The organism is Burkholderia sp. NRF60-BP8 (genome assembly GCF_001522585.2).
In the GTDB taxonomy this organism is placed as follows: domain Bacteria; phylum Pseudomonadota; class Gammaproteobacteria; order Burkholderiales; family Burkholderiaceae; genus Burkholderia.
Window position 1 is genome coordinate 746,748 of the sequence record NZ_CP013374.1, and the last position, 55,877, is coordinate 802,624.

52 protein-coding genes and 1 pseudogene (2 of these 53 cut by a window edge) are annotated in these 55,877 nt (G+C 67.5%); 29 read left to right on the plus strand and 24 right to left on the minus strand.

Annotation, left to right across the window (positions count from 1 at the left end; genetic code table 11):
- The 3 genes from WS54_RS32980 to WS54_RS32990 all read left to right on the plus strand — a co-directional run.
- Window positions 1-696, plus strand: partial view of a NupC/NupG family nucleoside CNT transporter gene (locus tag WS54_RS32980; protein ID WP_059782476.1) — the 3' portion only. It extends 579 nt beyond the left edge of the window; only the last 696 of its 1,275 coding nucleotides appear in the window; the start codon falls outside the window, past its left edge; its stop codon occupies window positions 694-696.
- 68 nt (window positions 697-764) lie between these two features.
- Window positions 765-2,081, plus strand: a complete 1,317-nt coding sequence (deoA, locus tag WS54_RS32985) for a thymidine phosphorylase (protein ID WP_059782478.1) — start codon at window positions 765-767, stop codon at window positions 2,079-2,081.
- A gap of 19 nt (window positions 2,082-2,100) precedes the next feature.
- Window positions 2,101-2,490 carry a cytidine deaminase gene (locus WS54_RS32990; protein WP_059782480.1) on the plus strand — a complete coding sequence of 130 codons (390 nt, stop codon included), beginning with the start codon at window positions 2,101-2,103 and terminating at the stop codon, window positions 2,488-2,490.
- Window positions 2,491-2,511: 21 nt separating this feature from the next.
- Here the strand turns inward: WS54_RS32990 and WS54_RS32995 are convergent, their stop codons facing one another.
- The 4 genes from WS54_RS32995 to msrB form a co-directional block, all read right to left on the minus strand.
- Complete coding sequence (locus WS54_RS32995) at window positions 2,512-3,627, minus strand: aromatic ring-hydroxylating oxygenase subunit alpha (RefSeq protein WP_059782483.1); 1,116 nt, start codon at window positions 3,625-3,627, stop codon at window positions 2,512-2,514.
- A gap of 251 nt (window positions 3,628-3,878) precedes the next feature.
- Window positions 3,879-4,622 carry a peptide-methionine (S)-S-oxide reductase MsrA gene (msrA, locus tag WS54_RS33000; protein ID WP_059782505.1) on the minus strand — a complete coding sequence of 248 codons (744 nt, stop codon included), beginning with the start codon at window positions 4,620-4,622 and terminating at the stop codon, window positions 3,879-3,881.
- A gap of 55 nt (window positions 4,623-4,677) precedes the next feature.
- Window positions 4,678-6,540: a cytochrome c biogenesis protein DipZ gene (locus WS54_RS33005; RefSeq protein ID WP_059782486.1), complete on the minus strand. Its 1,863-nt coding sequence runs from the start codon at window positions 6,538-6,540 to the stop codon at window positions 4,678-4,680.
- Between the two features lie 35 nt (window positions 6,541-6,575).
- On the minus strand, window positions 6,576-7,106 hold the full coding sequence (msrB, locus tag WS54_RS33010; protein ID WP_034209418.1) for a peptide-methionine (R)-S-oxide reductase MsrB: 531 nt from the start codon (window positions 7,104-7,106) through the stop codon (window positions 6,576-6,578).
- 297 nt (window positions 7,107-7,403) lie between these two features.
- On the opposite strand from msrB, the pseudogene WS54_RS33015 reads away from it, so the two are divergent.
- Window positions 7,404-7,733: pseudogene (locus tag WS54_RS33015) on the plus strand (LysR family substrate-binding domain-containing protein); the annotation flags it as partial.
- 38 nt (window positions 7,734-7,771) lie between these two features.
- Here the strand turns inward: WS54_RS33015 and WS54_RS33020 are convergent.
- The 3 genes from WS54_RS33020 to WS54_RS33030 form a co-directional block, all read right to left on the minus strand.
- Entirely contained in the window at window positions 7,772-8,977 is a 1,206-nt protein-coding gene (locus WS54_RS33020) for an MFS transporter (protein ID WP_059782488.1), read from the minus strand.
- Window positions 8,978-9,329: 352 nt separating this feature from the next.
- Window positions 9,330-9,608: a hypothetical protein gene (locus WS54_RS33025; RefSeq protein WP_059782490.1), complete on the minus strand. Its 279-nt coding sequence runs from the start codon at window positions 9,606-9,608 to the stop codon at window positions 9,330-9,332.
- The gene (locus WS54_RS33030; protein ID WP_059782492.1) at window positions 9,602-9,925 is read right to left on the minus strand and encodes a hypothetical protein; all 324 of its coding nucleotides are present in this window, start codon (window positions 9,923-9,925) and stop codon (window positions 9,602-9,604) included. The genes WS54_RS33025 and WS54_RS33030 overlap by 7 nt, the downstream gene beginning before the upstream one ends.
- A gap of 442 nt (window positions 9,926-10,367) precedes the next feature.
- Between WS54_RS33030 and WS54_RS33035 the strand changes: the two genes are divergently transcribed.
- The 3 genes from WS54_RS33035 to WS54_RS33045 all read left to right on the plus strand — a co-directional run bounded on the left by WS54_RS33035 (window position 10,368) and on the right by WS54_RS33045 (window position 12,792).
- Complete coding sequence (locus tag WS54_RS33035) at window positions 10,368-10,685, plus strand: co-chaperone GroES (protein ID WP_059782507.1); 318 nt, start codon at window positions 10,368-10,370, stop codon at window positions 10,683-10,685.
- 80 nt (window positions 10,686-10,765) lie between these two features.
- The gene (groL, locus tag WS54_RS33040) at window positions 10,766-12,388 is read left to right on the plus strand and encodes a chaperonin GroEL (protein WP_059782509.1); all 1,623 of its coding nucleotides are present in this window, start codon (window positions 10,766-10,768) and stop codon (window positions 12,386-12,388) included.
- Window positions 12,389-12,504: 116 nt separating this feature from the next.
- Window positions 12,505-12,792, plus strand: coding sequence for a hypothetical protein (locus WS54_RS33045; RefSeq protein WP_034209414.1), 288 nt, complete (start codon window positions 12,505-12,507; stop codon window positions 12,790-12,792).
- A 103-nt stretch (window positions 12,793-12,895) separates the two neighbouring features.
- Here WS54_RS33045 and WS54_RS33050 read toward each other — a convergent pair whose 3' ends face one another.
- The 3 genes from WS54_RS33050 to WS54_RS33065 all read right to left on the minus strand — a co-directional run bounded on the left by WS54_RS33050 (window position 12,896) and on the right by WS54_RS33065 (window position 14,695).
- On the minus strand, window positions 12,896-13,801 hold the full coding sequence (locus WS54_RS33050) for a manganese catalase family protein (RefSeq protein ID WP_034209413.1): 906 nt from the start codon (window positions 13,799-13,801) through the stop codon (window positions 12,896-12,898).
- 367 nt (window positions 13,802-14,168) lie between these two features.
- On the minus strand, window positions 14,169-14,417 hold the full coding sequence (locus WS54_RS33060; RefSeq protein WP_059782496.1) for a hypothetical protein: 249 nt from the start codon (window positions 14,415-14,417) through the stop codon (window positions 14,169-14,171).
- Complete coding sequence (locus tag WS54_RS33065; RefSeq protein WP_034209411.1) at window positions 14,414-14,695, minus strand: hypothetical protein; 282 nt, start codon at window positions 14,693-14,695, stop codon at window positions 14,414-14,416. Before WS54_RS33065 ends, WS54_RS33060 begins: the two co-directional genes overlap by 4 nt.
- 481 nt (window positions 14,696-15,176) lie before the next feature.
- Here WS54_RS33065 and WS54_RS33070 point away from each other — a divergent pair, with 481 nt between their 5' ends.
- Window positions 15,177-19,331, plus strand: coding sequence for a CheR family methyltransferase (locus tag WS54_RS33070; protein WP_059782498.1), 4,155 nt, complete (start codon window positions 15,177-15,179; stop codon window positions 19,329-19,331).
- 163 nt (window positions 19,332-19,494) lie between these two features.
- A complete protein-coding gene (locus WS54_RS33075) occupies window positions 19,495-20,508 on the plus strand; it encodes a chemotaxis protein CheB (RefSeq protein WP_059782499.1) in 1,014 nt (337 codons plus the stop codon).
- A gap of 31 nt (window positions 20,509-20,539) precedes the next feature.
- Here the strand turns inward: WS54_RS33075 and WS54_RS33080 are convergent, their stop codons facing one another.
- The 3 genes from WS54_RS33080 to WS54_RS33090 all read right to left on the minus strand — a co-directional run bounded on the left by WS54_RS33080 (window position 20,540) and on the right by WS54_RS33090 (window position 23,103).
- Window positions 20,540-21,832 carry an NRAMP family divalent metal transporter gene (locus tag WS54_RS33080; protein WP_059782500.1) on the minus strand — a complete coding sequence of 431 codons (1,293 nt, stop codon included), beginning with the start codon at window positions 21,830-21,832 and terminating at the stop codon, window positions 20,540-20,542.
- An 84-nt stretch (window positions 21,833-21,916) separates the two neighbouring features.
- The gene (locus tag WS54_RS33085) at window positions 21,917-22,432 is read right to left on the minus strand and encodes a hypothetical protein (RefSeq protein WP_059782511.1); all 516 of its coding nucleotides are present in this window, start codon (window positions 22,430-22,432) and stop codon (window positions 21,917-21,919) included.
- 68 nt (window positions 22,433-22,500) lie between these two features.
- Window positions 22,501-23,103: a TetR/AcrR family transcriptional regulator gene (locus WS54_RS33090; RefSeq protein WP_059782503.1), complete on the minus strand. Its 603-nt coding sequence runs from the start codon at window positions 23,101-23,103 to the stop codon at window positions 22,501-22,503.
- A gap of 415 nt (window positions 23,104-23,518) precedes the next feature.
- On the opposite strand from WS54_RS33090, the gene WS54_RS33095 reads away from it, so the two are divergent.
- The 3 genes from WS54_RS33095 (at window position 23,519) to WS54_RS33105 (ending at window position 25,998) form a co-directional block, all read left to right on the plus strand.
- Window positions 23,519-24,106 (plus strand): tetratricopeptide repeat protein, encoded by a 588-nt coding sequence (locus tag WS54_RS33095; RefSeq protein ID WP_034205622.1) that lies wholly within the window; start codon window positions 23,519-23,521, stop codon window positions 24,104-24,106.
- A gap of 121 nt (window positions 24,107-24,227) precedes the next feature.
- Window positions 24,228-25,055 (plus strand): hypothetical protein, encoded by an 828-nt coding sequence (locus WS54_RS33100; RefSeq protein ID WP_034205621.1) that lies wholly within the window; start codon window positions 24,228-24,230, stop codon window positions 25,053-25,055.
- 142 nt (window positions 25,056-25,197) lie between these two features.
- The gene (locus WS54_RS33105; RefSeq protein WP_059780342.1) at window positions 25,198-25,998 is read left to right on the plus strand and encodes a hypothetical protein; all 801 of its coding nucleotides are present in this window, start codon (window positions 25,198-25,200) and stop codon (window positions 25,996-25,998) included.
- A gap of 230 nt (window positions 25,999-26,228) precedes the next feature.
- Here the strand turns inward: WS54_RS33105 and WS54_RS33110 are convergent, their stop codons facing one another.
- Window positions 26,229-26,999, minus strand: coding sequence for an NAD(P)H-dependent oxidoreductase (locus tag WS54_RS33110; RefSeq protein ID WP_059780341.1), 771 nt, complete (start codon window positions 26,997-26,999; stop codon window positions 26,229-26,231).
- Between the two features lie 113 nt (window positions 27,000-27,112).
- Between WS54_RS33110 and WS54_RS33115 the strand changes: the two genes are divergently transcribed.
- Window positions 27,113-28,000, plus strand: a complete 888-nt coding sequence (locus WS54_RS33115; protein ID WP_059780340.1) for a LysR family transcriptional regulator — start codon at window positions 27,113-27,115, stop codon at window positions 27,998-28,000.
- A 52-nt stretch (window positions 28,001-28,052) separates the two neighbouring features.
- Here the strand turns inward: WS54_RS33115 and WS54_RS33120 are convergent, their stop codons facing one another.
- The 5 genes from WS54_RS33120 to WS54_RS33140 all read right to left on the minus strand — a co-directional run bounded on the left by WS54_RS33120 (window position 28,053) and on the right by WS54_RS33140 (window position 34,071).
- Window positions 28,053-29,498, minus strand: a complete 1,446-nt coding sequence (locus WS54_RS33120; protein WP_059780339.1) for an MmgE/PrpD family protein — start codon at window positions 29,496-29,498, stop codon at window positions 28,053-28,055.
- A 16-nt stretch (window positions 29,499-29,514) separates the two neighbouring features.
- Entirely contained in the window at window positions 29,515-30,891 is a 1,377-nt protein-coding gene (locus WS54_RS33125) for a TIGR00366 family protein (protein ID WP_059780338.1), read from the minus strand.
- Between the two features lie 71 nt (window positions 30,892-30,962).
- Window positions 30,963-31,886, minus strand: coding sequence for an amidohydrolase family protein (locus tag WS54_RS33130; RefSeq protein ID WP_082725028.1), 924 nt, complete (start codon window positions 31,884-31,886; stop codon window positions 30,963-30,965).
- A gap of 56 nt (window positions 31,887-31,942) precedes the next feature.
- The gene (locus tag WS54_RS33135) at window positions 31,943-33,175 is read right to left on the minus strand and encodes a CaiB/BaiF CoA transferase family protein (RefSeq protein ID WP_082725027.1); all 1,233 of its coding nucleotides are present in this window, start codon (window positions 33,173-33,175) and stop codon (window positions 31,943-31,945) included.
- Entirely contained in the window at window positions 33,172-34,071 is a 900-nt protein-coding gene (locus WS54_RS33140) for an HpcH/HpaI aldolase/citrate lyase family protein (protein WP_059780337.1), read from the minus strand. The genes WS54_RS33135 and WS54_RS33140 overlap by 4 nt, the downstream gene beginning before the upstream one ends.
- A 75-nt stretch (window positions 34,072-34,146) precedes the next feature.
- Here WS54_RS33140 and WS54_RS33145 point away from each other — a divergent pair, with 75 nt between their 5' ends.
- The gene (locus tag WS54_RS33145) at window positions 34,147-35,025 is read left to right on the plus strand and encodes a LysR substrate-binding domain-containing protein (RefSeq protein ID WP_082725026.1); all 879 of its coding nucleotides are present in this window, start codon (window positions 34,147-34,149) and stop codon (window positions 35,023-35,025) included.
- 195 nt (window positions 35,026-35,220) lie between these two features.
- On the opposite strand, the gene WS54_RS33150 is transcribed toward WS54_RS33145, so the two are convergent.
- A complete protein-coding gene (locus WS54_RS33150; RefSeq protein WP_059780335.1) occupies window positions 35,221-36,177 on the minus strand; it encodes a DUF4189 domain-containing protein in 957 nt (318 codons plus the stop codon).
- A 186-nt stretch (window positions 36,178-36,363) separates the two neighbouring features.
- Between WS54_RS33150 and WS54_RS33155 the strand changes: the two genes are divergently transcribed.
- From WS54_RS33155 to WS54_RS33175, 5 genes are all read left to right on the plus strand, one after another.
- Window positions 36,364-37,116 carry a hypothetical protein gene (locus tag WS54_RS33155; protein WP_059780334.1) on the plus strand — a complete coding sequence of 251 codons (753 nt, stop codon included), beginning with the start codon at window positions 36,364-36,366 and terminating at the stop codon, window positions 37,114-37,116.
- Window positions 37,117-37,203: 87 nt separating this feature from the next.
- Window positions 37,204-37,494 carry a hypothetical protein gene (locus tag WS54_RS33160; protein WP_059780333.1) on the plus strand — a complete coding sequence of 97 codons (291 nt, stop codon included), beginning with the start codon at window positions 37,204-37,206 and terminating at the stop codon, window positions 37,492-37,494.
- Window positions 37,491-38,150 carry a hypothetical protein gene (locus WS54_RS33165; protein ID WP_059780332.1) on the plus strand — a complete coding sequence of 220 codons (660 nt, stop codon included), beginning with the start codon at window positions 37,491-37,493 and terminating at the stop codon, window positions 38,148-38,150. The genes WS54_RS33160 and WS54_RS33165 overlap by 4 nt, the downstream gene beginning before the upstream one ends.
- 534 nt (window positions 38,151-38,684) lie before the next feature.
- Window positions 38,685-39,395 carry a response regulator transcription factor gene (locus tag WS54_RS33170; protein ID WP_059780331.1) on the plus strand — a complete coding sequence of 237 codons (711 nt, stop codon included), beginning with the start codon at window positions 38,685-38,687 and terminating at the stop codon, window positions 39,393-39,395.
- A complete protein-coding gene (locus WS54_RS33175; protein ID WP_059780343.1) occupies window positions 39,395-40,897 on the plus strand; it encodes a sensor histidine kinase in 1,503 nt (500 codons plus the stop codon). Before WS54_RS33170 ends, WS54_RS33175 begins: the two co-directional genes overlap by 1 nt.
- A gap of 15 nt (window positions 40,898-40,912) precedes the next feature.
- Here the strand turns inward: WS54_RS33175 and WS54_RS33180 are convergent, their stop codons facing one another.
- Complete coding sequence (locus WS54_RS33180) at window positions 40,913-42,013, minus strand: AraC family transcriptional regulator (RefSeq protein WP_059780330.1); 1,101 nt, start codon at window positions 42,011-42,013, stop codon at window positions 40,913-40,915.
- Between the two features lie 310 nt (window positions 42,014-42,323).
- Between WS54_RS33180 and WS54_RS33185 the strand changes: the two genes are divergently transcribed.
- From WS54_RS33185 to WS54_RS33210, 6 genes are all read left to right on the plus strand, one after another.
- Window positions 42,324-43,958: an AMP-binding protein gene (locus WS54_RS33185; protein ID WP_059780329.1), complete on the plus strand. Its 1,635-nt coding sequence runs from the start codon at window positions 42,324-42,326 to the stop codon at window positions 43,956-43,958.
- The gene (locus tag WS54_RS33190) at window positions 43,958-45,118 is read left to right on the plus strand and encodes an AraC family transcriptional regulator (protein WP_059780328.1); all 1,161 of its coding nucleotides are present in this window, start codon (window positions 43,958-43,960) and stop codon (window positions 45,116-45,118) included. Before WS54_RS33185 ends, WS54_RS33190 begins: the two co-directional genes overlap by 1 nt.
- Window positions 45,119-45,535: 417 nt before the next feature.
- Window positions 45,536-47,326, plus strand: a complete 1,791-nt coding sequence (locus WS54_RS33195; protein ID WP_059780327.1) for an acyl-CoA dehydrogenase — start codon at window positions 45,536-45,538, stop codon at window positions 47,324-47,326.
- A gap of 84 nt (window positions 47,327-47,410) precedes the next feature.
- Window positions 47,411-49,039, plus strand: coding sequence for an electron transfer flavoprotein-ubiquinone oxidoreductase (locus WS54_RS33200; RefSeq protein WP_442861328.1), 1,629 nt, complete (start codon window positions 47,411-47,413; stop codon window positions 49,037-49,039).
- A 49-nt stretch (window positions 49,040-49,088) separates the two neighbouring features.
- Entirely contained in the window at window positions 49,089-50,282 is a 1,194-nt protein-coding gene (bktB, locus tag WS54_RS33205; protein ID WP_059785299.1) for a beta-ketothiolase BktB, read from the plus strand.
- A 38-nt stretch (window positions 50,283-50,320) separates the two neighbouring features.
- Window positions 50,321-51,175: a 3-hydroxybutyryl-CoA dehydrogenase gene (locus WS54_RS33210; protein WP_034209387.1), complete on the plus strand. Its 855-nt coding sequence runs from the start codon at window positions 50,321-50,323 to the stop codon at window positions 51,173-51,175.
- 72 nt (window positions 51,176-51,247) lie between these two features.
- Here WS54_RS33210 and WS54_RS33215 read toward each other — a convergent pair whose 3' ends face one another.
- Entirely contained in the window at window positions 51,248-51,910 is a 663-nt protein-coding gene (locus WS54_RS33215; RefSeq protein WP_059785297.1) for a TetR/AcrR family transcriptional regulator, read from the minus strand.
- 96 nt (window positions 51,911-52,006) lie between these two features.
- Between WS54_RS33215 and WS54_RS33220 the strand changes: the two genes are divergently transcribed.
- From WS54_RS33220 to WS54_RS33235, 4 genes are all read left to right on the plus strand, one after another.
- Window positions 52,007-52,831: an NmrA family transcriptional regulator gene (locus WS54_RS33220; protein WP_059785295.1), complete on the plus strand. Its 825-nt coding sequence runs from the start codon at window positions 52,007-52,009 to the stop codon at window positions 52,829-52,831.
- A 158-nt stretch (window positions 52,832-52,989) separates the two neighbouring features.
- Window positions 52,990-53,244, plus strand: coding sequence for a type II toxin-antitoxin system Phd/YefM family antitoxin (locus WS54_RS33225; protein WP_034209384.1), 255 nt, complete (start codon window positions 52,990-52,992; stop codon window positions 53,242-53,244).
- Window positions 53,235-53,657: a type II toxin-antitoxin system VapC family toxin gene (locus tag WS54_RS33230; protein WP_034209383.1), complete on the plus strand. Its 423-nt coding sequence runs from the start codon at window positions 53,235-53,237 to the stop codon at window positions 53,655-53,657. The genes WS54_RS33225 and WS54_RS33230 overlap by 10 nt, the downstream gene beginning before the upstream one ends.
- Before the next feature lie 106 nt (window positions 53,658-53,763).
- Window positions 53,764-53,970 carry an anthrone oxygenase family protein gene (locus WS54_RS33235; RefSeq protein WP_236872851.1) on the plus strand — a complete coding sequence of 69 codons (207 nt, stop codon included), beginning with the start codon at window positions 53,764-53,766 and terminating at the stop codon, window positions 53,968-53,970.
- Between the two features lie 19 nt (window positions 53,971-53,989).
- On the opposite strand, the gene WS54_RS33240 is transcribed toward WS54_RS33235, so the two are convergent.
- On the minus strand, window positions 53,990-54,856 hold the full coding sequence (locus WS54_RS33240) for a DUF2071 domain-containing protein (RefSeq protein WP_059785304.1): 867 nt from the start codon (window positions 54,854-54,856) through the stop codon (window positions 53,990-53,992).
- 263 nt (window positions 54,857-55,119) lie between these two features.
- A protein-coding gene (locus WS54_RS33245; protein WP_059785292.1) for a phytanoyl-CoA dioxygenase family protein crosses the window boundary here: on the minus strand, window positions 55,120-55,877 show its 3' portion. 154 nt of this gene lie beyond the right edge of the window; the window shows 758 of its 912 coding nt (coding positions 155-912); its start codon lies beyond the right edge, outside the window — the gene reads right to left on this strand; its stop codon occupies window positions 55,120-55,122.

Below are 55,877 nucleotides of genomic sequence, written 5' to 3' on the forward strand. Positions count from 1 at the left end.
GGCCTCGGCGTGAAGATGGAGTATCTGCTCGCCGCATCGTTCATGGCGGTGCCGGGCGGGCTGCTGTTCGGCAAGCTGCTGTTCCCGACCGTCGAGCCGAGCCGCGTGGTGGTCGACGGCCTCGATTTCGACGACAAGCGGGCCGCCAACGTGATCGAGGCGGCCGCATCCGGCGCATCGGTCGGCCTGCGGATCGCGATCAACGTCGGCGCGATGCTGATCGCGTTCGTCGGGCTCATCGCACTGATGAACCTGATCGTCGGCGGCGCGGCCGCGTTCGCGGGCTTTCCGCAGGTCACGCTGGTCGGCATCATCGGCCACCTGTTCGCGCCGCTTGCGTGGATCATCGGCGTGCCGTGGCACGATGCGGCGCTGGCCGGCAACTTCATCGGCGAGAAGCTGATCTTCAACGAATTCGTCGCGTACGGCGACCTGTCGCCGTACCTGAAGGGCGGTGCTCACGCGGCGGCGGCCGGCCTCCAGGTGCTCGACGCGAAGACGCTCGCGATCGTGTCGTTCGCGCTGTGCGGCTTCGCGAACTTCTCGTCGATCGCGATTCTCGCGGGCGGCTTCAGCGCGGTCGCGCCCGAGCGCCGCTCGGACGTCGCGCGGCTCGGCTTGCGCGCGCTGACGGCGGCGACGCTGTCGAACCTGATGAGCGCGGCGATTGCCGGCCTGTTTTTCTCGCTGCATTAGCGCCTGTTCACGCCGATAACAGGCTCCAAGCCATGCAGTAGACTCCGATCGATCGAAGCGAGGCAACGATGTTTCTACCGCAGGAATTCATTCGCAGGAAGCGCGACGGGCAGCCGCTCGATCGCGACGGCATAGCCGCGTTCGTGCGCGGCGTGACCGACGGCAGCGTGACCGAGGGCCAGGTGGCCGCGTTCGCGATGGCCGTGTATTTCAACGACCTCAGCACGGACGAACGCGTCGCGCTGACGCTCGCGCAGCGCGATTCGGGCGACGTGCTCGACTGGCGTGCGCTCGATCTCGGCGGGCCGGTGATCGACAAGCATTCGACGGGTGGCGTCGGCGACGTCGTGTCGCTGATGCTCGGGCCGATGGTAGCCGCGTGCGGCGGCTACGTGCCGATGATCTCGGGGCGCGGGCTCGGCCATACCGGCGGTACGCTCGACAAGCTCAGCGCGATTCCCGGTTACGACGTGATGCCCGATACGGACGCGTTTCGCCGCACGGTGCGCGAGGTCGGCGTCGCGATCATCGGGCAGACCGCGCGGCTCGCGCCGGCCGACAAGCGCATCTATGCGATCCGCGACGTGACGGCGACCGTCGAATCGGTCGCGATGATCACCGCGTCGATCCTGTCGAAGAAACTCGCGGCGGGGCTCGACGGGCTCGTGATGGACGTCAAGGTCGGCTCCGGCGCGTTCATGCCGACCGCGGAGAAATCGGCGGAACTGGCGCGCAGCATCGTCGACGTCGGCAACGGCGCCGGCATGAAGACGACCGCGATCCTCACCGACATGAACCAGTCGCTCGCGCCGTGCGCAGGCAACGCGCTCGAGGTGGCGTGCGCGATCGACTACCTGACGGGCAAGTCGCGCCCCGCGCGCTTGCACGACGTGACGATGGCGCTGTCGGCCGAACTGCTCGTCACCGGTGGGCTGGCGCGCGACGCCGCTCACGCGCGCGAGCAGCTCCAGCGCGCGCTCGATTCGGGCGCGGCGGTCGAGCGTTTCGCGCGCATGGTCGTCGCGCTCGGCGGCCCCGCCGACCTGATCGACGCACCGGCGCGGCATCTGGCGCGGGCCGCGGTGATCGTGCCGGTTCCGGCGCCCGCGGGCGGCGTGGTGCAGCGCGTCGATTGCCGTGCGCTCGGGCTGGCGGTGGTCGCGCTCGGCGGCGGCCGCACGCGCGCGGAGGACGCGATCGACGTCAGCGTCGGCCTGTCGGCGCTCGCGGAGATCGGGCAGCGTATCGGGGCCGGCGAGCCGCTCGGCTTCGTGCATGCCCGCGACGAAGCGGCCGCGGCCCATGCGGCGGATGCGATTCGCCGCAGCTACGTACTCGGCGAGACCGGCGAAGCGCCGCCGACCCTTTACCGGCAGATCGGCTGACCCTGCCGCGGAGACCTCGATGGAACGAGACGAACTGATCGAACAGGCGAAGGCGGCGCGCGACCGCGCGTATGCGCCGTATTCGCGCTTCAAGGTCGGCGCGGCGCTGCAGGCGCGCGACGGGACGATTTTCCACGGCTGCAACGTCGAGAACGCGTCGTACGGACTGTGCAATTGCGCGGAACGCACGGCGCTGTTCGCGGCGATCGCCGCCGGTTATCGGCCGGGCGATTTCGCGCGGCTCGCGGTCGTCGGCGACACGGACGGACCGATCGCGCCGTGCGGCGCATGTCGTCAGGTGATCATCGAGATCGGCAAGCCCGACATCGAAGTGATTCTCGCCAACCTGAAAGGGGCCGTCGAGATCACGACGGCCCGCGCGTTGCTGCCGGGCGCGTTTACGCTGTAACGGCGCGCCGCAGGCGTCGCTTCACGCGCCGTCGCGCGCGTCGCGGATCGGGATCACGGTGCGTGCGCCGCACTGGCGCAGCAGGTCGCGCAACTCGTTGATGACCGGAAACACTTCGTGGTTCCAGTCGGCGCCCTGGCGATCGTGCGCTTCCTGTTCGCGTTCGACGATCCAGCGATCCTCGCGGAAGATACGCTCGGTGAACCACACGAGCAGCGGCCATGCGAGATCGAGTGCGAACGGGATGCCGGGCTTGTGGATCGACAGCAGCCCGAACGTGCGGTTGGTGCGCTGCTCGGCGTCGAGCGGCACGTAGACGATCCACAGATCCATCACGAGCGTGCCTTCGCTCGAGCGAATCTGCAGCGTCTGGTACGGATAGCCGGTGCGCACCGTCATCACGCTCTTGTTGGCCTGGTCGCCGGGCTTCTTGCTCGAACCGAACACGAGCGCCTCGCCGACCGGCTGCTTGCCTTCCATCCGCGCGAACGTGTAGTCGACCTCGACCCAGTCGTCGCCGCGGCGGCGGCCCACCGAGCGCGCGCGCATCTGCCCCATCTGCTTGCGATGCAGGAACTGATGGTTCATGTCCATCAGGTTTTCGTGCATGAACGAGTAGTGGCACTTGACCTCGCGGCCGAAGCGGCGCGTCTTGTACGCGCGGTTGTCCGCGGATTCGAGCGTGGGGAACGGTCGTGCTTCGGCGAGCGTGGCATCGCCCGGGAACACGAAGATCAGCCCGTGCGCTTCGCGGCATGGATACGCGCGCACGCCGTTGGGCAAGCGCTCGCGGCCGAGGTAGGGCACGTCGACGCAGCGGCCGCTGTCGCACGCGTAGGTCCAGCCGTGGTAGCAGCAGCGCAGCGTCTCGCCGCTCACCACGCCCGCGTGCAGCGGCACCTGGCGGTGCGCGCAACGATCTTCGAGCGCATACACGGCGCCCGATTCGGTGCGCACGAGCACGATCGGGTCGCCGGCGAAGCGCACGCCGAGCGTCTTGCCGCGCTTGAGCTCGCGCGACCATGCGAGCGGGTACCAGTGATCCGGATGAATGGGCACGCGGCGCAGGTCGCGCACGACCGCGCCGGTGGACGGCTCTTCGAGGGTATTGCTGTCAGGCAAGGGCACTGCGCGCATGCGTGACGCCTCCTGGCTTGGCGGGTGGTCCGGACGCCGCGTCATGCGGCGAGGATCAGGAGAAGTCTACGCGAAGTTGCCGGCCGCGGCGGACGCGATGCGGGTTTGCCCCGCCATCGCGCGCACCGATTCGTTGATGCGGCGCAAAGAGGGCAGCCGCCGGTGCGTGGCGGGGCGGGCCGCCGCGGTTGTGTGGCGGGCGGCATCCCGTCACGCAGCCGGGCGGTGGTCGCGAGCGGCTCGCAAGCGGCTCACGAGCGCGCTTCGCGCCACAGTATCGCGTCGGCACGGTACAGCGCCGGGAAGCGCTGCTTCAGCCCGGCGACCTTCGGCAGGTCGTTGAACGCGATATACGGCGCATCCGGATGCAGTTCGAGGTAGTTCTGGTGATAGGCCTCGGCCGGATAGAACCCCTTGTACGCCTCGACGCGCGTGACCACGGGCGCCGGAAACACGTGCGCGGCGCCGAGCTGCGCGATGTACGCGGTCGCGACCGCGCGTTGCTGCGCGGTGGTCGGGAAGATCGCGGACCGGTACTGCGAGCCTTCGTCGGGGCCTTGCCGGTTCAGTTCGGTCGGATCGTGCGCGACCGAGAAGAATACCTGCAGCAGCCGGCCGTACGTGATCTGGGTCGGGTCGTAGACGATGCGCACCGATTCCGCGTGCCCCGTCAGCCCCGAGCCGACCAGCGCGTAGTGCGCGGTTTCGGACGCGCCGCCCGCATAGCCTGCAGTGACCTGCTTCACGCCCTTCACGTGCTCGAACACGCCCTGGACACCCCAGAAGCAGCCGCCGGCGAGCACGGCCGTCTCGTCGTGCGACGCGCCGGGCGTTTCGTCGAGCGCCGGCGCGGGCACGGTGCGCATCGGCTCGGCGGAATTGACGATGCGCTGGTAGCCGAACACGGCGGCTGCCGCGACGGCGATGGCGCCGATGCGGCGCAGCATGGCCGCACGCCGTCGTGCGGCGGCATCGCGAATAGGGATCGGGTTCATCTTTTGCTCCTTCGACATGCGTCGAGAAATGTGTCCAGAAATGCGGCGCCCGCGATCAACCGAAAGTGAATGCATACGCATCGACCCCCGGATCGAGGAACTCGATCGAGAACGTGCGATCGGCGATCGCGCCGGGCTGCCGGACGAGCTGGTACAGGCGCTGGCCGGTGACGGTGCCGTAGCCCTGTGCGTCGACGTCGGCGCCATGCGCGGCGCCGGGCGCCGCGCCGTCGAGCGTCACGCGAAAGCGCACGGGCCGGCCGTTCGTGCCGGGGCCGAGCACGAGATGCAGATCGCGCGCATGGAAGCGGTAGACGATCCGGCCATCCGGCGCGGCGAGCGACGCGCGTTCGGCGCCGACGTTCCACGTGCCCGCGAGGCCCCAGCCGTTGAGATCCGGCCGGGCCGGCACGTCGTAGCGGTGCGCCGCGTCGCGTACGACGCCGCCCGGCGACGCGAAGCTTTCTGCGCGCGCATAGCCGACATAGGTTTCGGGCGAACGGACGTCCGCGCTGTCGGCGGCCGCGAGCGCACCCTTCGCGGGCGCGCCGGCGAGCCCGAGCGGCACGTTCAGCGCGTCCGGATGACCGGCTTCGGCGAGCAGCGACTGGATCGCGCGTTCCGATTGCGCGTATTCGCCTTCGCCGAAGTGGTGATGACGGATCCGTCCTTGCGCGTCGATGAAGTAGTGCGCGGGCCAGTATTCGTTGTTGAACGCGCGCCAGATCGAATAGCCGTTGTCGATCGCGACCGGGTAGTCGATCCCGAGGTCGTGCACGGCCTTCTTCACGTTGCCGATGTCGCGCTCGAACGCGAACTCCGGCGCGTGCACGCCGATCACGACGAGCCCGTACGGCGCATACTTGCGCGCCCACGCGGTCGTGTACGGCAGCGTGCGCAGGCAGTTGATGCACGAATACGTCCAGAAGTCGACCAGCACGACCTTGCCGCGTAGCCCGGCCGCCGTCAGCGGCGGCGAGTTCAGCCATTGCACGGCGCCGTCGAGCGACGGCAGCGTGCCTTCGACCGGCAGCGCGGCCGCGGGGGCGCCGGCCGCACGCATCATCGCGCCGCCGGCCATCGCACCGCCGCCGGCCTGCGCGCCGTCGGTTGTTGCGGCGGCCATCATTGCACTGCCCGTCGCGTTGTCGGTGGCGCCGGTCGCGACCGTTGCCGCCGGCGCGCCGTTCGAGCGTCCGCCGAGGCGGTCGACGAGTTTCGTTTCGAGCCCGCCGGTGGTGACGGTCGACAGTTGCGCGAGGGCGCCCGTGTCGAGACCGAGCGCGATCGCGCCGACACCGGCCAGGAGCGCCGCGCCGATCCCGCGCCGGATCCATTCGCCGGCGCCGAGCGAGCGCTTCATCGCGGCGAACACCTTGCCGCCGATCACGAGCGCAACGCCGAGCGACGTCGCCGCGCCGGCCGCATACGCGACGAGCAACAGCGTCGTGCCGACGCTCGCGCCGCGCAGCGCGGCGCCGGTCAGCACGAGGCCGAGGATCGGGCCCGCGCACGGCGCCCACAGCAGGCCCGTCGCGACGCCGAGCAGCAGCGACGACGCCGGGCCGGCCGGGCGGCCGTCGCGTTGCGCGAACCCGGTGAGCCGGTTGCCGGCGGCGACGAGCGGGCGCGTCAGGTGTTCCGCGAAGCGCGGCATCAGCAACGTCAGGCCGAACACCGCGAGCAGCACGATCGCGATCCAGCGGCCGGCCTGGTTGGCCTGCGCGACCCAGCCGCCGCCGACGGCGGCGAGCGTCGCGACGACGGCGAACGTGAGCGCCATGCCGGCGAGCAGCGGCAGGCCGGTGCGCACGAACGGCTGGTCGGCGCGCGCGAACACGAACGGCAGCACGGGCAGGATGCACGGGCTCAGGATCGTGAGCACGCCGCCGAGATAGGCAAGGACGATGAGCAGCATGGTGCGTTCTCCAGTCGGACGGGAGTGGGGCCTGGTCAGGCGGCGGCCGGGTGGAAGGCGAGCGCGACGCCGTTCATGCAGTAGCGCAGGCCGGTCGGCGCCGGGCCGTCGTCGAACACGTGGCCGAGATGGCCGCCGCAGCGGCGGCAGTGCACCTCGGTGCGGACCATCCCGAACGACGCGTCGGTGTCGGTGCCGACTGCGTGGTCGAGCGGTTTCCAGAAGCTCGGCCAGCCCGTATGACTGTCGAACTTGGTGGCCGACGAGAACAGCGCGAGGTCGCAGCCGGCGCACGCGAACGTGCCGTGCCGGTGCTCGTCGTTCAGCGGGCTGCTGAACGGCCGTTCGGTGCCGGCTTCGCGCAGGACCGTGTATTGGGCGGGCGTGAGCCGGCGATGCCATTCGGCGTCGCTGTGCGTGATCTCGAAAGGAGCGGCTTTGGGCGAGCCGGCCGGCGGCGCGGCGAACGCGCGGCCGACCAGCGCGCGGCGGCCGGCGGACGACAGCGCCGCGAGCGCGGCGAGGCCGGTGGCGCCGGCGAACAGCAGGTGTCTGCGGGTGGGCATGATGGGCTCCTGGAAGCGGGTCCTGAAAACATGCGCCCATCGTAGGTGGCGGCCGGTGTCGAAGTCCTCACGGAAAGTTAAATGAATCGTGATGATTGGCCGGCGTTCCGGTCAGGGCGGTTGAAATCCGTTCGAGCCATGTCCGGGAAGGGTTTGCGGGGAATCGACGGTCCGGCAACTTCCACGGAAATCCCGCACGAACCGCAACGTTTTAGTGTCTTTTCAATGTTCGCGGTGTGGGTAGGCCCTGCTTGGGATACGCGGGCCTGGGCGACAAGATCTCGATGTCCGGCAAGCAAACTCGTCACGGAGAATTTCGTCACGTTCCCGGCGGGTTACGGTTCCGCGCTGAATGCGGCGCTCGAGGATCTGTGCGCCCAGGAGGGCGTTGCGCCGCAGATAGGGCCTACCGCATCGCAGATGACGACGCTGGTGTCGCTGGTGGCAGCGGAACGCGGCGTCGCCATCGTGCCCGGCTTCACGTCGACGCTACGACGCTCGGGCGTCGCCTACGTGCCGCTGGCGACGCCGCATGTTCTCGAGTTGGTCGTCACATGGTCCGAGCCGTTCTCGTCGACCTGCGTCGGGCAGTTCATCGAGTTCGTCAGGTCGGCCGCGGCCGGCTAGGCGCGGTCGGCTAGGTGCGGCCGGCTAGGTGCGGCCGGCTAGGCTTCCAGGCCCTTCTGCACGTACCACGACAACGGCAGTGTCAACAGCAGGATCGAGGCCAGCGCGAGCAGCGCGGTCGGGACGCCCGCGATGTCGCCGAGACGGCCGAAAAGCATCGGCGACAGCGCGCCGCCGCCGATCGTACCCGTATAGAACAACGCGAACGCCTGCTCGCGCTTGCCGACACCGGCCAGTTCCGGCACGACGCCATAGAGCACGGACGATGTTCCGTTCAGCGCCAGTCCAAGCAGCGGCAGCATCGCCATCATCGCGAAGAGCGGCGAGAACACGGCGAGCACGATCAGCAGCGACGTGGCGGACTCCGTGAGCCACACCGTCTTCATCATCCCGATGCGTGCGCCCAGATAGCCGCAGAACAGCTTGCCGAACGCACCGCCCACGAACAGCAACGTGAGCGCTAGACCGATACCGGCCGTGCCGGCCCCCTTGCTTTTGAGCAGGAACGGCAGAAACGTCAGAAAGCCCATCCGCACGGCACTGTCGAGGGTGCCGGTCGCGAGCAGCGCACGCAAGCCGCCGGACGAACCGCTACCGGAGGCCGCTTTCGGCGTCTTGTCGCGTGCCGTGCGCGACGAGTCGCGCGACGGAATCAGCCACCACACCAGGCCCGCCGAAACCACGCCCAGCAGGCCGATCAGCGTGGCGCCGGTGCGCCACGTCACGACCGTCAACAGAAGGCCGATCAGGCCTGGTATCAGCGTCTTGCCGATGTCTCCGGAGAAGTTGTATTGGGCCAGCGCCTCCTTCACGCCTCCGCCTGCCTCGTAGGAATCGGTGACCATCGACGATGCCAGGGGATGCTGCGTGCTGGCGCCCAGGCCGCCCAGCGCCAGCGCGATCAGCAGTACCGTCAGCCCACCGGCCTGACCGGCGATCAGGTAGGCAATGCCCGCGAGGGCGGTCCCGGCCACCAGCATGCGCTCGCGCCCCCATCGTCGCGCTGCCTGGCTCGCAAGCAACTGAAAACTCGCCATCACGCCGGAATAGAGCCCGCGTAACAAGCCGATTTGAGCGTAATTGAGCGCGAACTGGGCCTGCCAGATCGGAAGCAGTACGTAAATGACGTCGGTCAGCCCGTCGTGTACGGCGTGCGCGCCGCAGGCGGCGATCAGCGAGCGACGACGGGACGGATCGGGGACATGCAGTGCCTCACGAGAGACTTCGCTTTTCAAATCGCTCATTTTGTTGATTATGTGCCGGATGTTGGTCGCGGTTCGCGATCATTCCCGGAGACCAAGCGGCGACGGAGTAGCGAGTTCGTCGAGATGGAAGTATCGCGAATTTGCCGCGGGCGATCGGCAAGTCAGACACGCCGATCCGTCCTTCCGGCTATCGACGATATCGACGTGCTCGCCGATTGCGGGCAGTGCCTGGCTACGCGTAGGAACGCGTCGATGATAAACCTGAACGTCCTCCGGTCGGCCTCGCGTGATTGGCCGGCGAGGCCGAGCCGTCGATCCGCTTCCACGAAGCGGAGGGAATGGTCCACCGCTGGCCTGGCGACGGCACCGCGCTGCTGCCCCGGCCCTCGCGTCATCCGGCCTCGTCCGAGAGCGACACGGGCGCCGCATGCCGACCGTCGCGCTCTGCCGTCGCGTCCTGGCTGCGGCGGAAACCGGTATCGGCCCCGAGCGCGTGGAGAATCGATCGGCCCTTCTTCGTCAGATATGCGCGCCGGCGGCCGGGAGCGGCATGTTCGAGCATGACGAGTTGGCGTTCGAGCAACGCATCGAGTTCGGCGCGATTCATGTCGAGCTGATCCGGCGCCTCGTACACCAGCATCAGCGTCGCGAATTCGTGCGGGCTCAGCATGGCCGCCTCCCGTCGCGCACGGCACCGCCGCTGGCAGGCGTCGCGAAGAAAAACGAAATATGGTGCAGCGCGCGTCCACGGGTGGCGACTCGACGGCGCGGCAGCTTCGGTCGACCGATCGCGGCGGGTGGGTCGATGCGACGTAACGCGAGCGGCTTGCGCGCGGCGCGTACTCGGGCACCGATCGGCGCGAAGCGACCGTTGCCGTTGCGCGCGACCCGCAGGCCGGCCGACAGACCCGCGACGACGCGGACGACGCGTCGTGGCCGGCGGCCGCCTTCCGTCAGTCGATCGGAGGTGAGGAAAGGATCGTTCATGATTCGCTCCCGGTTGGACCTCGCACGGAGGACGAACCGGACCACGCGCTCCAGTTCGTCGATCCGCGAGAGGCCTCGCTGACAAACAAATCGAAACACGCAGCGCGTAAGCCGCGGCTGCTTGAGCGATACCAAAATAGGATGGCAAGCGCGGATTTCAAGCGCCGTTTTGCGACGATTCGCGCGGCCCGGCGCGGCGACCGTCGAGGCCGCACAGGCGCTCGTCGCGCGGCATCGCGAGACGCGCGGCGGCCGGACGAGCGCGGTTTTCGGCCTGAAACATTTTGTTACATATACGCTTTCGTCGCCCTCTTGAAGCGCGCTTGCCGCGCCACTATTTCGCTTTTCGCCAATCGATGGCACGCCGGCGCGCCGCAGCCTTCGCGCGTGCAGGTGCCGGCGGATTCCCTTTCCAGGTGATCTCATCGCTCAGGAGATGAAAATGCAGATTCGTCCCCTCTACGACCGGGTTATCGTCAAGCGAATCGAACAGCAACGGACGACAACCTCCGGCATCGTGATTCCCGATTCGGCGGCCGAACGGCCCGAGCAGGGTGAAGTGATTGCGGTCGGCAGCGGCCGGCTGCTCCAGGACGGCTCGCAGCGCCCGCTGCAGCTCCAGGTCGGCGACCAGGTTCTCTTCGGCAAATATGCAGGCCAGACCGTGAAGGTGAACGGCGAGGAACTGCTCGTGATGCGCGAAGAGGACGTCATGGGCGTACTCGAATCCGAATCTCAGGCTGCCAGGAAAGCGGCCTGAATACCGATTCGACCGCGTCGCACGGGTAGGTGCCCGATGCGCGCGGCATCTCGTTCAACGACTGTATCCGGAGCAAGAAAATGACCGTAAAAGACGTGAAATTCCGCGATGGCGCCCGCCAGCAGATCGTCAAGGGCGTGAACGTGCTGGCCGACGCGGTGAAGGTGACGCTCGGCCCGAAGGGCCGCAACGTCGTGATCGAACGCAGCTTCGGCGCGCCCGTGATCACGAAGGACGGCGTGTCGGTCGCGAAGGAAATCGAGCTGAAGGACCGCTTCGAGAACATGGGCGCGCAGATCGTCAAGCAGGTCGCGTCCAAGACGGCCGACGTGGCCGGCGACGGGACGACCACCGCCACCGTGCTCGCGCAGGCGATCGTGCAGGAAGGCATGAAGCACGTCGCGGCCGGCATGAACCCGATGGATCTGAAGCGCGGCATCGACAAGGCCGTCGGCGCGGTGCTCGACGAGCTGCGCAAGCTGTCCCGGCCGATTTCGACGCACAAGGAAATCGCGCAGGTCGGCGCGATTTCCGCGAACTCGGACGATGCGATCGGCAAGATCATCGCCGACGCGATGGCGAAAGTGGGCAAAGACGGCGTGATCACCGTCGAGGACGGCAAGTCGCTGGAGAACGAACTCGACGTGGTCGAAGGCATGCAGTTCGATCGCGGTTACGTGAGCCCGTATTTCATCAACGATCCGGCGAAGCAGGCGGCCTATCTCGACGATGCGCTGATTCTGCTGCACGACAAGAAGATTTCCAGTGTCCGCGACCTGCTGCCGATTCTCGAAGCGGCGTCCAAGGCCGGCAAGCCGCTGCTGATCGTCGCCGAGGATGTCGAGGCCGAAGCGCTCGCGACGCTCGTCGTGAATTCGATGCGCGGCATCCTGAAGGTCGCCGCCGTCAAGGCGCCGGGTTTCGGCGACCGGCGCAAGGCCATGCTGGAGGATCTCGCGATCCTGACCGGTGCGACGGTCATCTCGGAGGAAACCGGCAAGCAGCTCGACAAGGCCACGCTCGAGGATCTTGGCAGTGCGAAGCGTGTGGAGGTGCGCAAGGACGATACGATCATCATCGACGGCGCGGGCGACGCGGCGCGCATCGACGCGCGCGTGAAGTCGATTCGCGTGCAGATCGACGAAGCGACGAGCGACTACGATCGCGAGAAGCTGCAGGAGCGTGTCGCGAAACTCGCGGGCGGCGTGGCGGTGATCAAGGTCGGCGCGGTCACCGAGGTCGAAATGAAGGAGAAGAAGGATCGCGTCGACGATGCGCTGCATGCGACGCGCGCCGCGGTCGAGGAGGGCATCGTGCCGGGCGGCGGCGTCGCGCTGCTGCGTGCGCGCGCGGCGCTGTCGGACATCCGGGGCGCGAATGCGGATCAGGACGCCGGCATCCGGATCGTGCTGCGCGCGCTGGAGGCGCCGCTGCGCATCATCGCGGCCAATGCGGGCGACGAACCGTCGGTCGTGGTCTCGAAGGTGCTCGAAGGCACCGGGAACTTCGGCTACAACGCGGCGACCGGCGAGTACGGCGATCTGGTGGACGCGGGCGTGGTCGACCCGACCAAGGTCACGCGTACCGCGCTGCAGAACGCCGCGTCGATCGCGAGCCTCGTGCTGACGACCGATGCGACCGTCGCGCAAGCGCCGAAAGAAGACGGTGCCGAGCCGGTTCCCGCGCCCGAACTCGGCTACTGACCTGCATCGCAGGCTCGCCTGCGATCGTCGCACAGCCGCTGGCCGGAGCGGCTTTTCCCGGCGCGCGCGACAACGGGGGGGCGCCGCGCCGCCTTTTCATGTTTGCGAAACCGACCATGAAGCTCGAACTTTCGATCGATTCCAGGCCGCTGCACGTCGAACTCGACGACGTCATCGCCGGCCTGCTCGCCGCGCGGCTCGGCCTGCCGCCGGAAGGCGATCATCGCGTCGCGATCGGCCGCTATCTGGGCGACGCGGCCGGGCCGTGGACGCTGGATGACGATCATATGCGCAAGCGCGTGATGCGCCGCCTGATCCTCGACATCGCCGATCCGACGCTGGTCATCCAGTACCTGATGGCCGATCAGACGGACCAGACCGGGCCCGGCGAAGCAGGCGAGTGACGCACGCCGAACGCGCGTTCGCCCGTCCGACGACGCATCCGGCGCGCCTCCTGTCGCTGCGCCGGCGCGTCGGCATCGCCGTCTCGCGCCGGGAAGCCGCGACTCAGGCGCCGTCCGGCTTGCCCGGCTTGCGGCCCTGGGGAGCCGGCGGACCCGCGCCGAGCTCGGCACCCGTCACCGGGTCGCTGTCCGGATCGGATGCGAGTCGCTGCGCCATCGCCTCGATGGCGTCCGCTTGCTGCGCGTCGAGCATGCCTTCCGCAATGCCGCTGCCGCCGTCGACCGCGGGTTCGGCGGGGCGGATTTCAAGTTCGCCGCCGTGGTTCCATGGCCCGACCAGCGGCGCCGCGTCCGGCTGCATCCGGAAGTACACGTGATCGTACGGCGCCTTCGGCGGCAGCTTGCCCGGCGGGAAGTTCGCGGTGATCGCGTACAGCGCTTTCTCGAACGACATCTGGTGCGACACCTCGCGCGTCATCAGGAAGCCGAGCGCGTCGCGGATATCCGGATCGTCGGTCACGTTGATGAGCCGCTCGTAGATGATCTTCGCGCGTGCTTCGGCCGCGATGTTCGAGCGCAGGTCCGCCGTCGGTTCGCCGATCGTGTCGATGTACGCGGCCGACCACGGCACGCCGCCCGAATTGGTCAACGGTGCGCCCGCGCCGTACAGCACCTGCGTCACGTGGCTGTCGTTGCCCGCGCCGTGCAGCTTGCGGTACAGCTCGGCCTGTTCGTCGACCGCTTCCGCCAGCTCGCCCTTGGCGCCGCGATTCAGCATCGCGGCCATCGAGCCGATCACTTCGAGGTGGCTCAGCTCCTCGGTGGCGATGTCGAGCAGCATGTCCTTGCGGCCGGGATCCTCTTCGGTGATCGCCTGCGTGAAATAGCGCATCGCGGCGGCGAGCTCGCCCTGCGGGCCGCCGAACTGCTCGAGCAGCAGGTTGGCGAGTCCGGGATTCGGCGCGCCCACGCGCACCGTGTACTGAAGCCGTGTGTTGTGGATGAACATGGCATCTCCGTTGAAAGGGTTGCGCGACATTCGCCCGGTGGAAACAGCATGAATCGATCCCATGGTCGGCCGACGATACCGGGCATGCGCGATGCCGGCCGATGGGGGCCGCGACAGGCGCGGCTTTTCGTGGGTGCTGGTGCGGTTCGTCGTGCGGCACGCGTGCATCGTGCCGACTGGCGAGAGTCGGCGCGGACATGGACCCGCGCCGGGCGACGAAGCAGCGATCGTGCGATCGGCTCGCGACGGGCAGCGTCTCGCGGGCGACGCTGCCTGCCCCCGATGCAAGGCGCCGCATGCGAACACGGCAGTGACGGCGGCGACCCGGGCGCGCGTCGCGTGACCCGCGGTCGGCGTCGCCGGATTTTCAAGCGGTTGTCATTTCGGCTGCATAGGCCGTGTCACGCCGGCGCGCGACGTGCGTTTCGTGAATGGCGACGCGCGGCGACGGACATGCCGTGTTGCTGGCCGGGCCGATCGGCGCGATGGCGTTGCGGTTGGGCTGCACCTGAATGGCCGGAGCGTCAGCGTCCGGACGATCGTGGCAGGCCATGTTCTCCGCGATGAGGCGCGAACCGGATGACGCCAGGCGCGCGCCGGCCGGCATGCCGGTCATCTTGCTTTCAGCATTTCGTCGGCGAGCCGATAGGCGCTGACCGCGCGCTTCAATTCGTAGTCGGCGATCGTCGACACGTTGCGCCCGGCGTCACGCGACAGCAAGCCCTGCAGCGCGGCGGCGGCGAAGAAATCGCGCAGGTCCGGCGTCGCGGATTTCGGCTCGGGCGGAGCGGCTTCGACGATCGGCCCCGCTTTCCAGAAAACGGGCGACGGCGTGGCTGCCTTGGAGACGGCGGCGGTTTGCTTGATGCTCACATCCTGGGAAAACGGCGTCATTTCTTCCCCTTCGATCAAGTATCTGTTGGCGAAGCAGCGTAACGTCCCCGATTGCGCAGGCGAGCATCGTTTCGTGTAGTTCCTGAGCGGTACTAACCGCTTGATCGACGCGAATATTCGCCGGTAATACGGCATCCGTCAAAGGAAATAAATTGAATTCGACGGGCCGACGCACGAGCATGATTCGTTCCCGCTGGCGATCGATGGGAAGCATCGCGTTTCGCCAACCGATGTGGATGGTATGTCGGCACGAATGACGCCCCGGTGACACACCCGTGTGCGGGCGTGACGCTCCCTGCACGAGGATTGCAAGCCTTCCGTCAGGCGCTCGATCGCGCTTGCCGGTGCCGTACAATTGCGGACGGAGGCGCAGGGGGAAGTATCACGTGCGGGATCGTGCAACGACCGGAGGAGCGCGACGCGACCCGGCATCGATCGGCGCCAGGCACACGATGTTCCGCAACACCATCAGGAGAATTCAATGGCACGGCAAGCGCCTGCGCACAAGGAGCGGCCTCTGTCGCCCGCGACGTTGAAGAGCGATCTGTCGTTTCCGGTCGTGGGCATCGGTGCGTCGGCAGGCGGTACGATGGCCTTGCAGACCTTTTTCGAGAGCGCGCCGACGGGCATGGACATGGCGTTCGTCGTCGTCGTCCATCTCGCGCCGGAACAGGTCAGTCATATGGACACGGTCCTGCAGCGCACGACGGGCATGTCGGTGCATCAGGTGACGTCCACGGTACCGATCGAGAAAAACCACATCTATGTGATCGCACCGGGCATGCAGCTCGAGATGTCGGACGGTTGCCTTCGTTGCCGCAGCCGGGACCCGTCCGACGAGATTCCGTTCACGATCGATCACTTCTTTCGGACGCTGGCGGACGCGCACGACTGGCGCGCGATCGGCATCGTGATGTCCGGCACCGGCTCCGACGGCGCAGCGGGCTTGAGCCGCATCAAGGAGGCGGGCGGCATTACGCTCGCGCAGACGCCGGACGACGCCGAGCACGCGGAGATGCCGCAGCACGCGATTGCGATGGCCCGCGTCGATATCGTGCTGCCGGCGGCCGAGATGCCGCAACGGTTGCTCGAACTCTGGTCGAATGCGCGCCGCATCGAACAGCAGAGCCTCGAATTCGCGCAATCGCTGCACCACGTCGATCGGCCGACGATCAACGATCCCGAACGCGCGCTCTCCGACATTCTGATGCACCTGAGGGTACGCACGGGCCACGATTTCAGGCTGTACAAGCGGGCGACCGTGCTGCGGCGTATCGAGCGGCGTATGCAGGTCAACGGCCAGCGCGATCTCCTCGCGTACCGGGATTTCCTGCGGGCCACGCCGGAAGAAGCGAACGCGCTGCTGGCTGACATGCTGATCGGCGTGACCCAGTTCTTCCGCGATCGAGAAGCCTTCGATTTCCTCGAACGGGAAGTGATCGGCTCGTTGTTCGCGTCGGAGTCCGGCGAGGAGCAGGTACGCGTGTGGGTGGCCGGATGCGCGACGGGCGAGGAGGCGTACTCGATCTCGCTGCTGCTGGCGCGGGCGCGCGAGGCCGCGATGTCGAGCCAGGCCATCCAGGTCTTCGCGACCGATATCGACGAAGCGGCGATCGTCCGCGCGCGGACCGGTTCCTACCCGCTGTCGATCGCGAGCGATGTGCCCGCTCCGCTGCTGCAGCGGTATTTCACGCGGGAAGGCGCGCACTACGTGATCGCGAAGGCGGTGCGCGAACGCATCCTGTTCGCGGCGCACAGCCTGCTGCGCGATCCACCGTTCTCGCATCTCGACCTGATCTCGTGCCGCAACGTGCTGATCTATCTCGAGCGGGCGGTGCAGCGGCAAATCCTGGAGCTGTTCCATTTCGCGTTGCGCCCCAACGGCTACCTGTTTCTCGGCACCGCGGAATCGGCCGATGCGGCGGACGATCTGTTTGCCGTCGTGGACAAGAAACGCCGGATCTACCGCGCACGCGTCGTCACGCATCGCGCGAAGCCGGCCACGGGCTTTCCGCCGCTGTTCCAGGTCGAATCCGGCGCATCCGACGAGCGGGCCGCGCCGCAGCCGCCGTTGCGGGTGCCGGCCAGCCCGGCACAGCGCAACTTCTCCTATTCGGAGCTCCATCAGCGCGCGCTCGAAACGTATTCGCCGCCGAGCGTCATCATCGACAAGGAATCGAACGTCGTTCATCTGTCGGATAACGCCGGCCGGTTCCTGCGGCACGTCGGCGGCGAACTGTCGAGCAACATCATGACGCTGGTGCTGCCGGATCTGCGGCTCGATCTGCGCACCGCGATTTTCCGTGCGCTGCAAACGGGCACGAGCGTGGAGGCGCGCCGGGTGAAGTGGGCGCACGACGCCCGCGTGTCGTGGATCAACATGACGGTCAGGCCGTTTCACGACAAGGTCGCGAATGCGGAATTCCTGCTCATCGTGTTCGACGAGGTGGCCGGCCGCATGACCGAGGAGGATCAGGTCGAGACGAGCGGGCAGGATCCGGTTCTGGCCCAGCTCGAACAGGAGCTGCAGCACAGCCGCGAGCAACTTGCGACGATCATCGAGCAGTACGAAACGTCCGTCGAGGAATTGAAGGCGTCGAACGAGGAGCTGCAGGCGATCAACGAAGAGCTGCGCTCCACGAGCGAGGAACTGGAAAGCAGCAAGGAGGAACTGCAGTCGGTCAACGAGGAGTTGACGACGGCCAACGCCGAAATGCAGGCAAGGATCGAAGACACCGCGAAAGCGAACGACGACCTCCACAACATCATCGCGTCGAGCGAGATCGCGACCGTGTTCGTCGACAAGGAAATCCGGGTCAAGCGGTTTACGCCCAACGCCACCGCGATTTTCAACCTGATCGATACGGACCTGGGCAGATCGCTATTTCACATTACTCACGCACTGCGGTATCCGACGCTGGCCGACGATGTCCGGCAGTCGTTTCAGTCGCTGCGGTTGATCGAGCGCGAGATCGAGAGCGAGGCCGGCCGGTGGTATCTGATGCGGTTGCTGCCCTACCGGACGGCGGACGATCACATCGACGGCGCGGTGATCACGCTGATCGACATCACCGACCGGCATCACGCGGAAGAGGCGGCGCGGGCGGGCGAGCAGCGCCTGCGTCTGGTCGCGCAATCGACCAAGGACTACGCGATCATCATCCAGGACGGCAACGGGTCCATCGTGAGCTGGAACGCCGGTGCGGAACGCATATTCGGCTATACGGAAGAAGAGATGATCGGCCAGGACGTCGAGCTGATCTACGAGCCGAGCGACCGGCAGGCGCTCGTGCCGATGCGCGAGCGCGACATCGCGACCCGCGAAGGGCGCGCGGACGACGAACGCTGGCACCGGACCAAGGACGGGCGACGGATTTTCTGTAGCGGCGTCGTCACGCCGATTTCGGATACGTCGTTCAACGGCTTCGCGAAGATCGTGCGCGACATGACGCTGCGCAAGCAGAGCGACGACGCGAACCGCGAAGCGCTCGCGCGGGAACAGGCGGCCCGCGAGCAGGCGCTCAGTTCGAATCAGCTGAAGGACGAGTTCATTGCGGTGCTGTCCCACGAGCTGAGGCATCCGCTCAACCTGATCGGCGTCAAGTCGGAAATGCTGCCGCGCCTGCCGGAGACGCGCGACATTCCCGCCGTGCGCGAAGCCGCGGATTCGATTCGGCAGGCCGTGCGCGCACAGGCGCAGATCATCGACGACCTGCTCGATCTGTCGCGCATCCAGACCGGCAAGCTCGCGCTCGAGCTGGGCCGGGTCGACCTGACGGCGATGTTGCGCAGCATCACGGATACCTGCGAGGTCGACGTGCACGCACGCGGCCTGGTCTTGCAAACGGAGCTGCCGACGGAGCCGGCCATCGCGCTGGCCGATCCGGTGCGATGCGAGCAGATTTTCTGGAACCTGATGTCCAACGCGCTCAAGTACACGCAACCGCACGGCCAGATCATCGTGCGTCTCGTGCATGAGGGCAAGATGCTGCGCGTCGACGTGATCGACGACGGGCAGGGGATCGACGGAGATACGCTTCCGCATGTCTTCGACATGTTCCGGCAGGCGCCGCGGGACAGGACGCGGGGCGGTCTCGGCATCGGGCTGGCGCTGGTTCGGCAACTCGTCGAAATGCACGGCGGCCGGATCGCCGCGATGTCCGATGGCCCGGGGGCCGGCACCACGATGACGGTATGGCTGCCAGCCGCATCGACCGAGCGCGCGGCGTCTGCGGGCAGCGGCGTGCCGGACGGGAATATCGCCGGCCTGCGCGTGCTGCTGGTCGAGGACGATCAGGAGACGGCGATGTCGCTCACCGCGCTGCTGGAGCTGGCGGGGGCGGAGGTCCAGGCCGCGAAAAGCGGAGCCGCGGCGTTGACGATGCTGCAGGAGGCGCCCGTCGACGCGATCGTGTCCGACATCGGGCTTCCCGACATGGATGGCTACGAGTTGCTTCGGCGGATCAAGGCCGATCCCCGGTGGGCCACGCTTCGGACCGTTGCGCTGACCGGCCGCAATCGCCTGGACGATGTCCGGGCCGCGACGGAGGCCGGTTTCGACAGCCATCTGTCGAAACCGCTCGATTTCGGGATGTTGCTCGCGGTACTCGGCGACACGCGTCGCGATACCCGATGACGGCCGACGGCCCGAGCGTGCGTCGCGGGTCGTTCGGGCGTGGCTCGCCGCCGCGGCATGTGCGGCAATCGCCATTCGACCCGCATTGCGCCGGCTGCGTTCGCCAGTGACGGAATCGCGGTTCAGGCACCCGATTTGCGGCTGTGTCCGCAAAGGGGGGTCTATGGATCGTCGAGATATCGTCGTAGTCGCATCGTCCAGGGGCGGGCTCCCGGTTCTCCGGACCCTCGTGGCGGGCATCGCCGCGGATTTTCCGGTGCCGATTTGCATCGTGCAGCACATTGGTCGACATCGGACGATTCTGCCCGAGCTGTTGTCGCGATGGAGCGCGCTGGATGCACGCGAGGCGCGACACGGACAACCGCCACAGGCCGGCAGAATTTACGTGGCCCCGCCCGACAGACACATGATCGTGCGCGGCGGCAATCTCTGGCTGCTCGATACGGCCGCCGAGAACTTCACCCGGCCGGCTGCCGATCCGCTGTTCCGGTCTGCCGCCCGCGAATACGGGCCCGGTGCGATCGGCGTGGTGCTCAGCGGCGACCTCGATGATGGCGCGGCCGGCCTGGCGGCGATTCGCGCCCGGGGCGGGTACGGTATCGTTCAGGATCCCGACGAATGTGAAGCGCCGTCGATGCCGCGCAGCGCACTGGCCGCGGCGGGCGCCGATATGGTCGCAAGGGCCGGAGAACTGCCGCAGGCCATTCATGCAGCGGTCTACGGCGAACGTGTGAAGGAGCGGCGAAAGATGGCGGACTTGCGCGACCTGGACCACCTGGACCACGAGAGCCGGATTGCTGAGGAGGGCCTCGTCGAGCCCGGGCGGCTTGACGAAATCGGCACGCGTTCGGCGCTCACGTGCCCTACTTGTCACGGCGTGCTCTGGCGCATGCGCGACGATCGTCCGTTGCGATACCGATGCCACACCGGGCATGCGTTCTCCGCGCTTTCTCTCGACGACGCGGAAGCCCAGAAAGCGGAGGATGCGATCTGGGGGGCGATCCGTGCGGTTCACGAGCGCATGATCTTTGCGCGCGAGCGCCAGGAATGGGCGCGCCGAATCGGCAACGCCGAGGACGTCGCGATCGAACAGATCCGCATCGACGAGAACCAGCGGCTCGCTGACGTGCTGCGCGATGCGGTCGGCGCTTCGCTGGGCGGGGGCGAGCCGGACTGAGCAGCGGCTCGCGGCCTCCGCGCCGCGGCGTTTATCCGGGCACGAACACGCCCAGCGCCGCGATCGCCATCGCGAGCGTCGCGATCCATCCTCCCCACGCAAGCGGGCCTCTGACGGCAAACTCGCCCATGACTCGCTTGCTTCCCGCCATCAGCATCATCACGACCATGATCGGAACGGCGCTCACCCCATTAATGACAGCGCTCCAGTAAAGCGCGCGGATCGGGTCGAAATGCATGAACGTGAACGCGATTCCGCCGACGATCGCCAACACGATCACCGCATAGAATTCGGGCGCGACGCCCAACTGCAGCGCGAGACTGTTGCGCCAGCGAAACGTGCCGGCCGCCGCATAGGCGGCCGATCCCGCGAGCACCGGCAGCGCGAGCAAGCCGGTGCCGACGATGCCGAGCGCGAACAGCACGTACGCGAAGTGACCGGCAAGCGGCTCGAGCGCCCGCGCGGCGTCCGCCGACGTCTTGACGTCGATGTGATGCGCGTTGAGCGTGGCCGCTGCCGTCAGCACGATGAAGAATGCAATCACGTTCGAGACGCCCATGCCGAACCACGTATCGAAGCTGATCCGGCGCAACTGCGCGGGCGCCTGGCCCGGCATGCGCCGCAGCGGCCGCTGGTTCGGCACGGCGTGCAATTCCTCGACCTCCTGGGACGCCTGCCAGAAAAACAGATACGGGCTGATGGTCGTGCCGAGCACGGCGACGACCGTGGTCAGATAGGCGGCGCTCAGTTGCGCATGCGGCATCACGATCGCGCGACCGACCTCGGCCCAGTCGACGGGCACGATGAGGGCGACCGCGACATACGCCAGCAGCGTCAGCGCCGTCCATTTGAGCAATCGAGCGTAGCGGTCGTACGGAACGAGAACCTGCAGCACGACCGACACGCCGCCGAGGCACACGATGTAGAACTGTTGCGGGCCGGGCAGCAACAAATTGACTGCCGCGCCCATGGCCGACAAGTCGGCCGCGATGTTGATCACGTTGGCCGTGATCAGCAGCACGACCGTCGCGTACAGCAGCCATTGCGGGTAGTGCGTGCGCATGTTGGATGCGAGACCCTTGCCCGTCACGCGGCCGATGCGTGCGCTGACCAACTGGATGGCCGTCATCAGCGGGTACGTCAACAACAACGCCCACAGCAGTTCGAAGCCGAACTGCGCGCCCGCCTGCGAGTACGTGCCGATGCCGGAAGGATCGTCGTCGGCGGCGCCGGTGATCAGGCCGGGGCCGAGGCGGCGGACCCACGTGACGGCGTTTGGGTTCGGCTCCGTCGGCTCGGGCTGAAGCAAATCGTTGTCGTTCATGATGGCGCGCCTCCCGAGGAGTGCAGCAGGCGCAATCGCCGTGCCCGCTTCACAGGTGTCTCGCGCGGGCGGCGCAGGCGGGCGTTACGGTCCGTTCGGCGTCGCCGTGTTGCCCGCGTCGACCTTGATTGTCTGTTCCTTCGATACCAGCCGGCCGCCGACCATGCTTCCGCCGCCGAGGCGCAACTTCAGGAGCGCCGGTTCGTTTGCATCGAGTCCCGACAGATAATCCAGACCGTACAGTCCCGCGCGATCATGGAACGGGATGAACCAGGAAGAGCAGAACGCCGACGTGGGAATCGGGCACCGGGTGTGGATGTCGAGCCGCCGGGCAGAGAACGGATAGTCTTCGATATCGGTTGCGCTCACATCGAATCGCTTTTGGATGGTGAGCGGCGTGACGGTGTAGCGGAGGTAGACGTGGTGGGCCCACAGCGTATTGTCGAACGACGCCAGATCTTCGGCGGTGTACGCAACGATCGTGAGGCCGTTCCGGTCCCGGTGCTGGATTTCGTATCGGCTGACATCTATCGACTTGCAGCCGGCACACGCGATTGCCGCACCCAGCGCGAAACAGATCAAACGCATCCGGTCATGCATGTCGTCCTCCCGCGCCTCGCGGTTTCGGTTCGCCTGCAATACGCAATACGATGGTGCGCGACGTGGCGTTACGTCCGGCTACCTGCAGCGTCGGCGGCCGAGACCGTTGCGTGCATCGCCTGGTCGAGAAGGGCATGCGCGGCTTGCCACGCGCGCGCGGCCGCCGCGGAGTCGTTGAACGCCCGCGCTTCGACCGTGGCGCCGTCCAGCAGCATCATGAAGACGGTCGCCAGCCGGTTTGCGGTTTCGGCCGGCACGAGCGCTCCGATCAGTTCGGCGATCCATTCGACCATTTTGCGACGATAGCGGATCGCGACATCCGAGATCGGTGCATAAGCGGTGCCGAATTCGGCCAGCGCACGCTCGAACAGGCAGCCGGCAAATTCAGGTGTCCTGAACCAGGCTGCGTACCAGTCGAAGATGGTCTTGACGCGCTCGACCGGATCGACGACGTGCTGCAATTGCGCGGCGATGCTGCCGACGATCAGGTCGTAGCGCTGCACCAGCACTTCGCGGATCAGCTCGTCCTTGCTCGCGAAATGCCGGTACAGCGTCATGCGGGCGACACCGGAATCGTCGATGATCCAGTCGACGCCCACCGGGTGGAATCCGTGCCTGGAGAACAGTTCGGTCGCTTTGTCTACCACCAGTTGGCGTTTGTTGGCTCGCACGAACAGCTTCCTCCTCGATATTTCAACGGCATAGACCGATTATTCTAGCATCATGCCGGTCGATGAAATCGGCTTCCCGGCTCTGTTTGACGGCAGTTCTGCCCCGCCAGTCTTCGCTGACGAGGCGGTTATCGAGTCGTCTTGACTATTGGATAGACCGATATGTATCATTTGAGCCCAGAAAGCAGCGATCGATATTGCGTGGATTAAAGAGACAGAACGGGGGCAGGTTCCCGCGAGCAGTTTTCCGCCGTATCAGCCGCTGCAACGATGTTTCAAGACGAAAAGAGAACCTGAGAGAACCTTGGTACGCGGGCCCGCGGACGATGTTCGCCGCACCCCGCACCGGCCGGGGCATGCTCGCGGGCGAGCGCGCGAAGCAATACGGCGCTAATGAAACGTGAGGAAAATACCCATGTATCGCCGTTTACTCGCACCGGGGCTGCTGTTGCTGTTGGCCGCGTGCGCGCAGGATCCGTCGGTCACCGCCGGCACGGTACGGATCTGCGACGACACAGGTTGTTCCGATCGCCCTAAAGATCAGGTTTCCTATCAAAAAAAGGACGATGCGGAAGACCGCGAGGACCCGCGCATCGCCGCGCTCAAGCAAACCGCGAAGACCCAGCCGAAGGCCGCCTACGACCTCGGCCTGCGCTATTTCCGCGGCGACGGCGTGCGCCAGGACAGCTACCAGGCGCTCAAGTGGATGCGCGAGGCCGCCGAACGCGGCGACCTGAACGCGCAGAAGGCGCTCGGCAGTTTCTACCTGTTCGGCCTCGAGGAAATGGGCTCGGATGCGCGCGAAGCGGAGAAGTGGCTGTCGATCGCGGCCGGCCGCGGCGACAAGGAATCGAAAAAACTGCTCGACCTCGCCCGCAAGGCGAAGAAAGAAGACGAAGAAGACTGGAAATGGCGCACGCAATGGCGTGACGTCTATTACGGCTACTGGTACTCGGGCTATCCGTACTACGGCGTCTGGCAGCAGACGTACTGGTATTACTGACCGGGCATCGAGCAACGGGGGCAGCCGCGGGGAGACCACCATCGCGCGCTACGCCGGGGGGCTTATCGAAGTTCGCACGAACACATAAGCCGAACAACGACTCTAATCAATCGACAACGACATGAAGACCAACCTTTCCCAACGTCTCGTTCAAGGTGCGCTGGTTGCAGCGCTTGGCGCGTCCGTCGCGGGGTGCGGCGGCGTGGTGACGCCCGGCGGGCAGAACGCCGGCGTGACGGGCGCGGCGGCAGGCGGCGCGAGCGCCGGCGCCGATTCGCAACTGCAGCGCTGCACGTCGCCGCTGGGCACGATTGCGGTCGACGACGGCCGCAACGCCGACTGGTGGGGCCCGTTCGGCAGCGCGACCAAGATGACGACGATCGACCCGCTGCTGCGCCTGGCGGTGCAGCAGTCGAACTGCTTCGTGATCACGTCGATCGGCAACCAGAAGAGCGACGCGCGCCTGTCGCGCATCACGCAACTGCAGCGCAACTCGGGCGAGTACCGCGCGGGCTCGAAGCAGCAGAAGGGGCAGCGGGTCGCGGCCGACTACTACATGGAGCCGCAGATCGTGATCAACGACTCGCCGATCGGCGGGATCGGCAGCATGATCGGCGGGCTGATCGGCAACAGCGCGGTGGCGGCGGTGGCGGGCCACCTGCAGACGAAGGCGTCGGTGGTGACGCTGACGCTGTTCGACGTGCGCTCGGCGGTGCAGATCGCGGCGGCGGAAGGCAGCTCGACGGCGACCAACTACGGCGCGGCGCTGGGCGGCTTCGGCGGGGGCGTGGGCGGTGCGCTCGCGGGCTTCTCGGCGACGCCGGAAGGCAAGGCGACGGTCGTCGCGTTCATCGACGCGTACAACAAGATGGTCGTCGCGCTGCGCAGCTACAAGGCGCAGGACGTGAAGGGCGGGCTGGGCCGCGGCGGCCAGCTGCAGGTCAACTGACGTCGGCGGGCCGGCGGGAAGCCGCCGGCCGATTGCCGAGTCTCGCTTCCTGATTCGATTCGCGATTCGTGATGGTCGGCGCGTGCGGCGCGATGCGCGCGCGCCGGCTTCGTTCGTCCAGTTCGTTTGAAAGGGGACCCCGATGAAAGCCGCTGTACTGATTGCATTGACCTGCGTTGCGCTGACCGCTTGCGGCGGCGACGACAATTCCTCGCCCGCGGCGTCCGGCGGGTCGGGAACCAGCAACAACAACGGCGGCGGCTCGAGCGGCGGCACGCCGACCACGGGCGCACCCGACGGTAATACGGGTTCGCCGACCGCCTCGAACGTCGAGTGCGATCCGGTTTACCAGCAGGGCGATACCGTTCAACTGCACATGTATACGCAAGCGACGTCGCAGAGCCCGTCGGTCGACAACGGCGTGTACACGCGGACTTACGCGCCGGCGACGTTCAACGGCGTGGCGCTCACGCAGCAGGCCGAAACCACGACAGGCTCGCCGATTCAGACCAATCACTACTACCTCGTCGGCAACGGCGTGCGCACGAACTACGGCGGTGAGGTCTACAGCGGCGGCACGCTTGCGTTGCGGGACGTGAACTCGCCGCCCTATGTCGAGACGATCGGCCTCGTGGGAAGCGAAACGGCGAATTACGTGGATACGCCGGTCTATCCGGCAGGCGGCGCGCAAACGTCCGTCTCGATCCAGCGGACGTACGTCGCGCGCGAAACGGTCAGTCTCCGCAACGGCAAGGTCTTTGCGAATGCCTGCCACTATCACACGACGGAGACCTTCACCAACCCGGCGTTGACGAGCAAGACGATCGCGGACGACTGGTTCGCGCCGGGTGTCGGCCTGGTCAAGTCGGTCGCCGACGTGGGCGGCACGCAGATCATCACGCGCGAACTGGAAGCGGCGACGGTGGGCGGTAAGTCATACTGAGTATGCATGGGCGGCGCGCCGGTATCGATCGCGTGTCCATGGCGGTTGATGACCTGCTGCATGGCGGCATGCAGCAGGTCGAGTCGTCAGGCAGGTGGCTGCCTGATTCGCCGATTTCCCCGAGCGTGGCGACGCGCTCTGCTGTCCGCCGTTGAGATTACCCGCAGCCTTCCTCCTCGTCCGATCGCAAGTCAGTTCGAGGCAGTGCCACGGAATTTTCGGCGAGGGACTCACGCACAACCGCGCACGTACCGGTCGTACCCGACGATTCCCGGTTTGAGTACTCCGTGCTCGTCCCAGTCGTCCCAACCCGGAAACCGCAGCGGCCTGTCCGTTTGCCAGTTCGCGAGCCGGCGCGCGAGACCGTCGCGATGCGCGGCCAGTTCGGCCGCCAGCACCGCATCGTCCTGATACACGTAACCGCCGCGCGCGTCCTGCACGCCATGCGCGAGCACCGGCGACAGCACGTCGTACCCCATGTAATGCAGCGAGTAATGAATCGGCCACAGCAGCAGGCCGATCTCGCCGCTGCGCCCGCCCGGGCCGAACGTCGCGGCCGGCGCACCGGTCGTGACCGAGCAGAGCGCACGCCGGCCGCGGAAGTGGCCGCGATCGTAGCGGCGGCTGCCCGTGTACAGGCCGCCGTTCACGAACACGCGATCGAACCAGCCCTTCAGCATCGCGGGCGCCGCATGCCACCAGATCGGAAACTGGAACACCACGAGGTCCGCCTGCTCGAGGCGGGCGATTTCGCGGCGCACGTCGGCGGGCAACGTGGCATGTGCGCTGGCGTGGCGCTGTTCGACCAGCGCGGAGAACACGTCGGCATTCGCGCGGCACGGGTAGTGACGCGGCGCCTCGACCGGATCGAATCCGTCCGCGTAGAGATCCGACACGGCGACGTCGTGGCCGAGTGCGCGCATCGTCCGCACGGCGGTGTCGCGCAGGGCGGCGTTGAACGAGCGCGGTTCGGGATGGCAATGAACGATCAGCGTATGCATCGGCGGCACTCCTCGTGACGTGTCGGTGAAGGCGGCTTGCGTCGGTATTTGCCTGATACGGTACGCGTTGCGAAAATGAACGGGAATGGGCCAGTTTCGCAAACGAGGTTTGCATGAATGAACAGCGGCTGTCATGGGACGACCTGCAGCTCGTGCTGGCGGTGGCGCAAGCCGGCTCGCTCGCGGGCGCGGCGCGGCGGCTTGGCATCAGCCACGCGACGGTGTTTCGCCGCCTGGCGGCAATCGAAGCCGAATGGCGCGTCAAGTTGTTCGAGCGGACCCGCGCCGGCTATGCGCCGACGCCCGCCGGCGAGGACGCCGCCGCTGCCGCCGAGCGAATCCAGGACGAGGTGCACGGCGTCGAGCGGCGCGTGGCCGGCCGCGACGTGCGGCCATCGGGCACCGTGCGCGTGACGACGACCGACACGTTGCTGTCGGGCTTGCTGTCGCCGGTGTTCGCCGCGTTCCGGCACACCTGCCCCGAAATCACGGTGGAAGTGTCGGTATCGAATGCGGTCTTCGACCTGTCGAAGCGCGAGGCCGACGTCGCGATCCGTCCGTCGTCGTCGCCGCCTGAAACGCTGATCGGCCGCCGGGTCGGCACGATCGCGCAGGCCGTCTACGCAACGCGCGAGTGGCGCGATCGTGCCGACGATCTCGCGTGGGTCGGCCCGGACCGGCGGATGGGTTACCGGCCGCTCGAGCGATGGATGCATGCGCACGGAGCCGATGCACGCTGCGGATATCGGGTCGATACGCTGCTTGGCCTGTTCGCCGCGGCGCGTGCCGGTATCGGCGCGGCCGTGTTGCCGTGCTACCTGGCCGACGGCGAGCGCGATCTGGTGCGGCTGGGCGGCCGGATCGACGAACTGGCGACCGACCTGTGGCTGCTGACGCATCCGGACCTGCGCGACGCCGCGCGGATTCGCGCGTTCTCGTCGTTCGTCGCGACGTCGGTCGAGGCGTTGCACGCGCGTCTCGCGGGCGACGAGCATCGTTGACGAACCCACGGTCCGGACGCGCGGGCATCCGTCGATCGGCGCTTGGCGCAAGTCACGAGCGGGATTCGACGGCCAGCAGGGCGAGCAGTCCGTCGAGATCGGTGCGGGCATCGAGCGCCCACAGGGCGTCGAGCGCGTGTCGTGCACGCTTGTCCGACAGACGCCCCGCGACGTTGTGCCGGAACTTGCGTTCAGTATCGGGGCGCGACGTCGGCTGACCGGGGAAGCCGGGCAACGTGTCGACTTGCCGTTCGAGCTTTCGACCGTCGTCGAGCGTCACCGTCAGCCGATTCGGAATCGCGTTCGGCTGCATCGCGGTGAGGCGCGCATCCTCGGAGACTGTTGTGACGGCCATCAGCGCGCGACCGGCCGGATCGTGCAACGCGGCCGGCGCGTAGCTGTCGCGCGTGATGTCACGGTCGAGCAGCGCGCGAGCGACGATATAGGGCAGGCTGTGGTCGGCCGTCTCGCGCGTCTCGGGCCGCCACTTTTCGGGATCGCGGCCGGCCGTCACGTAGCCCATGTGCGTCGTGTCGATATGGATCGCGCGGATGCGCGCGGGGTCGCCGATGCGCGTCGCGAGGTCGATCGCGGCAGCGATCGCGGTCAGCGTGTAGCCCTGGGCCGGATAGGGTTTGATTGCGCACGCATCGATCCGGAACGCGCGTTGCGGGCCGCCGAACGATGCGACGTCGAGTGCGAACGGGCCCGACACCTGCTGAAACAGCCCGGCCCGGCCTTCGAAGATCGGCGCCGGCCCGGTTACGCCTTCGCGAGCGAGCTGCGCGGAGAACACGCCGTCGCGCGACGCGGACGCGTCCGCGAGGCCTTTCCAGTCGGACAGTTGCTGCACGCGTGTCTGGTTCATCGCGAGATGGCCGCTGAGCGACAGATTGACCGCGTGTTCCATCCGGCTGCGATCGAGCCGCATCAGCTTGCCTGCCGCCAGCGCGACGGCGGGCAGGCTGTAGACGGGATGATCCCAGCCGCGGCTCGTGATGTTCGCGGCGTCCAGCAGCCGGCAGTCGACTTCGTACGCGAGGACGATCGCGAGCAACAGGTCGCGGCCGCTCGCGCGTTCGGCTTCGGCGACGGCCAGGCACGGCGCGACGTTGTCGCTCGGATGGCCCGGTTCGGCGCCCACGTACAGATCGTTGAGATCCTCGTAGCGGATGGCCGCGCCATTGGCGAACGCGGCCAGCTCGGGCGTGGAGCGACGCCGCGTGCCGACGAGCGTCGCCGGCCCCGCGGCCGTCGTCGCAATGCGCCGGCACATCGCGACGGGCGGCGCATCATGGGCGGCCAGTGCGCAGCCGAGCGCGTCGATGACGTGCGCCTTCGCGGTTTCGATCGTCGTCGCGTCGAGTGCCTCCCAGTTCAGCGCGGCGGCATAGTCGGCCAGTCGGTGCGCCAGGGTGGGCGTGGCCGGCGCAACCTGGGCGACGGCGGGGCGGGCGGCGGCCGCGCCCAGCGCGGCGAGAAACGTTCTGCGATTCATCGTGCCTCCGCGCGCATCAGACGAGCCACAGCAGCGCGCAGCCGTAGACGATCGCGCCGAGCAAGAACGTCAGCGCGGTGTAGCCGAGCACCCGCTGCACGCCGATGCCGGCCATCGCGACTACCGGTGCGACCCAGAACGGCTGCATCATGTTCGACACCTGTTCGCCCATTGCGACAGCCATGGTCGTCGCGGGCAGCGACGCGTGCAGCGCGACGGCGGCCGGCACCACGAAGGGGCCTTGTACGGCCCAGTGTCCGCCGCCGCTCGGGATCAGGAACGTGATCGCGAGCGAGCAGACGTAGCTCCAGAACGGCAGCGTGTCGGCGGTCGCGATCGCGATGAAGCCATGCGCGATGACGCCCGGCAGGCCGGTCGCGTCCATCAGCCCCATGATGCCGCCGTACAACGGATATTGAACAAGCAGCGAACCCGTCTGCGCGGTTGCCTGCTTGATCGCGTGCGCATAGGCGAGCGGGTGGCCGTGGAGCAGCACGCCCGCCGTGAGCATCGCGAGAATCACGACATTGACGCCGGCGAGCGGAATGCGGCCCGCGTAGGTCAGCGCCAGCACCGACAGGCCCAACAGCCCGGCCAGGACGCTGAGCACGCACGAGCGTTCGAGCCACTGCGCCGGCGAGCGGCGGCCGGCGTCGCCGGCCGCGGCGGAAGCGGGCGCAGCCGGGGTGGGCTGCAGGTCGAGCGGCAGTGCTTCGGTGCGGGCAGGACCGGGCATGAGCCAGACGAGCAGCGCCGGCGTCAGCACGAGCATGGCGAGCGTCGGAGCCAGGTTGAAGCGGGTCAGCACGGTTTCGCTGAACGGCAGCACATGGCCGGTCAGCTTCTCGACGACGTTCATCGCGCTGCCGCGCGTCGATTGCGCGAGTGCGATCGAGCTCGACAGTCCGCTCGCCCACACGACCCACCCCGAGAAGCCGCACGCGACGATCCACGCGAAATCGACGCGCAGCCGCTTCGCGACTTCGCGCGCCAGCAGCGCGCTGATCACGAGGCCGAATGCCCAGTTGACGAACGACGTGACGGCCACCGACAGGAAGACCAGCGTCGCTGCCTGGGCCGGCGTGCGCGCAAGCGACACGATCGCGCGGAAGCCGCGCTGCACGAGCGGCGCATGGGCCAGCGCGTGCCCGGTCGCGAACACGAGCGCCATCTGTGCCGTGAACGTGAGGATGTCGAAGAATCCCTTGGTCCAGCCGCCGATCATGGCGGCCGGCGTCGCGCGCGGCGCGATCGCGACGGCCAGCACGGCGACGAACGCCGTGATCAGCAGCGCAAGGACGAACGGATCGGGAATCGTGCGCTCGAACACGCGAATCGTCGCGTCGGTCAGGCGGATGCGGGCCGCACGAGGCGGGGAATCGGCGAGGCGCATGCATGTCTCCTGTTGATGTTTGTCATGTCGGCGATGCGTGTCGACGCTTCGTCGCTGCGGCGGTGTGGCGCTCAGCTGGGGAAGTCGTACAGCTGGGCCGGGTTGCGGACGAGGATCCGCTCGCGCAGATGGTCATCGGGCACCCAGTCCGCGAGTTGATCGAACAGCCGCGCGTCGTCCGGTGGGACGGTTTCCGTCGCATGCGGCCAGTCGCTGCCCCATACCAGTCGCTCGGGCGCCGCGGCGACCCATGCGCGGGCGAGCGCGTCGACGTCGGCGAACCGTCCGGACACGCCGACGCGCGAATCGAGGTACGGCCCGGAAAGCTTGACCCAGGCCCGGCCCTGGTCGACGAGGCGGCGCACGATCGCGAACGCCGGGTGCGACGTGCCGACCGGCTGCGGCAGGCGCGCCATATGGTCGAACACGATGGTCGACGGCAGGCGCATGAGCAGCGTCTCGTGTGCGGCGATCTGGTCGGCCGTCCAATGGAGCTGCACGTGCCAGCCGAGCGCATGCACGCGCGCGGACAACGCCTCGACCATGTCGAAACGCGTGGGTGCATGCTCGGGGCGATAGAGCGTGAACCGGATGCCGCGGATGCCGCCGTCGTGGAGCGCGCGCAATTCGGCGTCCGTCACGTCCGTGCGTACCACGCCGACGCCACGTGTGCGGTCCGCGCCGAGCTGCCGTATCGCATCGAGCGTCACGCTGTTGTCGGCTGCGTACGCACGCGGCGTGACGACGACGGCGCGCGTGGTACCGAGCCTGGCCTGGATCGCGCGCTGGTAGTCGGTCGCCGTCGCATGCGTGTAGACCTCGGCACCGGGTTCGGACGGAAAGCGGCGGTCGAAGACGTGGAGGTGCGCGTCGCACGCGAGCGGCGGCGCAGCGTGCGCCGGCCTTGTCGTCGTTTCGGCCGCCGCGGGGCCGGGTGCACGCGCGTGCGATGGGCTCGCGGCGGCGAGCAGGGCGAGGAACGTACGTCTTCTCATGGCGTCTCCGGGTGAGTCTTGTCGTTCTGCCGGCGTTCTGCCGGCAGGATGCCGCTTCAGCGAATGGCGCCGCGACGCCGCAGCTCGGCGCGCCGTTCGTCATCGTAGCCGTGCTCGGCGAGCACGTCGTCCGAGTGCTCGCCGAGCGCCGGGGCGCCGAACGGATCGGGGCCCGGCGTGCGCTCGAACGCGATCGGTCGGCAGAAGCCGCGATAGCGGCCGGCTGCAGGATGGTCGAAATCGGCGACGAGCCGTTCCGCGTCGACTTGCGGATCGTCGAACATGTCTTCGATCTCGCGTACCGCGGCGCATGGCACGTCGTCGCCGAACACGATTTCCCATTCGCTGGCGGTGCGGGCCAGCAGTGCGGTGCGCAGCAGCGGGACGAGCGCGTCGTGCGCGTCGGCGCGCTTGCGCACCGTGTCGTAGCGCGGATCGTCGGCGAGCGCGGGCAGGCCGACCTTCACGCACAACGCGCGCCAGAAATGCGGCGTGTTCGCGGACAGGTAGAGATAACCGTCGCGGGTCGGATGCAGGCCCGTGACGCCACCCGACCGCATGTCGCGTCCGACGTCGCGCGTCTCGCCCTCGGCCCAGACCATTCGCGCCGACTGCATCGCGAGTGCGGCGCGCAGCAGCGAGATGCCCACATACTGCCCGGCGCCGCTGCGGGTCCGTTCGTACAGCGCGGACGCGACGCCTGCGGCGACGAGCGATGCCGCGTAATAGTCGACGACCGAGCCGTACACGATCGACGGCGGCGCGCCGGGTTCGCCTTGCAGCGCGCACATGCCGGTCATCGCCTGCAGCACCTGGTCGTAGCCGGCCTTGTCCCGCAGCGGGCCCGATTCGCCGTAGCCGCTGACGGCGCAGTAGACGAGGCGCGGATTGCGTTCGCGAAGCTGCGCGTAGTCGATGCCGAGCCGCGCGGGGACGGCCGGCCGGAAATTGTGGACCAGCACGTCGGCGTCGCGGACGAGTTCGAGCAGCACCTCGCGACCGGCCGGCTGCTTGAGATCGAGCACGATCCCGCGCTTGCCGCGATTGACGCCGAGGAATGCGCGGCTCTGCGCGTCCAGCGTCGACGGATAGTTGCGCAGGTTGTCGCCGGCGGGCGGCTCGATCTTGATCACGTCGGCGCCCTGATCGGCCAGCAACGTGCATCCGTACGGGCCGGCGATGTACGCGCTCAGGTCGAGTACGCGGATGCCGGCGAGCGGGCCGGCGCCGGCGTGGCCGCAACGGGGCGTTTCCGGTGGGGCGGGCGCGTCGATGAAAGGTCGGGTCATGGTGCGATGCGAGCAGGTTGCGGCGCGGTGTCGGGCGGGGGGATCAGGCCGAATGCAATCGCCTCGTCGACGATCGCGCGTGCGCGGGCGACGAAGGGCGCGTCGATCATCCGGCCGTCGACCACGTACGCGCCGCGGCCGTCGATGGCGGCCTGCCGCTGCGCGTCGAGCACCCGCAATGCCGCATGGATTTCGTCGAGCGTCGGCCGGAACACGTCGTTGGCGATACCGACCTGCGTCGGATGGATGCAGCTCTTGCCCGCGAAGCCGAGGCGCCGCGCCAGCCTCGCCTCGCTGCGAAAGCCGTCGATGTCCGCGATGTCGGCGAACGCGGCGTCGTAGGCGGCGATGCCCGCCTCGCCTGCGGCGGCGCGTACGGCGAGCATCACGGGCACGATCGCCGCGGTTTCGCGGCGATCGATGCCGAGCGGTTCGAACAGGTCGCCGAGGCCGAGCTGCAAGCCGATCACGCGCGGATGGGCCGTCGCGAGTTCGGATGCGAGCCGCAGCGCACGCGGCGTTTCGATGTTGACGAGGAGCCCGATTGGCGTCGCGACGCCGTTGCGGCGCTCGGCCCGTTCGAGGGCGGCCGCCGCTGCGCGCACGTCGTCCGCGTCGCGGGGTTTGGGCAGGTTGACGATCGCGACGCCCGAGCGCGCGACCGCGTCGAGATCGGTGTCGAAGCCGCGCGTGCCGAGCGCGTTCACGCGCACCACGATGGTTTTCGTCGCCGGCAGCGGCTGGTCGAGCCGCGCGCGCAGCGCGGCTCGCGCGGCATCCTTGCGGTCGTCGGCGACCGCGTCCTCGAGATCGAACGACACGGCGTCGGCGGCACCGTTCAGGGCCTTGTCGAACAGGTCGGGACGGGAGCAGGGAACAAACAGTTTGCTTTTCATGCGGCCAGTATAGAAACCCCGCTACACTCGATGAATACAGGTTTGATTCCTTCAAACGATAGAAAATCTATCTTTATGGATATCGTGTTCCTCAAGAGCTTCGTGCTCGTCGCCGATACGGGCTCGATGGCGCAGGCCGCTCGCCGCCTCGATCTCACGCCCGCCGCGGTTGCCTTGCAGATGCGGGTGCTGGAGCGGGAGCTGGGCGTGGCACTGCTCGCCCGCGCCGGGCGATCGGTGCGGCCGACCGAGGCCGGCTACCGCGTGCTCGAGCGTGCGCGCGGGCTGGTCCGCGAGTTCGACGGCCTGAAATCGGTCGCGGCCGACGATGCGCAGCTGTCCGGGGAATTGCGTCTCGGCGCGATCAACACCGCGTTGCACAGTATCCTGCCCGACGTGCTGGCACAGTTCGCGACCCAGCATCCGCGGCTGAGGGTGCTGATCCAGTCCGGTACGTCGGCGGAGCTTTACGAGTCGGTGCGGCGAGGGGATCACGATGCGGCGGTCTGTCTGCATCCGAGTTTCGCGCTGCCGAAAAGCATGGTCTGGGAACTGTTGCGCATCGAGCCGCTCGTCGTGCTGGCGCCGCAGGCGCTCGCCGCGCGCGACGCGCACGACCTGCTGCGCCAGGAGCCGCTCATTCGCTACGACCGGAGTCTCGGCGGCGGCAAGCAGGCCGACCGTTATCTGCGCGATCACGGGATCGATCCGCACGAACGCTTCGAGATCAATTCGCTGCTGGCGATCGCGATGATGGTCGAGCGCGGGCTGGGCGTGTCGCTGGTGCCGGACATTGCGTCGCCGCTCGCGGAGCGGTTGAGGATCGTGCGGCTCGCGTTGCCGAAGCCGACCGAACCGCGGCGCTTCGGCATACTCTGGCGCCGGGGCTCGGCGCGCGAGGGTGCGATCCGCGAATGGCTCGCGATCAGCCGCCGGATGGTGCAGCGTCGTTGATCTGTCGGCGGCCATGCGGATGGCGACGGAGCGGCGGACGAAGCCGGCGGCGCTGGCCGACGCCCGGTTTCTACCGTCGGCCGACTCGAGCCGTGCGCTGCGCTCACGGGCACGAACATGACGCGAAGGCGGTCCGACCAAATTGGATCGGCGCCTGATCGCAGCCCCGCAAACACTCGGCAACGACACCTGCCGTTAGCGCGTCTGACCGGTCTTGAAGTCGTGGACGAAGAGGCCCGGCCGGCGGCTGTCGAACACGGCCTGAATCTCGCAGCTGGTGTTCGCCTGCTTGTTGCAGGCCGCCTGAGCGGCCGCTCGCGCACGCGCCGCCGAGGTTTCGGAGGTCGCGCTGATTTCTCCGCCATTCAGCCGGTAGGCGAGAATGACGCCGTTGCCGGTGAGCGCATTGCTCTTGCACGCGGTCCTGGTGGCGTCGCCGCAGGCCTTGATGGCAGCGTTGGTCGCATCCTCGAGTTTGCGATACCCGCTCGCAACATAAAGCTTTCCGTCGTCTCCCGCCGCATCGGTAGCCCACGCGGAGACCGCATAGAATTTGCGGACCGAGACATCGGGCGAACGCCGGCTGCCCAGGGCGATCGTGGCAAATACCTCGCATGGCAAGAGCTGGTGTGCCGAGCAGTCGGCCATCGTCTGTTTGCTTTGAGCACCGCCGTTGCCGTCCCAACCCATGGCAAAAGAACCATACCGGTCACGGACGATCGTGACCGAGGAATTCCACCATGTGCCGGCGAGTTCGCAGCCCTTTCCCATCACGGCGTTGCAGGCGGCTACTGCCGCGAGCGCGGCGTCGTTGCGATAGACAAAATTGCCGACGACCCAGATGTCGGCGGCATCTTGATGCCAGGCAACGGCGGTATATCGTGTGTTCGACGGCGTTTCGGCTTCGTAGCGAAGCCACCCGTCACCGTGTTCGGGCTCCTTCCTGCCGGAAGAGCGGGAGGGCGCCGAATCGCTATCGTCGGGAGCGCATAGCGGGCTCGGCGCGACGCCGGGACCGCCTTGCGTCATGCCCACGACCCGCTCGCCGGGACCGGGCCCCCCGCACGGATAGGTCTGCGCGAACGCCTGCGTCGGCAACGAGAGCCCGGCGAGCGCAACCGCCGCAATAGAAAGGAGTCCATTCGTTTTCATTGTCGATGCTTCCTCTGCGCAATGTCCTTGAAGACTCGTTGCGTTATATCACTTCGCGGCATCGAAGTTTATTGTGGAAAATTTCCGGTTGATTTTGCAGTTCTTAACAATCGAAGATGATGCATTCACGATAGGATTGACCGCAAATTCATGGTCGAATGAAATTTCAAAATGAGGCGGCCGCTTATGTCTCGCATCCAACTGTTAATGGGCTGGTCGGCCGTGACGCTCGTCGCGGTAGCGGGCGAGGCGATGGCCGACCAGTCATCGGCCCGCTCCGCGACCGCTCCCTCTCCCCCGACATTCTTCGTTTGCAGCGGCACGTTCAGCTCCGGCTCCGGCATGGCCGGCTCTTCGACGGAGAAGGACGGCAAGCCGACGTGTTTCTTCGAAGCGGACTCCGCAGCCGAGTCCAGGGCGCAAAAGGAATGCGGGCAGAACGCGGTGTGTGACATCTCGGCGACGACCTACATGAAGGGAAACAGCCGCATTGTCGAAAAGGTGCTGGCGGTCACGCGGCTCAGCGGGCCGGCCTACGCGGAGCCGGGCCGAGCGGCGTCGGACAAGGCGCCGTTGCTCGACCCGTCGGTCTGTCCCGCCAGCGAACTCGGCGCTTTCGTCAAGGCGTTTTCCGGCAGGATTTCGATCCAGGCGCGGTTTACCCGCTGGCCTCTCGCCGTCACCGATATCGATGCCGCCGCCCGGCCGGAGCCCAAACCGGTGACCCGACACGTCACCGAGCAAAAGGCGTCCTACCCGCTGATGATGGATATCGAGCGTGCCAGGCGGGAAGGAAAGGTCGTTCGCGTCACTCAGGACGACAAGACGACCGGCCATGTCGAATATGCCGGATCGGACAACGACCACAAGATTCGCTATCGCTTCCAGCGGTCGGGATCGTGCTGGCAGCTCGTGGCGATCGACGACCAGTCGTTGTAGCCGTTCGTGAAGCGGTGGACGTTCTTGCGGTATTGAGAGAGGCCTCGATCGATGAAGCTTTGTTGCGCGCTCCTGCTATGTCTGGCCATGCTTGCCTGCAAGCCGGCCGGATCGAAATGCGCGGCAAGTCTCGCGCTGTACAGGACGCAGGTGAACGGCGCGCTTGCGGACAAAACCATCGATCAGCCCGTCTATGACGATCAGCAGCGGTATATCGCGAAAGCCGAGAAAATTTGTGCGTCGGGCGACGATGAAGCTGCCGTCACGGCGCTTTTCGATGCAGCCATGGCGCTGAACGTCGGCGCAGACGACGCCTACGCACGCTCGCTCAAAAAGGAAAGCGATCCGGCCGCGGCGCGCGTCGAGAGCAAACGATGAAGCAGACGGTCCTTGCCGTCCTGATCGGCGCGTGCGCCGGTCTGATTGCGTTCGTGGCGGCAGTGAACGACAGCCGGCGCAGCAGGCAAAAGCAGGCGGCAGCACGCATACCGCGACCGGACGCATCGCCATCGCTGGATTTTCAGTACTTTCCCGGCGAGCCGAAAGGCTATGCGGGATATACCGATCACGTTTCGATGCAGCAGACCGTCAACGATGCCCTTGTCGAGCGCGATGCCGACTGGCAATTCAGCAGCATCGGATTCGCGAAGGGATTCCTGCGCACGGTGCTGCTCCGAGCCGATCGCTCGCAAAGTGAGCCCTGCATTTTCCGCATGGCAGGCGTGAGCAGGAACGATGCGATGACGATCGAGTGGATCGCGCGGATGCAAACGGAGGGAGTCGACAACGCACCTCCTTCGACATCGAATTTGAAGTCGATCGTCGATGGGATTGCGTCCGACATTTCGTCGACCGGGCCGCGTCGCGCGAAGTTCTGGCGTAGCGCCGGGGGTGACGGCCGCGAAGGGATGGAACACGACGAAATTCCTGCCGAGCGATTACGTGAACTCACGGAGCGCATGCGCGATGCGGAACGCAGAGGCGAGTCGCGGGCGGCCGATGCCCGGATCGTGCCGCCGGAATCGAGTGGTTGACGAAGGGGCGACGCCGGTACCCGAGGCTGCCAGACACATTTTTCGTCCGTTATTGCGCTCGACGGCGTGGCGCGCGTTCGTTCAACCTCATCCATATCGCCTGGTTCGGTTGCCACCCCACGACACGCCGATCCGACCGATTCGGTGCTACGGACACGTTGTGCGTCGAATCGCCCGCGAGATACCCGTTGCAATGACGGGAGCGCCTAAGCGAGCCGCACGGATTCCGTACTGAAACCCTTCGCGGCCCTCCGCGCTTGCCAAACGCCGGCCGGCGAACCTTTCGCTGTCGATCGAGCGTGTTGCCTGGCGTGCCCGACATCGCGTTTCAAGGGCCAGATTGCCGCGCCCGCCCGTGACGGCGTGGGCCGACGGCGCACGCGCGGCGCAAACATAAACGAAATGTGATCCCTGGCCGCCCCGAAATTTTGCACAATGACGGCAACGCGGCCTTCCGCCGCGCTTCGCGCCGGCCGTGATCGCCGCCCGACAACCGTGACCGAGCTCCGCTCCGACGTACCGCCGCCCACCGCCATGGACAACCCGAAACGCATCCTGATCGTCGAGGACGACGCCGACATCGCCGACGTGCTGAGCCTGCATCTGCGCGACGAGCGTTACGAGGTCGTGCACAGCGCGGACGGCGCCGAAGGGTTGCGCCTGCTCGAACAGGGCGGCTGGGACGCGCTGATCCTCGATCTGATGCTGCCCGGCGTCGACGGCCTCGAAATCTGCCGGCGCGCGCGGGCGATGACGCGCTACACGCCGATCATCATCACGAGCGCCCGGTCGAGCGAGGTGCACCGGATCCTCGGCCTCGAACTCGGCGCCGACGACTACCTCGCGAAGCCGTTCTCGGTGCTCGAACTCGTCGCACGCGTGAAGGCCCTCCTGCGGCGCGTCGATGCGCTCGCGCGCGATTCGCGGATCGACGCGGGCACGCTCGACGTCGCGGGGCTGGCGATCGATCCGATCGCGCGCGAGGCGAGCGTCGACGGCGTACGCATCGATCTCACGCCGCGCGAATTCGATCTGCTGTATTTCTTCGCGCGGCATCCGGGCAAGGTGTTTTCGCGGATGGACCTGCTGAACGCCGTGTGGGGCTACCGGCACGAAGGCTACGAACACACGGTCAACACCCACATCAACCGGCTGCGCGCGAAGATCGAGGCCGATCCGGCCGAGCCCGTGCGGATCCTCACCGTGTGGGGACGCGGCTACAAGCTCGCCGCGCCGGACGCATGATGAAGCTCACGCTCACGCGGCGGCTGTCGCTCGTGTTCTCGATCCTGCTGCTCGCGTGCTCGGGCGCGTCGGCATGGCTGCAGATCCGCGCGAACGACATGCGCGAGAAGGAAGTCGTGCAGGCGCTGTCGCGCGACCTGGCCGCCAACATCGCCGGCAGCGCGCCGCTGATGGACGCGAACGGGCTGCGTCCCGACGCCGTGCGCACGCTGTTCGGGCAATTGATGGGCGTGAACCCGAGCGTCGAGGTGTACCTGCTCGACAACGCCGGGCGCATCAAGGGCGACGATGCGCCACCGGGCCACGTGAAGCGCGACCGCGTCGATCTCGCGCCCGTGCAGCGCTTCATCGCGGGCCAGCCGCTGCCGATTCTCGGCGACGATCCGCGCAGCCCGGACGCGCGCAAGGTGTTCAGCGCCGCGCCGCTGCAGCGCGCGGGGCAGCCGCCGTCGGGCTACATCTACGTGGTGCTGCTCGGCGAGGCACATGACCGGCTCGCCGCTCGCGTCGATGCCGGCAACGTGCTGCGCACGACGCTGTGGTCGATGGCGATCGTCGCGCTGCTCGGGTTGCTGGCGGGCCTCGTCGCATTCGGCTTCATCACGCGCCCGCTGCGCCGGCTGACGGCCGCGATGCGCGACTTCGACGCGAACGCCGCGCCCGGCGCGCTCGACGCGCCGCCGCCGGTGCTGCGCTTGCCGCCGGGCCGCCGCGGCGACGACATCGCGGTGCTCGAATCCGCGTTCGCGCAGATGGCCGACCGGATCGGCGAGCAGTGGCGCGCGTTGACGCGCCAGGACCAGCAGCGGCGCGAACTGATCACGAACATCTCGCACGACCTGCGCACGCCGCTCACGTCGCTGCACGGTTATCTGGAGACGCTGTCGCTGAAGGCCGACACGCTGGCCGAGCCCGAGCGGCGGCGCTACCTGTCGATCGCGCTCGCGCAGAGCGCGAAGGTCGGGCGGCTCGCGCAGGCGCTGTTCGAACTCGCGCGGCTCGAATCGGGCGGCGTGCAGGCCGAGCGCGAGCCGTTCTCGCTCGTCGATCTCGTGCAGGACGTGTTCCAGAAATTCGAGCTGGCCGCGCAGTCGCGCGGCGTCGCGTTGCATGCGCGGATTCCGCCGCGCGTGCCGGCCGTGTCGGCCGATCTCGGGATGATCGAGCGCGTGCTGACCAACCTGCTCGACAACGCGCTGCGGCACACGCCTTCGCACGGCGAGGTCGAAATCGCGCTGGAACCGCAGGGCGACTGCGTGGTCGTGACCGTGTCGGATACCGGCGAAGGGATTCCGGCGGCGCGGCGCGAAGGGTTGTTCCAGCGGCCGCAGCGGCCGATGAGCGTCGGCACGGCGACGAGCGGCGGGCTCGGCCTGTTGATCGTGCACCGGATGCTGGCGCTCAACGGCAGCGGCATCCGGCTCGTCGACCGGCCCGGGCGCGGCGCGGTGTTCGAGTTTGCGCTGGCGGTGGCGTCGCCGGCGGCGGGCGACGCACGCTGACCGCGATCGGCGGCGTCATCGGCCGCGCTTGCGCCGCACGTCGCTCGGCGTCGTGCCGGTCCAGCGCTTGAACGCGTGGCGGAATCCCACGGCATCGCTGAAGCCGAGCGTCAGCGCGATGTCCTCGGTGCTGAGCGTGGTCGTGCCGAGGTAGTCGATCGCGAGCGCCTTGCGCACGCTCGTCAGCAGTTCGCTGTACGACGTGCCTTCGGCTTCGAGCTTGCGGCGCAACGTGCGTGAGGTCATGCACAGGCTTTCGGCGATCGCGTCGATGTCCGGGAATTGTCCCGGCGTGCGGGTGAGCTCCTCGTATACGCGTCGCGTGATACCCGATCGGCTGCGCAATTCGTCGAGCAACTGCGCGCAGTGCGACGACACCTGCGCGGCGGTGATCGGATTCGCGAGCTGCGGCGCGCGCGTGAGCCAGGCCGCCGGATAGCTGAGCACGTGATGCGGCTGGTCGAACGCGATCGGGCATTCGAGCGCGTCGGCCAGCAGCGCCCCATGCGGCGGCCGCGGCTGCGCGAACTGCGCGCGCGCGGGCACGCACCATCCGCCCATCACGTCCTTGATGATCGTCACGTGCAGCGCGAACTGCATGTCGATCAGGAAACGGTACAGCGGCTCGTCGAGATCGGGCAGCGCGACTTCGTGGCGGTCCGGAAACAGCCACGACGCGGTGTCGCCGTGTTCGACCCAGCGGATCGGCAGCATCCCGTTCGCGAGCCGATGATATTTGACGGCCGCATCGAACGCGCGCGCGAGCGATTCCGAGCACAGCATCGCGTAGCCGTACATGCCGTAGCTCGATGCGTGCAGCAGGCGGCCGACGCGCACGCCGAGGTCGGTGCCGTCGTACCGGCCGACCGCGTTGCGCGCGGCCGTGAGGAACTGCAGCGGCGACGTGAGCGTGAACGGGTCCGCGACATCGGCCGGCGCGAGGCCGGTGCCGGCGAGCACCGTCGCCGGGTCGAGGCCGGCTTGCGCGGCCACGTCGACCAGCACGGCCAGCTTGGCCGGCGTGAAGCGCTGCTCGCGCAACGCGTGGGCGGCTTCGGCGTCGGGCAGCCGGGGGGGACGGGCGTCCGTCGGTTTCAACAGCGCACTGCGCGACATGGGGATCCTGCGTCCGAATCGATATCGTTGACGGCTTGCCATTCTGCGCGGGAACGATTCCGTTCGCCACAGGGTTCACCCTGACGTGCCGACGGGACGGCCCGACCGGACGGGCGTTCGCCGTGCGAAGCGACGTGGGCACCTGCATGCGCGTGTCCGTTTCGATCATGTTTTCGGCCGGCCGGATCATTTGCAAAGCGCGTCGCGCGGGCGATAGTCGCCGCTCAGGCGGCGGCCCGCGTCCTTCCGGCGTGCAGGCCGCCGTGCGAACGGCGCGCATGCCGGCGTGCCGTCCCCCGAGGAGCGAGACATGACGAACAGACACTGGACCGGGTCGTACGGCTCGATCCCCGCCGAGATCGACGCCGATCGCCATCCTTCCGTCAGCGCGCTGCTGGACGACGCGATGCGCCGCTTCGCCGAGCGTCCGGCGTTCCATGCGTTCGGCCGCACGCTCACCTATGCCGACGTCGACCGCCTGTCGACCGCGCTGGCCGCGTATCTGCAGCAGGTCGTCGGCGTGCGCAAGGGCGATCGCGTCGCCGTGATGCTGCCCAACGTGCTGGCGTTTCCGGTCGTGTTCGTCGCCGTCGCGAAGATCGGCGCGATCCAGGTCAACGTGAATCCGCACTACACCGCGCGCGAGCTCGAGCATCAGCTCAACGACGCGGGAGTCGAGGCGGCGGTCGTCTGCGGCGGGTCGATGGGCACGTTCGCGGAGGTGGTCGGCGGCACGCGCGTGCGCACCGTGCTGAGCGTGGGGCGCGAGGATCTCGGCGTCGTCGATGCGCCGGCCGGCACGTGCGACGCACTGCCGCCCGGTTCGACCGCGCTCGCGCAAGCCATCGCCGCCGGCGAATCGCTCGCGTGCGAGCCGGTTGCGCTGAGCGGCGCGGACCTGTTGCTGCTGCAATACACGGGTGGCACGACCGGCCTGTCGAAGGGCGCGGCGCTGTCGCATCGCAACCTCGTCGCGAACATCGCGCAGTTCGCGGCGATCGTGCCGGATGCGCGCCAGCCGGGCGAAGAGGTCGTCGTCACCGCGATCCCGCTGTATCACATCTTCGCGCTGACGGTGAACTTCCTGTCCTACTTCGCGATCGGCGCGCAGAACTGGCTCGTCGCGAATCCGCGCGACATGGACGGGTTCGTCGACGTGCTGAAGGCCGCGCGGCCGACGGTGTTCGTCGGCGTGAACACAATGTACGCGGGGCTTGCCGGCCATCCGCGCCTGAAGGAGGTCGACTGGTCGCGGCTGAAGCTGTCGGCCGGCGGCGGCGCGGCGGTGATCGACGTGATCTCGTCGCGCTGGAAGGCGGTGACGGGCAATTTCATCCGCGAGGGCTACGGGCTGTCGGAAACGTCGCCGGTCGTGTCGTTCAACCCGCAATCGATCGACCGGTTCACGGGCACCACGGGCCTGCCGCTGCCGTCGACCGACGTGAAGCTGCTCGACGAGCAGGATCGCGAGGTGGCGATCGGCGAAGCGGGCGAGATCTGCGTGAAGGGGCCGCAAGTGATGAGCGGCTACTGGCAGAAGCCGGACGCGAATGCGGCCGCGTTCACGGCGGACGGCTATTTCCGCACCGGCGACGTCGGCGTGTTCGACGCGGCCGGCTTCCTGCGGATCGTCGACCGCAAGAAGGACATGATCATCGTGTCGGGCTTCAACGTGTATCCGAACGAGGTGGAAGCGGTGGCGACCGCGCTGCCGGGCGTGGCCGAATGCGCGTGCATCGGCGTGCCGGACCCGCGCACGGGCGAGGCCGTCAAACTGTTCGTGGTGCTGGCGCCGGACGCCGACGTGACGGAAGCGCAGATCGTTACCCATTGCCGCGCGAGCCTGGCCGCGTACAAGGTGCCGAAGTGGGTTCGATTCGTCGACCGGTTGCCGAAGTCGACGGTCGGCAAGATCCTGCGCCGCGAACTCAGCCGCACCGACTGATGAGGGCGACGCGTCGCGCGGCCGCGGCTGCGCGGCCCGGTGCGCGGAAAGCCACGAAGGCGGCGCGCGGGCCGCTCAAGTACAATGCGCTCGGTTCGATCGACGGGGACGCGATGACCGGCTCAGATCCACTTTCCGCCCGGCCCGGGCGTGCGCTGCCGTCGCCGAGCGCGACGGTGCCGATCTCGCTCGTCAACGGCTTTCTCGCGAGCGCGGGCGTGCAGCGCGACGTGGTCGAACGCTACCTGCGCGGCGCCGGCATTCCGATCGAGCTGCTCGGCGAGCTGCACGCGCGCGTGACGGAGGAACAGTTCTCGACGCTGTACCGCACGCTCGCGATCGATCTCGACGACGAGATGCCCGGCATCTTCTCGCGCCCGCTGCGCGGCGGCACGCTGAAGTATCTGTGCCTGAGCCTGCTCGATGCGCGCAACCTCGAAACGGCGCTGCATCGTTTCGGGCAATTCTTCCATATCTTGCTCGACGACTTCTTCGTCGAATCGAAGCGCGACGATCTCGTCGCGCAGGTGCTGCTGCGCCCGAACGAGGCCATCGGGCCGATCGGCGCGCTCGGCCAGGAGCTGATGCTCAAGCTCGTGCACGGCGTATGCTCCTGGCTGATCGGGCAGAAAATTCCGCTGCTGCAGATCGAGTTCGCGTGCCCGCGGCCCCGCCACGCGGTCGATCACCTGTACTTCTTCACCGGCGCGGTGCAGTTCGACCGCGAGCGCACGCTGATGCGCTTCAGCGCCGATTACCTCGACGCGCCGATCCGGCAGAGCAAGCGCAACCTGCGCAAATTCCTCGCGCGCGCGCCCGGCGACTGGATCTTCGAATCGTTCAGCGAACAGCTCGTGTGCCATCGGGTGCGGCAGTACCTGTCGGCGGCGCTGCCGGATCTGCCCGTGATCGACCAGGCGGCCGAGCACCTGCATTGTTCGGTGCGGACGCTGAGCCGCCATCTGGCCGCCGAAGGGACGACGTTCCAGGTGCTGAAGGACGAACTGCGGCGCGATATCGCGATCCAGCGGCTGACCGATACGCCCGACACGATCGCCGCGATCGGCGCGGATATCGGCTTCGACGACCCGAGCGCGTTTCATCGCGCGTTCCGGCACTGGACCGGCAGTACGCCGGGGACGTATCGGCGCCGGGCGTGATGCGGGCGCGGGGTTGAGCGTCGCGGATTCGCGCGTGCACGGATTCAATCCCATAACCGGCTCCTTTTGTGGTTTTCACGGCCGGTTTTTGAGCGGACACTCCCATAACCGGCTTCCTTCGTCGCGCGAGCCGGGCAGGCGCGCGTGCCGCCGGTCGTTTCCTGTTGGCGCGCATCACCGCGATTGCCGATACCGACGAACCGGGCGCCGACGCCCGTCCGGCGGGCGTTCGCCGCCGGGGAGGTGGTGTCCGCCGGCACGCGACGTGGCCGGTTTTGTCACCATGTGGGCCGGATATGACAATGGGCATCCGGATGCCCGGCGTTAGGATGGCCCATCGCGTCGCCCGGCTTGGCCGGTTTTGCCGTATCGGACCCCGTGGCGCCCCCTATTCACCGCCTGATTGGAACATCGACCATGAGCTATAACGCCCCCGTCAAGGACATGCTGTTCGTGCTGAAGGAACTCGCGGGTATCGACGCCATTGCGCAGTTGCCGGGCTTCGAGGATGCGGGTTACGACACGGCGCAGGCCGTGCTGGACGAGTCCGCGAAATTCTGCGGCGAGGTGCTGGCGCCGCTGAACGTCGAAGGCGACCGCAACCCCAGCAGCTGGAAGGACGGCGTCGTGACCGCGACGCCGGGCTTCGGCGAAGCGTTCCGTCAGTTCGTCGAAGGCGGCTGGCAGGGGCTGCAGCATCCGGCCGAATACGGCGGCCAGGGGCTGCCGAAGCTGATCGCGACGCCGTGCATCGAGATGCTGAACGCGTCGAACCTGTCGTTCGCGCTGTGCCCGCTGCTCACCGACGGCGCGATCGAGGCGCTGCTGACGGCCGGCACCGACGAGCAGAAGCAGCGCTACGTGCCGAAGCTGATCTCGGGCGAATGGACCGGCACGATGAACCTGACCGAGCCGCAAGCCGGCTCGGATCTCGCGCTGGTGCGCTCGCGCGCCGAGCCGCAGGGCGACGGCACGTACAAGGTGTTCGGCACGAAGATCTTCATCACGTGGGGCGAGCACGACATGGCGGACAACATCGTCCACCTGGTGCTGGCGCGCACGCCGAACGCGCCGGAAGGCGTGAAGGGCATCTCGCTGTTCATCGTGCCGAAGTTCCTGGTCAACGACGACGGCTCGCTCGGCGCGCGCAACGACGTGCACTGCGTGTCGATCGAACACAAGCTCGGGATCAAGGCGAGCCCGACGGCGGTGCTGCAATACGGCGATCACGGCGGTGCGATCGGCTATCTCGTGGGCGAGGAGAACCGCGGCCTCGAATACATGTTCATCATGATGAACGCGGCGCGCTTCGGCGTCGGGATGCAAGGGATCGGCGTGGCCGACCGCGCGTACCGGAAGGCGGCCGAATTCGCGAAGGAACGCGTGCAGAGCCGTCCGGTGGACGGCTCGGCCAAGCAGTCGGTGACGATCATCCATCACCCGGACGTGCGCCGGATGTTGGGCACGATGCGTGCGCTGACCGAAGGCGCGCGGGCGCTCGCGTATGTGGCTGCCGCGCACAGCGACATCGCCCATCGCCATCCGGACGAGGCGACGCGCGCGCGTCATCAGGCCATCTACGAATACCTGGTGCCGGTGGTGAAGGGCTGGAGCACGGAGATGGTGAACGACGTCGCGAGCCTGGGCGTGCAGGTGCACGGCGGGATGGGTTTCATCGAGGAGACGGGCGCGGCGCAGTACTACCGCGACGCGCGGATCCTGGCGATCTACGAAGGGACGACCGCGATTCAGGCGAACGACCTGGTCGGCCGCAAGACGATGCGCGACGGCGGCGCGGTGGCGAAGGCGCTGATTGCGGAGATCGGCGACACGGTCGCGGCGCTCGGCAAGATCGACGGTGCGGCGGCCGCTTCGATGAAGGCGCAACTGGAGAAGGGGGCGCGCGCGTTGTCGGCGGTGGTCGACTACGTGCTGGCGAACACGAAGCAGGACCCGAACGCGGTGTTCGCGGGCAGCGTCCCGTACCTGAAGCTGGCGGGCGTCGTGCTGTGCGGGTGGCAGATGGCGCGCGCGCTGGTGGCCGCGCACGCGAACCGCGCGAACGACGTCGCGTTCTTCGACGCGAAGATCGCGATCGCACAATGCTATGCGGAGCACGTGCTGGTGCAGGCGGGCGCGCTCGAAGCGTCGATCGTCGGCGCGAAGGGCAACGAGAGCGTGCTCGCGTTGACGGAAGACCAGTTCTGACCGGCTGACGGTCGGGATGCAGCAGGAGGAGACAGGATTTTGACCACACAGGACTTGCTCGCGCAATACGGCCCGCGCGAATCGATGGAATACGACGTCGTGATCGTCGGCGGCGGCCCCGCCGGGCTGTCGGCGGCGATCCGGCTCAAGCAGCTGGCCGCCGAGAAAGGCACCGAGATCGGCGTGTGCGTGCTCGAGAAGGGTTCCGAGATCGGCGCGCACATCCTGTCGGGCGCAGTGATGGACCCGCGCGCGATCACCGAGCTGTTTCCCGACTGGAAGGCGCGCGGCGCACCGCTCGATGTCGAGGTCACGGAAGACCGCTTCCTGTTCCTGTCCGAGAAAAGCGCAGTGACCACGCCGAACTGGGCGCTGCCGGACAACTTCAAGAACCACGGCAACTACGTGATTTCGCTGGGCAACGTCACGCGCTGGCTCGGCCAGCAGGCCGAGGCGCTCGGCGTCGAGATCTTCCCGGGCTTCCCTGCTGCCGAGATTCTCTACAACGACGACGGCTCGGTCAAAGGCGTCGCGACCGGCAACATGGGCGTGGGCAAGGACGGCGAGCCGACCGAGAACTTCCAGCTCGGCATGGAGCTGCACGCGAAGTACACGCTGTTCGCCGAAGGCTGCCGCGGGCATCTCGGCCGCCAGCTGATCACGAAATTCAAGCTCGACGCGAACGCCGATCCGCAGGCGTACGGGATCGGCATCAAGGAGCTGTGGGAAATCGATCCGGCCAAGCACAAGCCGGGCCTCGTGATCCACACGGCCGGCTGGCCGCTGAAGTCGGATACGTACGGCGGCTCGTTCCTGTATCACATGGACAACAACCAGGTCGTGGTCGGCTTCGTGGTGGGCCTGGGCTACACGAACCCGTACCTGTCGCCGTTCGAGGAATTCCAGCGCTACAAGACGCATCCGTCGATCCGCGCATTCCTCGAAGGCGGCAAGCGCGTGTCGTACGGCGCGCGCGCGATCACGGCCGGCGGTCTGCTGTCGTTGCCGAAGACGGTGTTCCCGGGCGGCGCGCTGATCGGCGACGACGCGGGCTTCCTGAACGCGTCGCGGATTAAGGGCAGCCACGCGGCGATCAAAACGGGCATGCTCGCAGCCGACGCCGCATTCGACGCGGTGCAGGCAGGCCGGCAGTCGGACGAACTCAACGCGTACCCGGACGCGTTCAAGCAATCGTGGCTGTACACGGAGCTGTACCGCGCGCGCAACTTCAAGCAGTGGATGGCCAAGGGCCTGTACCTCGGCACGCTGATGGTCGGCATCGAGCAGAAGGTGATGGGCGGCAACGTGCCGTGGACGCTGCATCACCAGCATGCGGACCACGAGATGCTGAAGCCGGCGTCGCAGTGCGAGCCGATCGCGTATCCGAAGCCGGACGGCAAGCTGACGTTCGATCGCCTCTCGTCGGTGTTCATCTCGAACACGAACCACGAGGAGAACCAGCCGGCGCACCTGACGCTGAAGGACGCGAGCGTGCCGGTGAACGTGAACCTGCGCACGTACGCGGGGCCGGAGGCGCGGTTCTGCCCGGCGGCGGTGTACGAGTTCGTGAAGAACGACGACGGCAGCGAGCGGCTCGTGATCAACGCGCAGAACTGCGTGCACTGCAAGACCTGCGACATCAAGGACCCGGCGCAGAACATCGTGTGGGTCACGCCCGAAGGCGGCGGCGGGCCGAATTATCCGAACATGTAACGCAACGCATCCCCGCGCCCCGTGGGCGTGAACGAACCGGAGTGAGACGATGAGCAATGCAGCGAAGGAAGTCGTGGTGGTGAGCGGTGTCCGTACCGCGATCGGCGATTTCGGCGGGAGCCTGAAGGATTTCTCGCCGACCGATCTCGGCGCGAAGGTGGTCGCCGAAGTGCTGGCGCGCGCGAACGTGCCGGGCGATTCGGTCGGCCATGTCGTGTTCGGCCACGTCGTGAACACCGAGCCGAAGGACATGTATCTCGCGCGCGTCGCGGCGATCAACGGCGGCGTCGCGCAGCACACGCCGGCGCTCACCGTGAACCGCCTGTGCGGCTCGGGCCTGCAGGCGATCGTGTCGGCCGCGCAGACGATCATGCTCGGCGACGCCGACGTCGCGATCGGCGGCGGTTCGGAGAGCATGAGCCGTGCGCCGTACACCGTGCCGGCCGCGCGCTTCGGCCAGCGCATGGGCGATGCGAAGCTCGTCGACATGATGCTCGGCGCGCTGCACGACCCGTTCCAGACGATCCACATGGGCGTGACGGCCGAGAACGTCGCCCGCAAGTACGACATCTCGCGTGACGCGCAGGATGCGCTGGCGCTCGAATCGCATCGTCGCGCGGCGCGCGCGATCGCGGAAGGGCGCTTCAAGGATCAGATCCTGCCGATCTCGATCCGCACGAAGAAGGGCGAAGTCGCGTTCGACACCGACGAGCACGTGCGGCACGACGCGAGCGCGGACGATTTCACGAAGCTCAAGCCGGTGTTCGCGAAGGAAAACGGCACCGTGACCGCCGGCAACGCGTCGGGCATCAACGACGCGGCCGCTGCCGTGCTGATGATGAGCGCGGACGCTGCGCGCGCGCAGGGCGTGAAGCCGCTCGCCCGCCTCGTCGCGTATGCGCACGCGGGCGTCGATCCTGCGTACATGGGCATCGGTCCGGTGCCGGCCACGCAGAAGGCGCTCGAACGCGCGGGCCTGAAGATCGCCGATCTCGACGTGATCGAAGCCAACGAGGCGTTCGCCGCGCAGGCCTGCGCGGTCACGCAGGAACTCGGCCTCGATCCCGCGAAGGTCAACCCGAACGGCTCGGGCATCTCGCTCGGTCACCCGATCGGCGCGACCGGCGCGCTGATCACGGTGAAGGCGCTGTACGAACTGAAGCGTATCGGCGGCCGTTACGCGCTCGTGACGATGTGCATCGGCGGCGGCCAGGGGATTGCCGCGATCTTCGAGAACATCTGATAATCGACCGCTCGGCATCCGAATACACAGGAATCGTCATGACCATCGAAACCGTCGGCGTCGTAGGCGCCGGAACCATGGGCAACGGCATTGCGCAAACCGCGGCCGTTGCCGGACTGAACGTCGTGATGATCGACGTCAGCGACGCCGCGCTCGACAAGGGCCTCGCGACGCTGAAGGGCAGCCTCGAGCGGCTCGTGTCGAAGGACAAGCTCGACGCGGCCGCGCGCGATGCGGCGCTCGCGCGCATCGCGACGTCGACCGACTACGCGAAGCTCGCGGCGGTCGACATCGTGATCGAAGCGGCGACCGAGAACGTCGAGTTGAAGGGCCGCATCCTGAAGCAGATCGAGTCGGTCGCGCGGCCCGACGCGATCATCGCGACCAATACGTCGTCGATCTCGATCACCGCGCTCGCGGCGCCGCTTGCCGATCCGTCGCGTTTCCTCGGCATGCATTTCTTCAACCCGGTGCCGCTGATGCCGCTCGTCGAGATCATCCGCGGGCTGCAGACGAGCGACGCGACCGCGTCGGCCGTGCGCGCGCTGACCGAGCGTTTCGACAAATCGCCGATCGGCGTGCGCAATTCGCCGGGCTTCGTCGTGAACCGGATCCTGGTGCCGATGATCAACGAAGCGTTCTTCGTGCTGGCCGAAGGTATCGCGTCGGCCGAGGAGATCGACGCGGGGATGAAGCTCGGCGCGAACCACCCGATCGGGCCGCTCGCGCTGGCCGACCTCGTCGGGCTCGACGTGTGCCTCGCGGTGATGGACGTGTTCCTGAAGGACTTCGGGGATCCGAAGTATCGCGCGTGCCCGCTGCTGCGCGAGATGGTGTCGGCGGGGCGCCTCGGGCGGAAGACGGGACGCGGGGTGTACGACTACGGCAAGTAAGCGGCGCATCGGTGCCTCTTCGCGCGGCCGCCTTCGGGCGGCCGTGTGCATTGTGTGGCACGCGCGGCGGGATTACGCGTCGAGTATCGACAGGTCGCGCGGCAACGCGCGCTTGAACATCGACAGAAGCTGCCGCGCCGCCTTCGGCGGCAACGTGATCGCATGGCGCACGGCCGCCGCGATCTGGATCATCATCAGTTCCGCGAATGCGCTGCGTTGCGCGCGGGTCGTGTCGGGCGCGACTTCCGCCAGCGCATCCGCGAACAGCCCGGCCAGGAATTCGCCGTCCGCGCGATCCAGTTCCTGCAGCGCGCGATCGGCCTGCGTCGCGCGCCAGATGTCGCGCATCAGCGGCTCGTCGACGAACATCCGGTAGTAGCTGTCCGTGATGCGTGCGAGCGTGCCGTGCAGGTCGTCGAGCGTCTTCATCGTGGCGAGATCGCGCCGCACGCAGTCGTGGCCAACCTCGTTGTAGCGCTCCGCGAGCGTGCCGATCACGGCCGCCTTGTCCGGAAAGTACTGATACAGCGACCCGAACGAAATGCCCGTGCGTTCGACGATGTCGCTCATCCGGAACGCGTCGCAACCTTTCTCGATCATCACTTCCGATGCGCACGCGAGGATGCGCTCGAACCGCTCGCGGCTGCGCTGCTGCGTCGGTACCAGCCGCGCACGCGCCGGCGCGTCCGCCGCCGTGTCGGGCTCGTCGCTCTGCCCCGATTTTTGCCGGCCCATGCCGCCTCCCGAAAAACTTGACGTTATTAATGCGAGAGTCTATCGTGTTTTTAAAACGCGAGACATTCTCGTGTTTTTTTCAAAAAGGAGACGCACATGTCGGCACTTCCCATTCTCATCGTCGGCGGTTCGGGCAAGACGGGCGCCCGCGTCGATGCCCGGCTGCGCACGCGCGGCCTCGCGACGCGACCGGTGTCGCGCACGTCGGCGGTGCGCTTCGACTGGACGGCGCCCGACACCTGGCCGGCCGCGCTCGATGGCGTGTCGGCCGCTTACGTGACCTATCAGCCCGATCTGGCCGTCGACGGTGCGGCGGACGCGATCGCCGGATTCGCGCGGCTCGCGCGGGAGCGCGGCGTCGAGCGCGTGGTGCTGCTGTCCGGGCGCGGCGAGCCGCGTGCGCAGGCCGCCGAGGCTGCGCTGCAGGCGTCGGGCGTAGGCTGGGGTGTCGTGCGTGCAAGCTGGTTCAACCAGAACTTCTCCGAAGGCTATCTGCTCGACGGCGTGCTGGCCGGCGAAGTCGTGCTACCGGCCGGCGCGGTGCCCGAGCCGTTCGTCGATGCGGACGACATCGCGGACGTGGCCGTGGCCGCGCTCACCGATGCGCGGTTCGCGGACCGTGTGATCGAGGTCACGGGCCCGCGCGCACTGACGTTCGCCGAAGCGGTCGGCGAAATCGCACGGGCTGCCGGGCGGCCGATCGCCTATCGCGAGATTGCGCACGACGCGTTCGTCGCGGGGCTGCGCGAGGCCGGCGTACCGGCGCCGATCGTCGCGCTGCTCGACGACCTGTTCGACGTGGTGCTCGACGGACGCAACAGCGCGGTGACGCACGGCGTCGAGGCCACCCTCGGGCGCCCGGCGCGCGATTTCGCCGACTATGCGCGTGCGGCCGCCGCGACCGGCGTGTGGAACGCCTGACCGTGATCGTGTTCGTGACTTCAGCGTTGTTGTGAGCGGCCAAGTTCTTGATTTTCCATGGGGCCAAAGACATCTTTTTCGGCGAGCCGATCTGTCGAAATGACGGCGGTCGATGCGTGGATTACGTATAATACGTATTCCACGCACAGGAGGCCGCCATGCCGACCATCACCGCCACAGAACTGGCTCGCCATACCCGCCAGATCCTCGATCAGGTCGCCCAGCGTCGCGAAACGATCGTGGTCGAACGCAATCAGACGGTGATCGCCCGTCTGGTGCCCGCCGAGCCCATGATGCGTGCTGCCGAAGCACTCGCCGATTTGCCAGTGAGCCTGGGCGCCGAGGACGCGGCACGCTGGCTGCGCGACAGCCGCGAAGGCTTCGAAGACGGGGTGCGTGACCCATGGGCATGATCATCGATAGCTGCGTGTGGGTCGGGCTCGCCGGCGGCACGGTCGAATCTCGCGCCGTGATCGACACTGCCGGTGATGCGCCGGTGTTTATCTCGACCATCTCCCTGGGCGAACTGGCGTTCGGCGTGCAGGCCTGCGCAGACGCTGCGGAGCGCGCGCGTCGAGCTGCGTATCTGCGCCAGCTCGAGCGGCGGCCGGTACTCGACGTCACGCGTCATACCGCAGCCGCGTTCGGGGTGCTTGCCGCCGCCGTCAAGCAGGCCGGCCGCTCGCCACGTCCGCGTTACAACGACCTGTGGATTGCCGCGCAGGCGATCGAGCGAGGCTATACGTTGATGACGCTGAATGTGGCGGATTTTGCCGACCTCCCGGGTCTTACGGTGCGAGTACCGCAAACGTCAGCATCGGCGTGATTGACCTCAAGCTGTGCGTGTCGCGTACGCGATGCCCACTTTTTGAGGCGCCGTGATGAATCTGGAAGCAGTCGGCGACCGATCCGGACCGCGGGGCTTGCCAGGTGTGCTGTACGTGTTCGGCATGTTCGCGGTGACGCTGGCCGTCAACGTGCCGCTCAACGATGCGCTCGCCGCGGCCGATCCGGCCACGACGCACGGCGCGGCGCTGTGGGCGCGCTACCTGCACGACTGGACGAGGTGGAATCACGTGCGCACGATGGCGTCGGCGGCCGCGTGCGTGTCTTTTATCGCAGGGATTGCGGCGCGGTAGCGCTGCGCCGATCCGCGCGCTACAGCAACCGCTCGGAGAGCACGCGGAACGCGACGTCGGGAACGACGAAGCACATCGGCTCGCCGGTGGCGCCGATGCGTGCGAGGAAGTCGCTCTCGCCCACGGGGCCGACCGTCTTCAGCGGCCGGACGGCGTCGACGTCGATCGGCAGGTCGATCGACGCGTACGCAAGGCGGTCGCAGTCTGCGACGTGCGCGATCGCCGAGTGCTGCAGCGACACGGACGCGACGGCATCGCGCCAGTCCCTGAAGAACGGCGCGAACGCGTCGGGCAGCGTTCGATCGTCCGACGCTTGCGCCGTGCAGCGGAAGTCGGGCGCGCTGCCGCCGCTTCCCGCCAGCAGCGTGTCGTAGCGTCCGTCGCGTACCGTATGCGTAAAGGGCCGCGCGAGATGCGACGGCAGCGCGTCGCTGAAAAGCCGGCTGCCGAGCGCATAGAGCGGGTGGTCGAACACGTTCTTCACGAACAGCACGGTGCGCTCCGCCGGCGCGCCGTCCGGCAGCGCGTCGACGTAGAGTCGCCAGTTGCTCTGCAGCGGCGACGGAAAGACGCGCCGCAGCGGACCGGCGAGCCGCGGACCGAAGTGCCGGTGCCGGTAGGTGAGTGTTGTAAACAGCGTGCGGCCGCCGCGGCTCGCGAGCGTGACGCCGCGCGGCACGAGGTGTGCGACGGCCGCGACATCGACGACCCACGTGCAATACACGACATGTTCGACGTCGCTCGCGAGCTGCAGGAACGGTAGCCGCGACAGCAGCGTGCGGCGTGCGCGCAGCAGCGAGCCGCTCGCGACGATCCGGTTGGCGATCCGGCCGGCGAGGCCGGTGGACGGGTAAACGAAGGCGTTATCGTAGCGCATGGGCGGCATTGTGCCGGGCTTGTCGCGTGCGCGGAAGAGGGGGCAGCGTCGTTGGCCGAACCGCGTGCGGTTGCCGGGCGCCGCCGTAAGGTGCTGCTCGTGCGATGGATTCCGCCGGCCGGTCTTCACGCGTGACGTACGCGTGCGGATGATCGATCGCAATCGGCGTTTCGGATCGAATGCGGATGTCGGCGCGCCGGAATCGACGGAAAAATTGCCGTCGACCCGCACGTACCGGAGATGTGGCAGCGCTCCAGCGATCCCGCCACGATTCATTCCGGCCCGGGTTCGTGCATCCGTTGCCGCGACACGCTCAACCAACGCGCGATCCTGCCGCCCGCGAGTTGCCACTCGAACGGATTGCGGAAGTCGAACGTGTACAGCTCGCGTCGAAGGTACGGCCAGCACCCCCGTAGACTCCGGGACACCCGCGCGCGCTCGATGCGCGAGGGCCGCCACGTGTCGTGCCAGGGGAAGTTCGTCGCGATACTCGAGCGCCGTCGCGGCAACCGGAAATTGAGCGCATACGCGTACCGCGGCTGGTCCGAGAAGTTGGCCCCCGCGGCATGCAGCGTGCGCCCCGCATGCACGGTGCAGTCTCCCGGCATCAACGGACACGCCACGGCGCGCGCCGGATCGAATCCGCCGACACACTCGAGTCCATGGGCGGTCACGTCGCCCCCGAGCGGTGCATGCGGAAGGACGTCGTACCGATGCGATCCGGGGATGAACTGCATGCACCCGTTGTCGATCGACACGGCTTGCAACGGAATCCAGAAGTTGATTTCGCGATGGTCGATGCGCGCGTCGGTAAACGCGTCGTCCTGATGCCAGGGCGTTACGGTGTCCGTATGCGCCTGCTTCAGGAAAAAACTGTCGCCGGCGAAACGAACGTTCGGGCCTAGCAGCGTCTTGGCGATATCGAACGCGGCGCGGCGGATACGGAGCCTCGATAGCCGACGCTCGAAATAGGATGCCCAGTGGAGTTGGAGAAGTTGAGGTTCGAAATCGCGCCCGTTCGACTCGGGAT

Bases quoted from the DNA above. Each gene is read 5' to 3' on its own strand.
- deoA (WP_059782478.1), top strand. From the start codon at position 765: ATGTTTCTACCGCAGGAATTCATTCGCAGGAAGCGCGACGGGCAGCCG.
- WS54_RS32990 (WP_059782480.1), top strand. From the start codon at position 2,101: ATGGAACGAGACGAACTGATCGAACAGGCGAAGGCGGCGCGCGACCGC.
- WS54_RS32995 (WP_059782483.1), bottom strand. From the start codon at position 3,627: ATGCGCGCAGTGCCCTTGCCTGACAGCAATACCCTCGAAGAGCCGTCC.
- msrA (WP_059782505.1), bottom strand. From the start codon at position 4,622: ATGAACCCGATCCCTATTCGCGATGCCGCCGCACGACGGCGTGCGGCC.
- WS54_RS33005 (WP_059782486.1), bottom strand. From the start codon at position 6,540: ATGCTGCTCATCGTCCTTGCCTATCTCGGCGGCGTGCTCACGATCCTG.
- msrB (WP_034209418.1), bottom strand. From the start codon at position 7,106: ATGCCCACCCGCAGACACCTGCTGTTCGCCGGCGCCACCGGCCTCGCC.
- WS54_RS33020 (WP_059782488.1), bottom strand. From the start codon at position 8,977: ATGAGCGATTTGAAAAGCGAAGTCTCTCGTGAGGCACTGCATGTCCCC.
- WS54_RS33025 (WP_059782490.1), bottom strand. From the start codon at position 9,608: ATGCTGAGCCCGCACGAATTCGCGACGCTGATGCTGGTGTACGAGGCG.
- WS54_RS33030 (WP_059782492.1), bottom strand. From the start codon at position 9,925: ATGAACGATCCTTTCCTCACCTCCGATCGACTGACGGAAGGCGGCCGC.
- WS54_RS33035 (WP_059782507.1), top strand. From the start codon at position 10,368: ATGCAGATTCGTCCCCTCTACGACCGGGTTATCGTCAAGCGAATCGAA.
- groL (WP_059782509.1), top strand. From the start codon at position 10,766: ATGACCGTAAAAGACGTGAAATTCCGCGATGGCGCCCGCCAGCAGATC.
- WS54_RS33045 (WP_034209414.1), top strand. From the start codon at position 12,505: ATGAAGCTCGAACTTTCGATCGATTCCAGGCCGCTGCACGTCGAACTC.
- WS54_RS33050 (WP_034209413.1), bottom strand. From the start codon at position 13,801: ATGTTCATCCACAACACACGGCTTCAGTACACGGTGCGCGTGGGCGCG.
- WS54_RS33060 (WP_059782496.1), bottom strand. From the start codon at position 14,417: ATGACCGGCATGCCGGCCGGCGCGCGCCTGGCGTCATCCGGTTCGCGC.
- WS54_RS33065 (WP_034209411.1), bottom strand. From the start codon at position 14,695: ATGACGCCGTTTTCCCAGGATGTGAGCATCAAGCAAACCGCCGCCGTC.
- WS54_RS33070 (WP_059782498.1), top strand. From the start codon at position 15,177: ATGGCACGGCAAGCGCCTGCGCACAAGGAGCGGCCTCTGTCGCCCGCG.
- WS54_RS33075 (WP_059782499.1), top strand. From the start codon at position 19,495: ATGGATCGTCGAGATATCGTCGTAGTCGCATCGTCCAGGGGCGGGCTC.
- WS54_RS33080 (WP_059782500.1), bottom strand. From the start codon at position 21,832: ATGAACGACAACGATTTGCTTCAGCCCGAGCCGACGGAGCCGAACCCA.
- WS54_RS33085 (WP_059782511.1), bottom strand. From the start codon at position 22,432: ATGCATGACCGGATGCGTTTGATCTGTTTCGCGCTGGGTGCGGCAATC.
- WS54_RS33095 (WP_034205622.1), top strand. From the start codon at position 23,519: ATGTATCGCCGTTTACTCGCACCGGGGCTGCTGTTGCTGTTGGCCGCG.
- WS54_RS33100 (WP_034205621.1), top strand. From the start codon at position 24,228: ATGAAGACCAACCTTTCCCAACGTCTCGTTCAAGGTGCGCTGGTTGCA.
- WS54_RS33105 (WP_059780342.1), top strand. From the start codon at position 25,198: ATGAAAGCCGCTGTACTGATTGCATTGACCTGCGTTGCGCTGACCGCT.
- WS54_RS33110 (WP_059780341.1), bottom strand. From the start codon at position 26,999: ATGCATACGCTGATCGTTCATTGCCATCCCGAACCGCGCTCGTTCAAC.
- WS54_RS33115 (WP_059780340.1), top strand. From the start codon at position 27,113: ATGAATGAACAGCGGCTGTCATGGGACGACCTGCAGCTCGTGCTGGCG.
- WS54_RS33120 (WP_059780339.1), bottom strand. From the start codon at position 29,498: ATGAATCGCAGAACGTTTCTCGCCGCGCTGGGCGCGGCCGCCGCCCGC.
- WS54_RS33125 (WP_059780338.1), bottom strand. From the start codon at position 30,891: ATGCGCCTCGCCGATTCCCCGCCTCGTGCGGCCCGCATCCGCCTGACC.
- WS54_RS33130 (WP_082725028.1), bottom strand. From the start codon at position 31,886: ATGAGAAGACGTACGTTCCTCGCCCTGCTCGCCGCCGCGAGCCCATCG.
- WS54_RS33135 (WP_082725027.1), bottom strand. From the start codon at position 33,175: ATGACCCGACCTTTCATCGACGCGCCCGCCCCACCGGAAACGCCCCGT.
- WS54_RS33140 (WP_059780337.1), bottom strand. From the start codon at position 34,071: ATGAAAAGCAAACTGTTTGTTCCCTGCTCCCGTCCCGACCTGTTCGAC.
- WS54_RS33145 (WP_082725026.1), top strand. From the start codon at position 34,147: ATGGATATCGTGTTCCTCAAGAGCTTCGTGCTCGTCGCCGATACGGGC.
- WS54_RS33150 (WP_059780335.1), bottom strand. From the start codon at position 36,177: ATGAAAACGAATGGACTCCTTTCTATTGCGGCGGTTGCGCTCGCCGGG.
- WS54_RS33155 (WP_059780334.1), top strand. From the start codon at position 36,364: ATGTCTCGCATCCAACTGTTAATGGGCTGGTCGGCCGTGACGCTCGTC.
- WS54_RS33160 (WP_059780333.1), top strand. From the start codon at position 37,204: ATGCTTGCCTGCAAGCCGGCCGGATCGAAATGCGCGGCAAGTCTCGCG.
- WS54_RS33165 (WP_059780332.1), top strand. From the start codon at position 37,491: ATGAAGCAGACGGTCCTTGCCGTCCTGATCGGCGCGTGCGCCGGTCTG.
- WS54_RS33170 (WP_059780331.1), top strand. From the start codon at position 38,685: ATGGACAACCCGAAACGCATCCTGATCGTCGAGGACGACGCCGACATC.
- WS54_RS33175 (WP_059780343.1), top strand. From the start codon at position 39,395: ATGAAGCTCACGCTCACGCGGCGGCTGTCGCTCGTGTTCTCGATCCTG.
- WS54_RS33180 (WP_059780330.1), bottom strand. From the start codon at position 42,013: ATGTCGCGCAGTGCGCTGTTGAAACCGACGGACGCCCGTCCCCCCCGG.
- WS54_RS33185 (WP_059780329.1), top strand. From the start codon at position 42,324: ATGACGAACAGACACTGGACCGGGTCGTACGGCTCGATCCCCGCCGAG.
- WS54_RS33190 (WP_059780328.1), top strand. From the start codon at position 43,958: ATGAGGGCGACGCGTCGCGCGGCCGCGGCTGCGCGGCCCGGTGCGCGG.
- WS54_RS33195 (WP_059780327.1), top strand. From the start codon at position 45,536: ATGAGCTATAACGCCCCCGTCAAGGACATGCTGTTCGTGCTGAAGGAA.
- WS54_RS33200 (WP_442861328.1), top strand. From the start codon at position 47,411: ATGGAATACGACGTCGTGATCGTCGGCGGCGGCCCCGCCGGGCTGTCG.
- bktB (WP_059785299.1), top strand. From the start codon at position 49,089: ATGAGCAATGCAGCGAAGGAAGTCGTGGTGGTGAGCGGTGTCCGTACC.
- WS54_RS33210 (WP_034209387.1), top strand. From the start codon at position 50,321: ATGACCATCGAAACCGTCGGCGTCGTAGGCGCCGGAACCATGGGCAAC.
- WS54_RS33215 (WP_059785297.1), bottom strand. From the start codon at position 51,910: ATGGGCCGGCAAAAATCGGGGCAGAGCGACGAGCCCGACACGGCGGCG.
- WS54_RS33220 (WP_059785295.1), top strand. From the start codon at position 52,007: ATGTCGGCACTTCCCATTCTCATCGTCGGCGGTTCGGGCAAGACGGGC.
- WS54_RS33225 (WP_034209384.1), top strand. From the start codon at position 52,990: ATGCCGACCATCACCGCCACAGAACTGGCTCGCCATACCCGCCAGATC.
- WS54_RS33230 (WP_034209383.1), top strand. From the start codon at position 53,235: ATGGGCATGATCATCGATAGCTGCGTGTGGGTCGGGCTCGCCGGCGGC.
- WS54_RS33240 (WP_059785304.1), bottom strand. From the start codon at position 54,856: ATGCCGCCCATGCGCTACGATAACGCCTTCGTTTACCCGTCCACCGGC.